At 61.8% G+C, this 56,730-nt stretch carries 53 protein-coding genes (2 of these 53 only partly in view); 32 read left to right on the forward strand and 21 right to left on the reverse strand.

Translation table 11 applies throughout. From position 1 onward, the window contains the following. The 3 genes from JOH52_RS27825 to JOH52_RS27835 form a co-directional block, all read left to right on the forward strand. Positions 1-276: the 3' portion of a hypothetical protein gene (locus tag JOH52_RS27825; RefSeq protein ID WP_017266580.1), read on the forward strand. 27 nt of this gene lie to the left of the window's left edge; only the last 276 of its 303 coding nucleotides appear in the window; its start codon lies off the left edge, out of view; its stop codon occupies positions 274-276. Between the two features lie 126 nt (positions 277-402). Continuing rightward, positions 403-2,166, forward strand: a complete 1,764-nt coding sequence (locus JOH52_RS27830) for an adenylate/guanylate cyclase domain-containing protein (RefSeq protein ID WP_017266579.1) — start codon at positions 403-405, stop codon at positions 2,164-2,166. Between the two features lie 248 nt (positions 2,167-2,414). Beyond that, positions 2,415-3,713, forward strand: coding sequence for a mechanosensitive ion channel family protein (locus tag JOH52_RS27835; RefSeq protein WP_014531463.1), 1,299 nt, complete (start codon positions 2,415-2,417; stop codon positions 3,711-3,713). A 98-nt stretch (positions 3,714-3,811) separates the two neighbouring features. On the opposite strand, the gene JOH52_RS27840 is transcribed toward JOH52_RS27835, so the two are convergent. Beyond that, on the reverse strand, positions 3,812-4,324 hold the full coding sequence (locus JOH52_RS27840; RefSeq protein ID WP_014531464.1) for a pilus assembly protein N-terminal domain-containing protein: 513 nt from the start codon (positions 4,322-4,324) through the stop codon (positions 3,812-3,814). A gap of 112 nt (positions 4,325-4,436) precedes the next feature. Beyond that, a complete protein-coding gene (locus JOH52_RS27845) occupies positions 4,437-5,732 on the reverse strand; it encodes a pilus assembly protein TadG-related protein (RefSeq protein WP_014531465.1) in 1,296 nt (431 codons plus the stop codon). A gap of 259 nt (positions 5,733-5,991) precedes the next feature. Between JOH52_RS27845 and JOH52_RS27850 the strand changes: the two genes are divergently transcribed. The 8 genes from JOH52_RS27850 (at position 5,992) to JOH52_RS27885 (ending at position 13,584) form a co-directional block, all read left to right on the forward strand. Beyond that, a complete protein-coding gene (locus tag JOH52_RS27850; RefSeq protein WP_014528725.1) occupies positions 5,992-6,504 on the forward strand; it encodes an A24 family peptidase in 513 nt (170 codons plus the stop codon). Positions 6,505-6,546: 42 nt separating this feature from the next. Then, positions 6,547-7,338 (forward strand): Flp pilus assembly protein CpaB, encoded by a 792-nt coding sequence (cpaB, locus tag JOH52_RS27855; RefSeq protein ID WP_014531466.1) that lies wholly within the window; start codon positions 6,547-6,549, stop codon positions 7,336-7,338. A gap of 6 nt (positions 7,339-7,344) precedes the next feature. After that, positions 7,345-9,105: an AAA family ATPase gene (locus tag JOH52_RS27860; protein ID WP_017272381.1), complete on the forward strand. Its 1,761-nt coding sequence runs from the start codon at positions 7,345-7,347 to the stop codon at positions 9,103-9,105. Further along, complete coding sequence (locus JOH52_RS27865; RefSeq protein WP_010967820.1) at positions 9,102-9,527, forward strand: TadE/TadG family type IV pilus assembly protein; 426 nt, start codon at positions 9,102-9,104, stop codon at positions 9,525-9,527. The genes JOH52_RS27860 and JOH52_RS27865 overlap by 4 nt, the downstream gene beginning before the upstream one ends. 344 nt (positions 9,528-9,871) lie before the next feature. Next, on the forward strand, positions 9,872-10,042 hold the full coding sequence (locus JOH52_RS27870) for a Flp family type IVb pilin (RefSeq protein WP_003526943.1): 171 nt from the start codon (positions 9,872-9,874) through the stop codon (positions 10,040-10,042). A gap of 43 nt (positions 10,043-10,085) precedes the next feature. Then, positions 10,086-11,579 carry a TadA family conjugal transfer-associated ATPase gene (locus tag JOH52_RS27875; RefSeq protein WP_010967819.1) on the forward strand — a complete coding sequence of 498 codons (1,494 nt, stop codon included), beginning with the start codon at positions 10,086-10,088 and terminating at the stop codon, positions 11,577-11,579. Positions 11,580-11,607: 28 nt separating this feature from the next. Further along, complete coding sequence (locus JOH52_RS27880) at positions 11,608-12,609, forward strand: type II secretion system F family protein (protein WP_014531468.1); 1,002 nt, start codon at positions 11,608-11,610, stop codon at positions 12,607-12,609. 9 nt (positions 12,610-12,618) lie between these two features. Then, positions 12,619-13,584, forward strand: coding sequence for a type II secretion system F family protein (locus tag JOH52_RS27885; protein WP_010967817.1), 966 nt, complete (start codon positions 12,619-12,621; stop codon positions 13,582-13,584). A 54-nt stretch (positions 13,585-13,638) separates the two neighbouring features. Here JOH52_RS27885 and JOH52_RS27890 read toward each other — a convergent pair whose 3' ends face one another. From JOH52_RS27890 to JOH52_RS27925, 8 genes are all read right to left on the reverse strand, one after another. Next, positions 13,639-14,703 carry a chemotaxis protein CheB gene (locus JOH52_RS27890; protein ID WP_014531469.1) on the reverse strand — a complete coding sequence of 355 codons (1,065 nt, stop codon included), beginning with the start codon at positions 14,701-14,703 and terminating at the stop codon, positions 13,639-13,641. 9 nt (positions 14,704-14,712) lie between these two features. Then, on the reverse strand, positions 14,713-16,839 hold the full coding sequence (locus JOH52_RS27895; RefSeq protein WP_014531470.1) for a hybrid sensor histidine kinase/response regulator: 2,127 nt from the start codon (positions 16,837-16,839) through the stop codon (positions 14,713-14,715). Continuing rightward, complete coding sequence (locus tag JOH52_RS27900; protein ID WP_013845552.1) at positions 16,826-18,466, reverse strand: methyl-accepting chemotaxis protein; 1,641 nt, start codon at positions 18,464-18,466, stop codon at positions 16,826-16,828. Before JOH52_RS27900 ends, JOH52_RS27895 begins: the two co-directional genes overlap by 14 nt. Further along, a complete protein-coding gene (locus JOH52_RS27905) occupies positions 18,444-19,112 on the reverse strand; it encodes a chemotaxis protein CheW (protein ID WP_014531472.1) in 669 nt (222 codons plus the stop codon). Before JOH52_RS27905 ends, JOH52_RS27900 begins: the two co-directional genes overlap by 23 nt. Next, entirely contained in the window at positions 19,109-20,470 is a 1,362-nt protein-coding gene (locus JOH52_RS27910; protein WP_014531473.1) for a CheR family methyltransferase, read from the reverse strand. The genes JOH52_RS27905 and JOH52_RS27910 overlap by 4 nt, the downstream gene beginning before the upstream one ends. A gap of 153 nt (positions 20,471-20,623) precedes the next feature. Next, positions 20,624-21,307 carry a LuxR C-terminal-related transcriptional regulator gene (locus JOH52_RS27915; RefSeq protein WP_010967811.1) on the reverse strand — a complete coding sequence of 228 codons (684 nt, stop codon included), beginning with the start codon at positions 21,305-21,307 and terminating at the stop codon, positions 20,624-20,626. 190 nt (positions 21,308-21,497) lie between these two features. Then, positions 21,498-24,713 (reverse strand): bifunctional diguanylate cyclase/phosphodiesterase, encoded by a 3,216-nt coding sequence (locus JOH52_RS27920; protein ID WP_127657772.1) that lies wholly within the window; start codon positions 24,711-24,713, stop codon positions 21,498-21,500. A gap of 141 nt (positions 24,714-24,854) precedes the next feature. Continuing rightward, complete coding sequence (locus JOH52_RS27925; RefSeq protein WP_010967809.1) at positions 24,855-25,526, reverse strand: protein-L-isoaspartate(D-aspartate) O-methyltransferase; 672 nt, start codon at positions 25,524-25,526, stop codon at positions 24,855-24,857. A 294-nt stretch (positions 25,527-25,820) separates the two neighbouring features. Between JOH52_RS27925 and JOH52_RS27930 the strand changes: the two genes are divergently transcribed. The 14 genes from JOH52_RS27930 (at position 25,821) to nuoG (ending at position 40,246) form a co-directional block, all read left to right on the forward strand. Further along, complete coding sequence (locus JOH52_RS27930; RefSeq protein ID WP_010967808.1) at positions 25,821-26,321, forward strand: NADH-quinone oxidoreductase subunit J family protein; 501 nt, start codon at positions 25,821-25,823, stop codon at positions 26,319-26,321. Beyond that, on the forward strand, positions 26,321-26,623 hold the full coding sequence (nuoK, locus tag JOH52_RS27935; RefSeq protein ID WP_003526959.1) for an NADH-quinone oxidoreductase subunit NuoK: 303 nt from the start codon (positions 26,321-26,323) through the stop codon (positions 26,621-26,623). Before JOH52_RS27930 ends, nuoK begins: the two co-directional genes overlap by 1 nt. Positions 26,624-26,627: 4 nt before the next feature. Then, positions 26,628-28,091, forward strand: coding sequence for a monovalent cation/H+ antiporter subunit D family protein (locus JOH52_RS27940; RefSeq protein ID WP_014528720.1), 1,464 nt, complete (start codon positions 26,628-26,630; stop codon positions 28,089-28,091). Continuing rightward, positions 28,088-28,342: a hypothetical protein gene (locus JOH52_RS27945; protein WP_013845546.1), complete on the forward strand. Its 255-nt coding sequence runs from the start codon at positions 28,088-28,090 to the stop codon at positions 28,340-28,342. The genes JOH52_RS27940 and JOH52_RS27945 overlap by 4 nt, the downstream gene beginning before the upstream one ends. Continuing rightward, positions 28,335-30,095, forward strand: coding sequence for a Na(+)/H(+) antiporter subunit D (locus JOH52_RS27950; protein ID WP_014531475.1), 1,761 nt, complete (start codon positions 28,335-28,337; stop codon positions 30,093-30,095). The genes JOH52_RS27945 and JOH52_RS27950 overlap by 8 nt, the downstream gene beginning before the upstream one ends. Before the next feature lie 6 nt (positions 30,096-30,101). Further along, positions 30,102-31,577, forward strand: coding sequence for an NADH-quinone oxidoreductase subunit M (locus tag JOH52_RS27955; RefSeq protein ID WP_014531476.1), 1,476 nt, complete (start codon positions 30,102-30,104; stop codon positions 31,575-31,577). Then, positions 31,574-33,013, forward strand: coding sequence for an NADH-quinone oxidoreductase subunit N (locus tag JOH52_RS27960; protein ID WP_014528718.1), 1,440 nt, complete (start codon positions 31,574-31,576; stop codon positions 33,011-33,013). The genes JOH52_RS27955 and JOH52_RS27960 overlap by 4 nt, the downstream gene beginning before the upstream one ends. A 215-nt stretch (positions 33,014-33,228) precedes the next feature. After that, on the forward strand, positions 33,229-33,594 hold the full coding sequence (locus JOH52_RS27965) for an NADH-quinone oxidoreductase subunit A (RefSeq protein ID WP_010967802.1): 366 nt from the start codon (positions 33,229-33,231) through the stop codon (positions 33,592-33,594). Further along, positions 33,582-34,085, forward strand: coding sequence for a NuoB/complex I 20 kDa subunit family protein (locus tag JOH52_RS27970; protein WP_010967801.1), 504 nt, complete (start codon positions 33,582-33,584; stop codon positions 34,083-34,085). Before JOH52_RS27965 ends, JOH52_RS27970 begins: the two co-directional genes overlap by 13 nt. After that, a complete protein-coding gene (locus tag JOH52_RS27975; protein WP_010967800.1) occupies positions 34,082-34,630 on the forward strand; it encodes an NADH-quinone oxidoreductase subunit C in 549 nt (182 codons plus the stop codon). The genes JOH52_RS27970 and JOH52_RS27975 overlap by 4 nt, the downstream gene beginning before the upstream one ends. A gap of 16 nt (positions 34,631-34,646) precedes the next feature. Next, entirely contained in the window at positions 34,647-35,861 is a 1,215-nt protein-coding gene (gene nuoD / locus JOH52_RS27980) for an NADH dehydrogenase (quinone) subunit D (RefSeq protein WP_010967799.1), read from the forward strand. Positions 35,862-35,879: 18 nt separating this feature from the next. Next, positions 35,880-36,386, forward strand: a complete 507-nt coding sequence (gene nuoE / locus JOH52_RS27985) for an NADH-quinone oxidoreductase subunit NuoE (protein WP_010967798.1) — start codon at positions 35,880-35,882, stop codon at positions 36,384-36,386. A gap of 3 nt (positions 36,387-36,389) precedes the next feature. After that, positions 36,390-37,655, forward strand: a complete 1,266-nt coding sequence (gene nuoF, locus JOH52_RS27990) for an NADH-quinone oxidoreductase subunit NuoF (protein WP_014531477.1) — start codon at positions 36,390-36,392, stop codon at positions 37,653-37,655. Positions 37,656-37,684: 29 nt separating this feature from the next. Beyond that, entirely contained in the window at positions 37,685-40,246 is a 2,562-nt protein-coding gene (gene nuoG, locus JOH52_RS27995; RefSeq protein WP_014531478.1) for an NADH-quinone oxidoreductase subunit NuoG, read from the forward strand. Positions 40,247-40,332: 86 nt separating this feature from the next. On the opposite strand, the gene JOH52_RS28000 is transcribed toward nuoG, so the two are convergent. The 4 genes from JOH52_RS28000 to JOH52_RS28015 all read right to left on the reverse strand — a co-directional run bounded on the left by JOH52_RS28000 (position 40,333) and on the right by JOH52_RS28015 (position 42,748). Then, positions 40,333-40,773: a CBS domain-containing protein gene (locus JOH52_RS28000; protein WP_013845539.1), complete on the reverse strand. Its 441-nt coding sequence runs from the start codon at positions 40,771-40,773 to the stop codon at positions 40,333-40,335. Positions 40,774-40,816: 43 nt separating this feature from the next. Then, positions 40,817-41,383, reverse strand: a complete 567-nt coding sequence (locus JOH52_RS28005; protein WP_010967794.1) for an NADH-quinone oxidoreductase subunit I — start codon at positions 41,381-41,383, stop codon at positions 40,817-40,819. Between the two features lie 69 nt (positions 41,384-41,452). Then, entirely contained in the window at positions 41,453-42,439 is a 987-nt protein-coding gene (gene nuoH, locus JOH52_RS28010; protein ID WP_014531481.1) for an NADH-quinone oxidoreductase subunit NuoH, read from the reverse strand. A 162-nt stretch (positions 42,440-42,601) separates the two neighbouring features. Further along, positions 42,602-42,748, reverse strand: a complete 147-nt coding sequence (locus tag JOH52_RS28015) for a hypothetical protein (RefSeq protein WP_014531482.1) — start codon at positions 42,746-42,748, stop codon at positions 42,602-42,604. A gap of 44 nt (positions 42,749-42,792) precedes the next feature. Between JOH52_RS28015 and JOH52_RS28020 the strand changes: the two genes are divergently transcribed. Continuing rightward, on the forward strand, positions 42,793-42,984 hold the full coding sequence (locus tag JOH52_RS28020) for a DUF6494 family protein (protein ID WP_003526979.1): 192 nt from the start codon (positions 42,793-42,795) through the stop codon (positions 42,982-42,984). A 45-nt stretch (positions 42,985-43,029) separates the two neighbouring features. Here the strand turns inward: JOH52_RS28020 and JOH52_RS28025 are convergent, their stop codons facing one another. The 5 genes from JOH52_RS28025 to JOH52_RS28045 all read right to left on the reverse strand — a co-directional run bounded on the left by JOH52_RS28025 (position 43,030) and on the right by JOH52_RS28045 (position 48,536). After that, a complete protein-coding gene (locus tag JOH52_RS28025; RefSeq protein ID WP_003526980.1) occupies positions 43,030-43,950 on the reverse strand; it encodes an ABC transporter permease in 921 nt (306 codons plus the stop codon). Then, positions 43,950-45,014, reverse strand: coding sequence for an ABC transporter permease (locus JOH52_RS28030; protein WP_017273857.1), 1,065 nt, complete (start codon positions 45,012-45,014; stop codon positions 43,950-43,952). Before JOH52_RS28030 ends, JOH52_RS28025 begins: the two co-directional genes overlap by 1 nt. After that, a complete protein-coding gene (locus JOH52_RS28035; RefSeq protein ID WP_014531484.1) occupies positions 44,998-46,533 on the reverse strand; it encodes an ABC transporter ATP-binding protein in 1,536 nt (511 codons plus the stop codon). Before JOH52_RS28035 ends, JOH52_RS28030 begins: the two co-directional genes overlap by 17 nt. Positions 46,534-46,617: 84 nt before the next feature. After that, complete coding sequence (locus JOH52_RS28040; RefSeq protein ID WP_014531485.1) at positions 46,618-47,712, reverse strand: BMP family ABC transporter substrate-binding protein; 1,095 nt, start codon at positions 47,710-47,712, stop codon at positions 46,618-46,620. A gap of 53 nt (positions 47,713-47,765) precedes the next feature. Continuing rightward, the gene (locus JOH52_RS28045; protein ID WP_014531486.1) at positions 47,766-48,536 is read right to left on the reverse strand and encodes a GntR family transcriptional regulator; all 771 of its coding nucleotides are present in this window, start codon (positions 48,534-48,536) and stop codon (positions 47,766-47,768) included. 231 nt (positions 48,537-48,767) lie between these two features. Between JOH52_RS28045 and JOH52_RS28050 the strand changes: the two genes are divergently transcribed. From JOH52_RS28050 to JOH52_RS28065, 4 genes are read left to right on the forward strand one after another with little or no spacing between them, the layout of a single operon-like run. Further along, a complete protein-coding gene (locus JOH52_RS28050; RefSeq protein WP_014531487.1) occupies positions 48,768-49,634 on the forward strand; it encodes an aromatic ring-hydroxylating oxygenase subunit alpha in 867 nt (288 codons plus the stop codon). A gap of 39 nt (positions 49,635-49,673) precedes the next feature. Then, positions 49,674-50,579 (forward strand): aromatic ring-hydroxylating oxygenase subunit alpha, encoded by a 906-nt coding sequence (locus tag JOH52_RS28055; protein WP_013845532.1) that lies wholly within the window; start codon positions 49,674-49,676, stop codon positions 50,577-50,579. Between the two features lie 24 nt (positions 50,580-50,603). Then, positions 50,604-52,370 (forward strand): Rieske 2Fe-2S domain-containing protein, encoded by a 1,767-nt coding sequence (locus JOH52_RS28060; RefSeq protein WP_014531488.1) that lies wholly within the window; start codon positions 50,604-50,606, stop codon positions 52,368-52,370. A gap of 10 nt (positions 52,371-52,380) precedes the next feature. Beyond that, complete coding sequence (locus tag JOH52_RS28065; protein ID WP_010967785.1) at positions 52,381-53,028, forward strand: glutathione S-transferase family protein; 648 nt, start codon at positions 52,381-52,383, stop codon at positions 53,026-53,028. Between the two features lie 200 nt (positions 53,029-53,228). Here JOH52_RS28065 and JOH52_RS28070 read toward each other — a convergent pair whose 3' ends face one another. After that, positions 53,229-54,341: a pyridoxal-phosphate-dependent aminotransferase family protein gene (locus JOH52_RS28070; protein WP_014531489.1), complete on the reverse strand. Its 1,113-nt coding sequence runs from the start codon at positions 54,339-54,341 to the stop codon at positions 53,229-53,231. Positions 54,342-54,670: 329 nt separating this feature from the next. Between JOH52_RS28070 and JOH52_RS28075 the strand changes: the two genes are divergently transcribed. Continuing rightward, the gene (locus tag JOH52_RS28075; protein ID WP_013845530.1) at positions 54,671-54,904 is read left to right on the forward strand and encodes a hypothetical protein; all 234 of its coding nucleotides are present in this window, start codon (positions 54,671-54,673) and stop codon (positions 54,902-54,904) included. Positions 54,905-55,299: 395 nt separating this feature from the next. Here the strand turns inward: JOH52_RS28075 and JOH52_RS28080 are convergent, their stop codons facing one another. Then, the gene (locus tag JOH52_RS28080) at positions 55,300-56,223 is read right to left on the reverse strand and encodes a LysR family transcriptional regulator (protein ID WP_014531490.1); all 924 of its coding nucleotides are present in this window, start codon (positions 56,221-56,223) and stop codon (positions 55,300-55,302) included. A gap of 159 nt (positions 56,224-56,382) precedes the next feature. Between JOH52_RS28080 and JOH52_RS28085 the strand changes: the two genes are divergently transcribed. Then, positions 56,383-56,730, forward strand: the 5' portion of a protein-coding gene (locus tag JOH52_RS28085; protein WP_014531491.1) for a (2Fe-2S)-binding protein. It continues 99 nt past the right edge of the window; the window shows 348 of its 447 coding nt (coding positions 1-348); it begins with the start codon at positions 56,383-56,385; its stop codon lies beyond the right edge, outside the window.

The following is a 56,730-nucleotide window of genomic DNA, read 5'->3' on the forward strand; positions in this document are numbered from 1 at the left end:
AGAGATTCGCTCGCCGAGCCACAACCGCCCGTCGGTTTAAGCCCTGCGCTGGAGGCGCTGTGGTGGGATGGAAAGGGCGATTGGAACAAGGCGCACGAACGCGCGCAGGAGCACGAGAATAGGGCGGGTATGCATGTGCATGCCTATCTCCATCGCAAGGAAGGCGATCAATCGAACGCCGAATATTGGTATCGCAGATGCGATATCGTACCATCGACCTTGACGGTCGATGAAGAATGGGAAGAGCTCGCACGGGCACTTTTGAAGCAAGGCTGAGCTCTGCTCTCGCGAAGTGGTTCTGCATATTTTGACGTTAGAGCGCATCAATGCGCGAACCGCCGAATGGACGGAAAAGGACGGCAGAATTTTTGATCCGCGCGCATTGGGAAGGCGCAATTGCGTATGGCCAAGGAATCCATCAGACGCCGGCTTGCAGCCATTCTCGCCGCTGATACGGTCGGTTACAGCCGGCTCATGGAGCGGGACGAAAAGAGCACCCACACTTTGCTTATGGCTCGGTGGAAAGAGGTGCTGGAGCCGCTCGTCGGTATTCATCAGGGCCGTGTCTTCAAGAGGACTGGTGACGGCGTGCTCGTAGAGTTCGGCAGCGCGGTCAACGCCGTCGAATGCGCTGCAGCACTTCAGCAGGCCATGGCGGCCGCAAACAGAGACCTGCCGGAAGACCGTGCCATCGTACTCCGCGTCGGTGTCAATCTCGGCGACATCATGGTTGAGGACAGCGATCTCTTCGGCGACGGGGTCAATGTAGCTGCCCGCATCGAGGCGCTTGCCGACCCCGGCGGCGTGGCGATTTCGGATGGAATTCATGAATATGTGCATGGCCGCACCGATATCGCCTTCGTCGACAGTGGTTATCATGAAGTCAAGAACATCGAGCGGCCGGTGCACATCTGGACCTGGTCGCCTAAGGACCACGCGAGGGAGCCCCTTAATATCGCTGCCGAACCGCCCCCGCAGCTTCCGGCGAAGCCGTCCATAGCCGTCCTTCCATTTGACAACATGTCCGGCGACCCGGAGCAAGGTTACTTCGCCGATGGTATTACTGAAGACATCATCACGGATCTCTCGAAGGTTTCCGGCCTTTTCGTAATCGCCCGAAATTCCTCTTTCGCCTACAAAGGCAAGACGCCGGACATCCGCAAGGTGAGCCGGGAACTCGGTGTACGCTATGTCCTGGAAGGCAGCGTACGCAGGGCGGCCAACCGCATCCGCATCAACGCCCAGATGATCGACGGCACGACCGGCGGCCATTTGTGGGCAGAGCGTTACGATCGGGGGCTTGAAGATATTTTCGCCGTTCAGGACGAGGTGACGCGCACCATCGTCAATGCGCTGCGCGTCAAGCTGACCGCCGGCGAGGAGGAGCGGCGCGAGAGCCGCGGCAAGGTCGATCCAGAGGCCTATGACCTGCTCGTCCGCTCCCGTCAGGCGATCCTGCAGTTCAACGCGTTGTCCTCCATGGAGGCCCGCCGCATGCTGCACCGCGTCCTCGAGATCGATCCAGGGATGGCGGCTGCCCACGCTTCGCTTTCGATTATCGCCTTGACCGACTTCATCAACCAGTGGAACGGCGCGACGCCTGACAATCTCACACAGGCACTTGGGCTGGCCCAAGAGGCAATCGATACCGACGGTTCCGAGCCGCAAGGTCACTACACACTCGCGCTTGCCCTTTCCTGGATGCGGCGTCTGGACGAGGCAGAGCAGGCTGCAGAGCGGGCTATCGAACTCGACCCCAATTCCGCCAACGCCTATACGGCACTCGGTACCATTCGGGATTTCCAGGGCCGGCACGAAGAGGCTTTGGCGCTGTATACACGAGCCCACCGGCTGGACCCCCAATTCGACCTGTCGCTGCATTTCCAAGGGAGGGCTCTGTTGAATCTCGGCCGTTTTGACGAGGCCGAGGTCGCCTTCAAACGTCGGTTATTGCTTGCGCCCCGGTCGGATATGACGCGCTTTTATCTTGCCTGCCTCTATGGTCGTACCGGGCGGCATGAAGAAGCGCGAGGCTACTGGCGGGAGGTATTGGGGGTCAACCCGAGCTTTTCCGTCGATCACCTGAGGCGATCTTTACCCTACCAAGATCCCCATCTGATGGACCGGCTGGTGGAAGGTCTCCGTGAGGCGGGAGTCTCTATCTAGAGCACTTTCAGAAAAAGTGTGTAACGGTGTTCCGTGCGGAAGTGCGTACTTTCAAAGTGTAGGTCGACGCGGCGCTGTAGCACTTTAATCTGCTGAATGTTTTGTCCTTCAATCGGCTACGATCAAAGGAAACATGCAGTGGGCCCCGTGCAGCAGGGCACTGCGGAAGTGAACTATTTTCCACTGGACCGCTTCGGAGTAACATTTTGTAACAGGGGGTTTAAAGATCTAGTTCAAGAGGCATCGCCGTGGATTTCATGCAGATGGTTCGACCGCTTGAAATCTGGCTCAGGACATTCGTGCTCAGCGAATGGACATTCTATCAGCTTGGGATTATCGCCGCCGGGTACGTTTTCGCCTCCTTCGTCGCATCGAGAACCGAGCCGGCGATGGAATCCAGGGCTCGGCGTATCAAGGGCAATCCAGATCTGCTGCGCGTCATCATCGCCTTCATGCGCCGCCTGAAATGGCTTTTTCTGACCCTTTGGTTGTGGCTTGCGAGCGTCATTCTCAAACAGGGTACCTGGCCGTCACAACGATGGCTGATCGCTACGGCGCTGTCCCTGGCGGCCGCCTGGTTCATAATTTCCGTGCTGACCAAGATTATCCGCAACCCGACCCTGTCGCGCCTGGTTGCCATGGTAAGCTGGGGATACCTCGCCGTATATGCCACCGGCCTTGACGGTCCTATCCTGTCGGCGCTCGATGCTGCCGCAGTCAATCTGGGCGTGATGCGTCTTTCACTGCTGATCGTTCTGAAGGCGGTTGTTCTGACAGTCGCCCTTATCTGGGTCGCAGTGCTCGTCGGCAATGTGCTTGCCCATTGGGTTCAGCGTTCGGGTGACCTTTCGCCATCGTTCAAAGTGCTGATCAGCAAGGTCATCAAGATCGCTCTAATCATGATCGCCGGTGCAATAGCATTGTCCGCGACAGGTATCGATCTCACGGCGCTGACGGTCTTTTCGGGTGCTGTCGGAGTCGGCGTCGGCTTCGGACTGCAGAAGGTCGTGTCCAATTTCATTTCCGGAATCATCATCCTGCTCGACAAATCGATCAAGCCCGGCGACACGATTACGCTTGGCGACACGTTCGGATCCATCCGCGACCTCCGCGCGCGTTTCGTGTCGGTCATTACCCGCGATGGGAAGGAATACCTCATCCCCAATGAGGACTTCATCTCGCAACAGGTGGTGAACTGGTCGTTTTCGAGCGACTACGTCCGCATCGACGTCGATTTCGGCACCTCCTACGACAGCGATCCGCATGAGGTGGTACGGATCGCCGTCGAAACCGCATCGGCCGTTCCCCGCGTCGTCAATGACTACAAGGCGCCCGTCTGCTGGATGACCGCCTTTGGTGCCTCCTCGCTGGATTTCCGACTGCGGTTCTGGATCTCCGATCCGGCAAACGGCCTGACGAATGTGCGCGGCCAAGTTCTGATGGCACTATGGGATTCATTCAAAGAGGCTGGGGTGTCCATCCCCTTTCCGCATCGAGAAATCATCATGAAGACGCCGGTGGAGATTCAGCGGCCGCCGCGAGGATAGATTCAGTCAAAAGTCTGCTCGGCGGACGGACGACTCCTCACTCAACGCGTCATCGTTCGGTTAACAGCGGCGGCGTCCCTTGGACCAACATAATGCCGTCACTGCTGGTTGTCTGGGGAGGGGGCGGAAAAGCCGTTGCGCGCGGCAATTTGAGAGGCCGTGGCGTTGAAGTGGTCAGCGTCGTCTCCGACGAGCAGAACCGGGTCGCAGCGCCTCGCGCATGTGAAGGTCGCCCGCCGCGCGCCCTGATGAACCGTGACCAGACGGCCGCTGCTCGCAACGACATCCAGAACGAGGTTCGCCACTTCGGCGCCGTCGCTGTCGATCACGATCAGGTTCGTAGAGCCGGGTGTCTTGCCGGTGAGGATCACGGTCCTGTCGTCGCTCAGGCTTGCTTGTGCTATTCCCGTGTTGCCGATGATGACTGTGCTCGCCGGCCGAGGAAGCGCAACGGTCTTGGCAAAGTCGACGACAAGCCGCTCCACCCCTTCGGCTCCTGTGCTCCTTTGCTGAACCGGAATAGTAGCCGTTTTTTGCTCGTCCGCTGCTGCGGGCCTGACCAGAGCTGATATCGCCAGCAACAAGACGGCCCCTTTTGAGCTCCTGGACATGGGAAAACTCCTGCATTGATGACAGTCGAGGTCAACGGCTGGACGTCTCTTGCGTTCCGGCCAGCTACAAAGAAGTTGCCGCTCCGCTTGCGGACATGGCGGCGTGTCGCCCTCACTCGATCAGCGACACGGTCCGACCGACCAGGATCTCCTCCGTCGGCGAGGCGCAGGTCTCCATTGTCGAATTGCCCGTGAAAGTGACCTGATCAGCAATGATCTGCGTACACCCTCCGGAAACGGTCGAGTTTCCGGTGAAGTCGATTTTGCCCGTCGGCGCGTAGAGGTTTCCAACCAGGGTCGACTCGGAATTGCCTGTTATCTTATGGAGTACGCCGGCACTTTGGCGACTGGAGAAAAACAGCAGGCCAGCAAAGGGTCCGCTGGTCGGAGCGGACAGATCGATGTCGGCGTTGCCCAGCAGATTGGCGGCCGCCGAATTGGTGAAGAAAAAGGTAACGCCTTCGCCGGTGAGTTTTGCCCCGGCCGTTATCGTCAGTTCGCCGCCGTCTATGATATAGAGGCCAGGCTTTAGCGTGATCGTTCCCTTGATGTCCACTCCGCCGCAGAAACGGATTGCCTCGACTCCGCTTGCAAGCCGGTCGAAGACATAGGTGGAGTTCGAGACATAGGTCAGATCTCGGCAAGGAAGCTGCTGAATGTGCAGTTTGTCGGGCTCGGCGACGGATGCAAAAGGATCCGGCGTCGGCGGAACCTGCTGGACGGGTTTGCTGCAACCGGTAAGCGTGAGGCCCGTCGTCGTTACGGCTTCGCCGACGGTATACACGCAATCGGTCGACATTAGCGCGCTGCCGTTCTTCATCAGAAAGGCGTCGGCGGCATTAGAATTGGAAACCACGCTGCAGCCGGACAATAGGACTTCCGTTGAGCCGGTTACGGTGACGGCGCCCGAAGCGGAGTTCGACAGCGCAAGCACGCAAGCCTTGGAGCCGCCAGTGACCTGAGCGACCGCGCGTGCCTTCATGGTGATGGTCCCAGTGCCGAACACGGAAGAAAACATGCGTGGATGTGTCTCGGTCAACTCGACCGTCACCTTGTTCGATCCACCGGCAGAGCCCGGGGCCGTGGACACGGTGAGGTCCCCAGGCGAAAACCCGGAGCCACCTGCTACCCTGCGCGCGGCGGTCTCGAGTGCGGATTGTTGATCACCTGCGCGATGGCGCACGGCTGCGGCATAGGCCGATACGTCCGCCGCATGCTGCAGTTTACGCTTTTCCAGATACCAGTACCCCGTCTCGACCCCCAAACCCATCGCACCGACGAGCACGGGAAAAGCGACGGCAGCGATGACGGCGACGGCGCCGTCTTCGGCAGTGAGAAATCGGCGTGCGAGCCTTTGTCGCCGAGGCGAACGGCTCGCTTCACCGATTGCGTCAATTCTCTTGCTCATCCAGGTTTCCCGAAGTCGAAGGCATATCGTTACTCGGAACCGCTGCATTCTTTGGGTGAGATGCAGTAGGGCGTTCCAGTGGGACGATATATCCCGCCTGCCGCCTGCCGACGATTCGGCCAGTCGGCCTAGTCCGGGCCGCAGCCCTTCGCGTGGCGTGCTTAGTCCATCAGGTCGAATGGATATTCCTTAGCGCAGTGGGCACATTCCGGACATTCCAACCGGCCCCGCATCGGCCCTTGTGCATGAGGCATCGACGATGATCTCGACATCCGCAGCTTGGTTCGCTTTCCTGCTTTTCGCCGGAGCGATGACTTACGCCGGCATCAGGGACGTGGCGACGATGACCATATCCAACCGCCTGGTCGTCTTCCTGGTGATCGCCTTCGCCATTCTTGCGCCCGCTGCAGGTCTGAACCTCGCGACGGTCATGTCGAGCGTTGTCGTTGCCTCCGCCGTGCTCGCTTGCACTTTCGTACTCTTTGCTGCCGGCTGGATCGGCGGCGGTGACGCAAAACTGCTGCCAGTTGCCGTGCTCTGGCTCGGCGCCGACCTTGCGCTCCCCTTCATCCTCTACACGTCGGTCATCGGCGCGGCCCTGACCGTTGGGCTTCTTCAGCTTCGACGGGTACCTCTACCGCTCGCCCTGAAGAAAAACGCCTGGGCGAAGCGTCTTCTCGACCGCGAGACGGGCATTCCCTATGGCGCAGCTATGGCGCCGGCTGCCCTTCTGCTGCTTCCGGAAAGCCACTGGTGCTCCGTCCTCCTTTAAACCATCGCGTGGCGATCCGCCGCGCAAGACGAGGTTTGACCCATGATCCGTATCGTCATTCTCCTGCTCGCACTGGCATCCGGTGGGGCCGCCTCCTGGCTGGCGCTCGGCACCGGCGATCAGCGCGCGGTCGAGGTTGCAGAGGTTCAAGAAACGCCCTCGCAGGAGGTGCTCGTCGCAGCTGCAGAGCTCAAGCGCGGTGCAGTGATCGAAGAGAACCAGCTGCGTTGGCAGCCGTGGGAGGGCGAAATCCCCCCTGTCTTCATCAGCCGCAGCTCCCGACCCGATGCGACGACAGCGCTCAAGGGTTCGCTCGCCCTAAGCGGCTTCGTAGCGGGAGAACCCATTCGCGACGACAAGCTTGCGCAGGGCGGCACGGGCTATCTGTCCAGCTTGCTGCCTTCGGGAAAGCGGGCGATTGCCGTTCGCGTCACGGCCGAGAGCACCGCCGGTGGCTTCATCCTGCCGAACGACCATGTCGACATTATTCACACCGTCGCCCGGCCTGACGCCTCCGGCGACGCCGGTAAGGTCGTCAGCCGGGCGATTTTATCCAACATTCGCGTCCTCGCGGTCGATCAGACCGTTTCACAGGCATCCGATGGAGCCTCGGTGATCGGGAAGACCGCCACGCTCGAAGTAGATCCCGAACAGATCTCAGCCGTCGCGGCGGCGGAAGCCTCCGGCACGGTTTCGCTCGCACTTCGTGCGATTACCGACAATCACGAAGCCTCGGTCGTGGAAGCAGAGGGAACCCGACCCGGCGTGGTGCGCTTTTTCAACGGCGGACGCATGTCGATGGTGGAAGTTCCCTCCCGTTCCGGCGGCAGCTGATCCTTTATGGAAATTCCGAACATGAAACAGCTCGATAGCGAAACCAGGGAAGCACCGCAGCCGATGACCGCTGCACCGCTGTTGCCCATACCGAAGGTGGACATCGCCGTCTTCTGCCAGTCGGAAGAGGTGAGAGAGGCCGCCGGCACGGCGGCGATCGATCGTCGCATGGCGCGCGCCACCGTAACGGTGAAGGCCGGAGGAATGAAAGAGGCGACTGCGCTTTATGGCGGCGTAACATCGCCGAACCTCGTCGTCGTAGAGAGCGACGATGGCGAGGCCCGTCTGATGGCCACCTTGGAAACGCTCGCAATGGAGTGTGTCACGGGGACCAAGGTCATCGTCATCGGCCGCTCCAACGATGTGGGTCTCTACAAGAAGCTTCTGGACGCCGGTGTAAGCGACTATCTCGTCAAGCCGCTCGAGCCGATGGACTTCGTCGCGGCGGTGCACCGCTGCTTCCGCGACTCTACCGAGGAAAAGCTGGGGCGCATCGTCGCATTCGTCGGTGCCAAGGGAGGAACCGGCTCCTCCACGCTCGCGCACAACGTGGCATACGCCATGTCCAAGCGGGTGGATGCCGATGTTCTTCTGGCGGATCTTGATCTTCAGTCCGGTACGCTCGGACTGAACTTCGACATCGAGGCGAAACACGGCATGGTGGATGTGCTCCAGAGCCCCGATCGTCTCGACGACGTGCTGCTGCGACGCCTGGCGGTCAGCTACACGGACCGCCTGCACCTGCTTCCGGCGACCACGGATCTCGACAAGTTCATTAATCTTCGGGAGGGCGATGTCGATCATCTCCTCGACGTCGCTCGTTCGAGCTCGTGGCATGTCGTCGTCGATCTGCCGCACATTCTGACGCAGTGGACGAGGAAGATCCTGCTAGAGGCGGACGAAATCGTCGTGACGGCGACGCCCGACCTGGCCGGCATGCGCAATGCCAAGAACCTGATCGATTTCCTGAAGAAGGCGCGGCCGAACGATCCGCCGCCGCGGCTTGTGCTGAACAAGGTTGGCACCCCGAAACTTCAGGAGATCAAGCCGAAGGATTTCGTGGCGGCTGTCGGCCTGGAAGAGAGTGTCTCTCTGGCATTCGAGCCGTCCTTGTTCGGCGCGGCGGCCAATCATGGCCGGCTGGTCATCGAGTCGGCACCGGATTCGAAGGCGGGAAAAGCCATAGTTTCGCTCGCCTGGCGGGTTGGCGGGACGCGGGAGAGACGGACGCGGCAGAAAGGGGTCAAAGCTTTGCTGCAGAAGGTCTTCAAACGCGGCAAGCCGAAGGCTCCGTCCACGTTGCGCAAGAAGGCCGGGGAATTGAAGACGTCCGAGGCCGGTGCTTCGGCGGTCGAATTCGCGCTGGTCGCGCCGGTCCTCGCTCTCGGTCTCGTGGCTACGGCCGATCTCGGTCTTGCGATCCATGAGCGCATGACGATCGACCATGTCCTGCGCGCCGGTGCGCAGGCCGCTCTGGCCGATCCCGGCGCGGCGCAGGTCCAAAAGGTGCTCGTTTCCACCTTGGCCCAGAGCCCGCGTCTGGCGAGTGCCACGCTGCCGGCAGTGAAGCGCTACTGCGCCTGCCCGGAAAATGCCGATGTCGCACCTGAAGCCGCGCCGCAATGCGGAACGGTGACCTGCGCGAACGCGAAACCGCAATTCGTGTATTATCGGCTCGCGGCTGCAAAGTCCTATCGGCCCATGTCCCTGCCGGCGGTACTTCCCGTGTTCGAGCTCGGGTCCTCCATGCAGGTGCAAGTCCAATGAGGGCTCCGCCCGCCATCCTCCGCCGTCTGTTTCGGAGTCAGTCAGGCGCTACGGCGGTGGAATTCGCGCTCGTCTGCCTGCCTTTGCTGCTGCTCGTCTTCGGCATCATCGAGTTCGGCCGCGCCTTTTACGTGCGCAATGAACTCTCGCACGCCGTCGACGTTGCCGCTCGGCGGGTGCTGATCGGGCAGATCGCGCGTGATGCGACCGACAGCGAAGCACTGACCAAGCTGGCTGGCGCGGTGCGCGAGAGCTTTCACAGCGGCGATCCGACGCTGCTCACTATCGCTGTCACCAAGGAAACCGTGGACGGCATAGCCTTCCGCGTGCTCTCGATCCGCTATCCCTTCACCTTCGTCGTCCCCGGTCTCGCCCAAAGCCCCGTCAGCCTCAATCTGTCGCGGCGCATCCCGATCGGGTGATTGAGCTTCCAGCCAAGGCCGGCGAATTTCAACTGGCGTGTTTGCAACGATCTGTTGGCGGCGATGACGGTTATCTGGAGCGGGGCGCAGTGTCTCGGACGATCCATGCGTCGCGGCGCATCGCAACTTCAAGGTGTCGCAAATTGCGGTTCTGGCGATCGGACTAGACCAACCGGACGAGCCACTTGCACGGCCGGATCGGCCATCAGGCTGAATGGATCAGGAGGGTTAACAAAGTCTATATAAGGGCCACACAGCAAGCGGGACACGAGGCAGAACCCGGCCCGGCCCTGTGACGCCGAACCTGGTTTCGGCACTTTCTCCAACCCATGAAGGACCGAACCATGAAAAATCTTCTCGCCCGTTTTGCTCGCAATGAGTCCGGCGCAACCGCCATCGAATACGGCCTGATCGCTGGTCTGATCTCTGTCGTGCTCATCACCGTTATGGGGACCATAGGCACGGGGTTGACCACCAGATTCACCGCTATCGGCACGGCGCTCACAGGCGGCTGACGCTCTCGACAACGCGCGCCGGTTGCCAAGCGAAGCGGAAGGCATGCCTTCCGCTTTCGCATTCAACGAACTCAAACTTCTCAATCTCGGGAACAGAGCGACAACGATGTTCGGCAAGAAATCCATTTCGGAAGAACGGACAGCCGAAGCAGCGGTCCAGCCCGTCGTCGAAAACGAACTTCAGGCCGCGCACGCCCCTGTCCAAGTTCGGAAGCCACCCCAGGTTCCGGCAACTGCGAAACCCGAGAACGCCGAACAATATTACAGCTTGAAGAAGGAAATCTTCAGCGCCCTCATCGCGACGATCGACGTTGCAGCACTCTCCAATATGGATGGCGAGCAGGCGCGCAACGAAATCGGCGCGATTATAAACGACATCGTCGCGGCCAAGAAGGCCGGCATTTCGATGGCCGAGCAGAACGACCTTCTCAGCGACATTTGCAACGACATCTTGGGTTACGGCCCGCTCGAGCCCCTGCTCGCACGCGACGATATCGCCGACATCATGGTCAATGGCGCAAACCAGGTCTTCATCGAAGTCAACGGCAGGGTGCAGGAGACGGGAATCCGCTTTCGCGACAACGAGCAGCTACTCAATATCTGCCAGCGCATCGTCAGCCAGGTTGGCCGGCGCGTCGACGAATCGAGCCCTATCTGCGACGCGCGTCTGGGCGACGGTTCCCGTGTCAACGTGATTGCGCCTCCGCTGGCAATCGACGGCCCCACGCTGACGATCCGCAAGTTCAAGAAGGAAAAGCTGACCCTCGACCAGTTGGTCCGGTTCGGCTCGATCTCGCCGGAGGGCGCCGAGGTTCTCAAGATCATCGGACGTGTGCGCTGCAACGTCCTCATTTCCGGCGGTACCGGCTCCGGCAAGACAACGCTTCTGAACTGCCTGACCGGCTATATCGACCACGGCGAACGCGTCATCACCTGCGAGGATGCGGCAGAGCTTCAACTGCAGCAACCGCATGTGGTGCGCCTCGAAACGCGGCCGCCGAACATCGAGGGGCAGGGCGAGATCACCATGCGCAACCTCGTGAAGAACTGCCTGCGCATGAGGCCCGAGCGGATCATCGTCGGCGAGGTGCGCGGGCCCGAGGCCTTCGACCTGCTGCAGGCGATGAACACGGGCCACGACGGCTCGATGGGAACGCTCCACGCCAACTCCCCGCGCGAAGCGATGGCACGCATCGAGGCGATGATCACCATGGGCGGGAGCTCGCTGCCGGCCAAGACGATCCGGGAGATGCTCGTCTCGTCAGTCGACGTGATCGTGCAGGCAGCGCGACTTCGCGATGGTTCGCGCCGGATCACCCACATCACCGAAGTGCTCGGCATGGAAGGCGAGGTGGTCACGACGCAGGATCTCTTCGTCTACGACATTCTCGGCGAAGACGAGAAGGGAAACATCATCGGAAGACACCGGTCGACCGGGATAGGTCGGCCGGCATTCTGGGATCGCGCACGCTATTACGGCGAAGAGGCCCGGCTTGCCGCCGCCCTCGACGCGGCGGAATTGAAGGCCGCCGCCTGACGACACGCTGACACAGGGGCCAATACAGATGGCGACTTCTTTGCTGTTTCCCGTCTTCGTCTTCCTCCTGGCGTCCACCAGCATCGGCGGCATGATGGTGGCGGCGTTCTATCCGCGTGTCTCCAAGGCAAGCGCCTATCGCCAGAGGTTCGAGCGCATTTCGGCGCGGGCGGAAGACAAGCGAAGCGAGCCAGCGGAGACGGATGGCCGCGACCGGCGTCGGTCGGTGGAAAAGACGCTGCGCGAGATTGAGGAGAAGCGCCAGGCGAATGCGCGCAAAGGCAAGGTGACGCTTTCGGCCAGGCTCCGTCAATCCGGCCTTCATTGGTCCCGCAAGGCCTATTTTCTCGTCTGTGCCGGCGCTACGCTGGCCACCTGGGTCGTGATGCTGCTACTGCTGGGCCTCGGCGCGCTGGTGTCGGTCGGTTTCGCCATCGCGGGCGGGCTGCTCCTGCCGCACCTCTATGTGAACATGAAGCGCAATGCGCGCTTTACCCGGTTCGCTGCCGAGTTCCCGAACGCCGTCGACGTCATCGTCAGAGGGCTCAAGGCAGGCCTGCCGATGCCGGATTGCCTCAGGGTGATTGCCATGGAGGCACAGGAGCCGGTCAAGGGCGAGTTCCTCGCGATCGTTCAGGATCAGACGCTGGGAATCCCTGTGGACGAGGCCGTGAAGCGCATGAGCGAACGCATGCCACTGGCCGAAGCCAACTTCTTTGCCATCGTCGTCGCCATCCAGAGCCGCACCGGCGGCAGCCTTTCGGAAGCGCTCGGGAACCTTTCCAAGGTGCTGCGCGAGCGCAAGAAGATGAAGGGCAAGATCAAGGCGATGAGTTCGGAGGCGAAGTCCTCGGCCGGCATCATCGGTGCCTTGCCGTTTCTCGTCGCCGGCGCCGTTTATTTCATGAGCCCGGACTACATGGCGCTCCTGTTCACGACGATGATCGGTAAGGTCGTCGTCGTTGGCTGCGGCCTTTGGATGGGCATCGGCATCCTCGTCATGCGCAAGATGATCAACTTCGACTTCTGAGAACTTGAGATGAACCTTGGCGTCCATATCCCCGATCCGGAACAGTTGGCGGCTATAATGGCCGGCTTCTCCGCCTTTTCAGCGGTCGTGGTCGTTTCCTGGCCTTACGTCTTCCGGGACACGCTGTCAGACCGTATGCGAAGGGTGGAGGGCGAACGCGAGCGTATCCGCCAGCGCGAACGCGCCCGGCTGGAAGAGAAGAGCAGGGTATCCTTGCGTGTGGAACCCAAGCGCCTCTTTCAGGCGATCGTCGACCGCTTCCGTCTTGCCAAGCAGGCGGAGGACGGCGAGATCGTGCGCAAGTTGAGCATGGCGGGTTATAGGGGCCATGCCGCCGTGACCGCCTTCCTTGCTTTCCGGCTGATTGCGCCGGTTGCCATCTTCGCGGCCTGCTTGCTTTATATCCTGCTGGTGGTTCGCCCGGAGGCACCGCTGCTTCTGGTGGTGGCGATGGCCGCCGCCATGGGCGCGCTCGGATATTTCTCTCCGGCGATCTTCGTCAGGAACAGGATCACCAAGCGGCAGCAGTCTATCCGGCGTTCCTGGCCGGAGGCGCTGGACCTTCTGTTGATTACCGTCGAAGCCGGCATGGGGATCGAAAGCGCCTTCCGAAAGGTTGGGGAGGAGATCGGCACGCAATCGCCGGAAACTGCGGAGGAGATCCTGCTGACGACTGCGGAGCTTTCCTACCTGCAGGACCGGCGGCAAGCCTTCGAGAATCTAGGGCAGAGAACCGGCGTGGAGGGCGTGCGCGCCGTCGTGACCAGCCTCATCCAGGCGGAGAAATACGGCACGCCGCTCGGTCAGGCGCTGCGCGTGATGGCACAGGAGAACCGGGACATGCGCATGAGCGAGGCCGAGAAAAGAGCGGCTGCCCTTCCGCCCAAGCTCACCGTGCCGATGATCCTGTTCTTCCTGCCGGTCCTCTTCGCGGTGATCATCACACCGGCGGTCATTCAGATCATGAGCACCTAGAGGGGGGCGGTCTGGCGCCTGCGCGTCAAATCCGACGCGTGGGCGCCACAGCTTTCATGTCCTCGTTTCCCCTTCCGGTTCGCTCCGCCCCCGGGCGATGGCGGTGATGTTCTCGGCTATGCTTTCCAGCGGCAGCACCAGGTCCACGAGACCGGCACCGATCGCCGACTTCGGCATGCCGAAGACGACCGAGCTCTTCTCATCCTGCGCGATTGCCTTGCCGCCCGCCATGCGCAGTGCCCGAAGCCCCTCGGTTCCGTCATCGCCCATTCCGGTCAGGACGACTGCGAGGGACTCTCCCTTGAAGGCACGCGCGATCGAGCCGAAGAGGTAGGATCCGGACGGTTTGAAGCCGTTGACGGGAGCATCGTCCGAGACGCGTAGGCGTGACCTGCCCGAGACGCCGAGCTGACAGTTGTCCGGCGCTAGGTAGACCGTGCCGGGTTTGAGAAGCTCTCCATTCCTGGCGACCTTCACCGTGAGCGGCACGGTCGCGTTGAGAGAGGCGGCAACGCCGTCGATGAAGCCGTTCGACATGTGCTGGACGATGAGGATCGGCACCGGGAGATCGGCTGAGATGTCTTTCAGTATCGCACGGATCGCCGCCGGCCCACCGGTCGAGGCCGCGATCCCCACGATTCCGATCGGCGTCCTTGCCGCTGGCGGTTGGTCTTTAGCCGCGCGATCTCCGCGGACCTTCTGGCGCCATTGCCGGACGACCTTTACCTGCGACATGGCCTTGATCGTCGAGAGGAACTTTTCGATGGCCGGTTGTTCGAGCGGCATGCCGTGCGCGGCCGGCGCCGGGATGACCGCGAGAGCGCCCGCTTCGAGTGCCCGCGCCGATATGGTCCCGAGCTGCGAGCCGTCCCGATGGGAGAGCATTACGACCGGTGTCGGTGCCGCGATCATTATCTCCCTGACCGTTTCTGCGCTGTCATCCCCGGAGGGGCAGAGCTCCACGGCGACAATGTCCGGCAAGAGTTCGCCGGTCATTCTAACGGCTTCTCTCCCGCTTCTTGCGATCAGTACGAGCTCCGCTGAGGCGTCCCCCTCGATAGCCCTCCTTACGAGATCCTCGAGCTCGACTGTCGATGTCGCGAGAAGAATGCGTACCATTCTCGTCCCTCAAACGACCTGCCGCATTGTTTCCAGGAAGTCGTGCGCATCGAACTGATCCTTCCTCAGATAGGCGTTTGCGCCTGCGCGCAGTCCTTTCACCTTGTCCTCCAGGGATTCCCGCCCGGTGACGAGTACGACGGGCGTGCCGGTAAAGCGGTCCGACTGGCGAATGGCCCGGGTGAGCTCGAAGCCGTTCATCGACGGCATGTCGACGTCGGCTACGACGACGTCGGCTCCATGGTCGCGAAGCTGCTTTAACGCTTCCGTGCCGTCGGTCGCCATCGTCACATCGTATCCTGCGCCTTCCAGTATGAGCTTCACCAATGTTCGCACATATTTCGAATCGTCGACGACAAGGACCTTCCGACGAGCGGCCGCAACGCTCCGGCGCGCGACGACCTCGTTGCGAGGCCGCACCTCGGCGGCAGCTTCCGCGAGAGCTGCGACGTTCAGAAGGAGGGCGATGCGCCCGTCCGGGAGCACCATGCCACCGCTGTAACGCCGGACATTTGCCAGGCGCGGACCGAGCGATCGTGCGAGCAATTCCTGTTCCCCGGTGATTTCGTCGACGAGCACTGCCGTGGACCCGCTCGGCGAGTCGACGACCACTGCCGGCGTCGTTTCGCTCGCAGGACTGCGATTCGGCTGGAGGCGGAGCCAGAGTGAAACATCGACGAAGGGCATCGGACCTGCGGGGGTACGGACGAAATTCCTGCCCTCTATCAGCGTGAAGTCCCCCCGGTCGATCCGGATAACGCGCTGGACGGACGTGGTGTCGATCGTGAACACATGTCCTCCTGCAAGAACTTCCAGAACGCGAACCGTTGCAAGGGTCAAAGGCAGGGTGAGGGTGAAGGCAGCACCGCCGGTAGGTACCTGCGATACGTCGATCGCGCCGCGTAGCTTTTCCACATTCCTTTTCACGATATCGAGACCTATACCTCGCCCTGAGAGGCTGGTGACGGTCGCCGAGGTGGAGACGCCCGGCTCGAAGACACGCCGCAGGATATCCGCTTCGGCCTGCTTGCCATGTGTGCTTTCGCCTGTCGCCGCACTCAGCAAAGCCAAATTCAGGCCGCGGCCGTCGTCTTCGACGCGAACCTCCATCCGGTTTCCGCGCATCGCGGCCGAAACCAGAATCCTGCCCTTTTCCGGCCGTCCTGCCGTCCGACGCTCCTCCGGCGTCTGGATTCCATGCGCAACCGCGTTGCGGACGAGGTGGCGAAGCGAATCCTGCAGCGCTGAAACAATGGAGCGATCGACCTCTAACTCTCCGCCGCTGATCTCCAGCTCTGCGCGTTTGCCCGATGCCGCCGCCACGTCCCGGACGATGCGGCCCAGACCCTTGCAGGCCTCTGCAAAGGGCTGCGTGCGCGCAAGTCTGATCTCCTCGTCGAGTGCGGTCACGGCACTTTGCATCAGGCGAACGTCCTGGCGGAGGAATGCTGCGAGCTGACGCAGGCCGCCTTCGACGCTCGCCACCTGTCCGGTGGGATCAGAACCCGGTGCGCGCATTTTCCTTGCTTCCTCGCGCAGCGAAGAGGCCTGTTCGGCATGACGCCGCATGACGGCATTGAAGGTCAACATCTCACCGCTCCTGTAAAGGAGTGCATCCAGGCGCGCGGCTGAGACGCGCATGGACCCGTCGGTGTCGGTGGCGCGAATGGCGATCCCCGGTTCCGCCATGGGCGGATGGTGGTGCGCTTCTTTCAAGCCGTCATCGCAACCCGCGGTTGCGACGGCCTTCAGCTTTTCGACCACGTCCTGGCCATGCGCGGGAGAGGGGATTTCGCCGCTCTCAAGCAGATTGGCCGCGTCCCTGATTGCGTCCGCAGCCGACAGTAGCAGGTCAAGCCTCGATCGTTCGAGAACAAGCCCTACATTCGCAGCGATCGAGAGAATTTCCTCCATCCAGTGACAAATCGTTTCGACGCCGCGCACCTGAAGCAGGCCGGCGGCACCCTTGAGGCTATGCGCCACTCTTAGAAGCTGTTCCTGCAGATGCCGTTTCCGATCTGCGTCGCCGGACGCCTCAATTGCGAGCACGGCGTTCTCCATCTCCGACGCACGTTCCCGCACTTCTTGAGTGAACATGGTCAATAAGCCGGGGTCGAGTTCTTCAGGTGTTATCATGTTCGTTGCCGTGGTCGGTGAGCATTTCCTTCAGCCTCGAGCCGAGTTCATTCAGATCTTTTGCGGCCTCCTCTGCCTGGCGTATCGCCGAGAGGTTCTGGCTGCTGGTCTGTTCGATGTAATGCATCGCTTCGTGAATCTGCTTCATTCCGGCGCGTTGCTGACCAGCCGAGGCGGCGATTTGAGCGACCGATCGCGCGGAATCGGCGACGATTGCCTCGAGTTGCCGAATGGTTTCGCCCGCTTCGCTGACCGTCTCGAGCGCACGGCTGACGCTCTTGGATCCATCCTCGGCGCCGATCACCGCGGAGTTTGTCGATTTTTGAATTTCCATGAGGATGCGGCGGACCCTGGTGGTCGCAGATTTCGACTGGTCGGCAAGCGTCCGGATCTCGCTGGCGACAACATTGAAGCCCCTGCCGTGTTCGCCGGCACGCGATGCCTCGATCGCAGCATTCAATGCCAGGAGGTTCGTCTGGTCCGCGATCTCGGCAACGACCGAGACGATTTCGCCGATTTCGAGGCTGTTTTCCGCAAGCGACAGAATATCCGCAGCGATCGTCTCCGTCCGGGCACTAACGGCATTCATCACCTGCACCGTGTCGTCGAGCGCTCTGCGGCCCTCATTGCTGATCTTGACGGCGTTGTCGTAGGAGGCGGCAACGTGCTGCGCGCGCTGTGCTGCCTGTTCCGACGTCTGCAATACCTCGTCGACGCTCGTGACCGTCTGGGCAACGGCCGAGGACTGCTCGCGCATGCCTTCGACCTGCTGCGTGGTGCCGGCGAGAATTTCGGCAGCTGACGATGAGAGGTGTTGCGCCGTTTCAGAAATCGTGGCGAGCAACTTCTCGAGCCGCTCCCTGCTGCCCCGCTCGTTGTCGATCATACCGGCAAGCCTTGCGGTCATCGCGTTGAAGGAGTCGCCGAGAACCGCGAGCTCGTCGCTGCCCTCCACGGATGCCTTCTGCGCCAGGTCGCCGGCGCTGACCTTTTCCGCCAGGACCGCGAGCGCGCGCGTGCGGCGGGCCAGACGGCGCACGACCCGCAGCACGTGAAGGAGCAGCAGCAGGGCGAGTGCCGAAAAACCAAACTGCAGCAATTGGGAGCGCTGGAGCCGGGTCACTCCGGCCTGTTCGATGCGGCTGATCAATCCGTCCAGACGCGCCGCAAACGCTCTGATCACGGGATCCAGCTCGTCCAGTGCGCCGCGACTGCGCGGTGCGCTGGCCATAACGCTTTCCAGACCGGGCCTGACTTCATCCAGCCATTGTTGGCGGGCTTGCTCAAGCTGCGTGAGAGCAGCAGGATCGTTCGCCGCCGCCAGACCGATCCCTTCTTCGCTATTCGCCAGGCTCGCAAGAAGCCGCTCATTGCGAGCCATCAACCGGCGCAGCTCATCGGTAGCAGCGGCCCGAGCCGGACCCTCCGCTCGTTCCAGGTGACTGGCCGTGTAGATCATCTGGTAGGCGAGCCGTTCCTTGCCAAGCGAGGACGTTGCCGCGAGATCGGCCCGCACGCGTTCCAGAGCAATGAAGCTGGACCCGACAAGCAGCGCCGATGCTGCCAGGAATAGGAGCATTGCCAACCCCAATGCGCCATAGAGGCTATTCGCTGGTCGGGGACTCATGGAACTCGGTCCTTTCCGTCTCGTCGCTGGCGGTGATCTGCTCATCCTCAAGAAAGAAGCGGCGGTCATCCAAAAGGCGGCGGCCGTCGAGAATGACCGCCCCGATTTTCGTCGCCGCCCAATGCCATGGTTTGCCTGGAGCGGGCTCCGCTGCTCGGATTTCCTCCAGCGGCAGCGTCGATATTTCTGGGGCGGCTTCGGAAAGTATCAGGAATTCGGGCCGTTCCTGCCCGCACACGATCGCCCAGTCGTCGGCGATACGGGCCTCTTGCGGGAGATCGAGCGGTCCGCGCAGATCGAACACGGGAAGCAGTTGACCGCGCAGGTCGTAAACGCCACAGGCATGCGGGGGCATTCCGGGGAGCGGGCTGACGCGTGCCCTCGAAACGATTTCGCAAACGTAGCGGATCTCCAAGGCAAAGTGGCGATCCGCCAGGACGAAGATCACAAGACCGACGGCCTGTTCTTCGCTTTGCCCGGCGGATACGTCAACGGCCACACGGGGTGATCGTTGCTCGTATTGCGCTTCCGAATCCTGTTGTGCCGCTTCCAGAAGCGCCTCCGTCTGTTCTATCGCGGCTGCCATACGGCTTCTGACGGCGGTCCAGTCGAGCGGACGCGCGGCGGGACGGCAAGGTGTCTTCATCCGGCTTCGCTCCCGAGATGTTGGCGTATCGTGGCGATCTCTCGCCGTGCACGCTGTGCCAGATGGCCGGCCGTTGCCTCGGGCATCAACTCAACGTGTTCGCGCGGCGAGCGAGATAGGCAGGACGAGAGCGCATTTTCGAGGGCGCGCAGGGCCGCCCGCGGATCGCTGTCCTTGAGGCAGACACCGAGTAAGAACTGTGCAGCCGCCAGTTTGCCGTCGAGATATGCCACCCGCCGGAGTGCTGCCTTCGCCGCATCGGTCTCGCCGCTGGCCATCCGGGAGACACCTTCAAGGAAGTGCAGTTCCGCTGATAGCGGATGCCTCTCGATCGCTCGGGCGGCAAGGCGCGCGGCCTCGCGGGGCTCACCCAGGTCGAAACGCGATCGGATTTGCCGGGCGATGGCCTCGGCCGTATCGTCGCCGGTCGTTTTTCCCGAGGCCGCGGCGCGAGCCCGGGCGAGCGGAACGCCCGCGACCGGGTTGCCGGTTTGGCGTTGGACGGGAGCGACGCACGCGGTCGAGCTTTTGCGTGTGTCCGGAGCCATGATGCGGCGGTAGACAATGCCCGCGGGCGTGATCGACGTCTCGAAGGGGGCGTATTTCCACAGGGGCGGGTCGGTCGGGGCCGTCAGCAGCCAGCCGCCATCGGAAAGGGAACCCAGAAGCTGACGGGCGATGCGGCGCACTGCGCTCGCTTCGAGATAGACGAGCACGTTGCGGCAAAGGATCAAATCGAAGTCAGACAATCGCTTTTCCGGTGCCGGAAGCGCGTCGGTGCCGAGGTTCAGATGAGCGAAGTCGACCTGCCGGCGCAATCGCTCGTTCAGTCGAAAACGCCCCTCGCACGAAGTGAAATACCGCTGCCTCAGCCTCGGGCCCGTATTCCTCAAGGCCCACTCGCCGTAGTCGCCAGCCTTGGCCGCGGCGAGAGCCCTCCTCGAAATATCGGCTGCATCGATCCGGACGCCGTCCAAGAGGCCTTCCTCTTCGCATAGAATGGCAAGCGAATACGGTTCCTCGCCCGTCGCGCAGCCGACGCTCCAGATTCGCAGAGGAGACCCCTCGGGCCGACGTCGCAGCAATTCCGGGAGAATTGTTTGCCGTATCAGCTCGAATTGCTCGGGCCCGCGGAAGAAATGCGTTTCGGCAACTGTGACCGCGGAGATCACGTCCTCGGTCAAATCCTCGTCCGATCCCAGCCGGTCGAGAAGCAAGCGACCCTCGCCAATGCCGCGCCGCACCATGACCCGGTCTATCGCCGAAGCGACGGTTTCTTTCCGGGATGCCGAGAAGCTCAGGCCGACCCTGCCTGCAACCTGTTCAGCGAGCTCCAGCGACGGGCCGTGCCTGGTCACTGGACACCTCGTTGCCCGTTCGGGATGAAGCTCTCTGTCGAAACCGGCTGGCGCATTTTCGTTCCACATACATTGACTGCTGTCGTCACTACGTCCTGGCGTGCATTTGCGCTATTCGTCCGGATGACCTAGAGGGCGGCCTATCCAAGCGGACTATTGTCGGTTTTCGGTCATCGGCAAAAGACGTGCTCCGGCTGCGGCCGCCTCCTGGCGGTTCCTGACCCGCAGGCTTCGGAATAGTGCTGCCATGTGGATCTTCACGGTGCCTTCGCCGAGTTTCAGCTTGCGTGCGATTTCCTTGTTCGAGAAGCCCTGTACAAGGAGCTGCAAGACTTCGCGCTGCCTCGGCGTGAGGAATTCGATCGTACGGTGGCGTTCGTTCTGGACGCCCCCGCCAGGCGCGGGCGTCTCTGCCTCGGAAGGGGAGGCGCGGCCTGCGATGGAGGGCGGGACATAGACGGATCCGTTGAGAATGGCGCGAACCGCCTCGGCGAGATCGGTCGCGCCGAGCCCCTTGGGGACATAACCGTTTATGCCTGCCGTCAGGGCGGAGAGGATATCCGATCGACGCGACGATGCCGAAACGACCGCGACTTTCAAATCCGGGTGGACGTCGCGCACGGCAGCAAGGCTGGCAACGCTTTGCATGCCCGGCATCGCCAGGTCGAATAGTGCCAGCGAGACGTCTTCGCGTTCGGAAAGCCTCTCGATTGCCTCGTCGAGTGACCCAGTCTCGATAATCTCGGTAAAGCGCAATTTGCTCTTCAAAATGAAGCCAAGCGCAATCCTGAAGAATTCATCGTCATCGGCAATAAGTGCGACGCCTGAGGCATTCATTACGCTATCCCCGCTCGCTGGCTCACGCCAAGGGCTTCCGAACCCGTCTAGTCGACTTGCAACTAACGATCGTCTCCGCGAATGAGTTCCCGCCATTTCCATCAATGACTGGTAGTAATTGGATTGTGCCACACACGCCGCGAGACGTGTAGGGCTAATTCCTGCCCTGTTGGCAACTGCGGCAATCGAGTTAGAGGGAACCGGCCGCGATCAGCTTGGAAATTTCCGCGGCGGGCAGGGGGCGAGAAAAGAGGTAGCCCTGCACCTCATTGAAGCCCTCCGAATCCACCACCGCCAGCTGATCCTCCGTTTCGACGCCCTCGACCGAGGTCGTCATGCCAAGGCTTTGCCCAAGGCCCGCGACGGCCTTGACGATCGCGAGGGACTCCTTGCCGTGCGGCAGGTCCCGGACAAAGGCCTGGTCAACCTTGATCTTGTCGAACGGAAAGCTGCGCAAGTACCCAAGTGAGGAATAACCCGTTCCGAAATCGTCCATCGCGATCTTGACGCCGAGCCTTCGCAAGTCCTGTAGCAGCTCGAGATTATGCTCACTCTCGTCCAGGAGAACCGTTTCCGTGATCTCCAGTTGCAGACGAGCGGGATCAAGCCGGGTGGCTGAAAGGGCCTTGGCGACGGCCCTCACCAGGTTGCGATGCTTGAACTGGACAGGGGAGAGGTTTACGGCAACACTCACACGTTCCGGCCAGCGCGCGGCCTGGCGGCATGCCTCGCCCAGGATCCACTCGCCAATCGGAACGATCAAGCCGGTTTCTTCGGCAATTGGAATGAATTCGGACGGGGCGATCATTCCACGGTCGGGGTGCCGCCATCGCAACAACGCCTCGCAGCAGCTCACGCAACGCGACTCCAAGCTCACCAGCGGCTGATAGTGCAGCTCGAACTCTCCCCTCGCCAGCGCGTCCCGCATTGTGATCTTCATCTGCTGGTGTGTTTGCAACTGCGCATGCATCGCCACGTCGAAAAGCTTGTAGGTGCCGCGGCCGCTAGATTTCGCACTGTAGAGTGCGATATCAGCCGCCTTGATCAACTCATCTGCAGAGGTTCCGTCTTCTGGCGCAAAGGCAATTCCGATGCTGGTCCCGACGGTTGCGGCGGCGCCCTCGATACTGAAGGGCTCGGAAAGGGTATCGATCAGTCGCTGTGCGAGGCGGAAAGCTTCGTCACGTGACTCCATCAGAGGTTGTATTATAGCGAATTCGTCACCCCCAAGTCGCGCGACGGTTTCCGTGCTCCTGACTGCCTGGATCAGTCTTGTGGAAACCTGGCGCAGTAAAGCGTCGCCGGCCGGATGGCCGAGCGTGTCGTTGACGGCCTTGAAGCCGTCAAGGTCCAGGCAGAGCACTGCCATACGCGCATGGTTGCTCTCGTTCAGCGCTTCCTCGAAGCATTCGCGGAAGAACATCCGGTTCGCGAGGCCCGTGAGCATGTCGTGCCTGGCCATATGCGCCATCTGCTTTTGGGCGAGCAGGGTGTCTTCTTCCGCGCGACGCCGCTCGGTTATGTCTCGGCAGAAAATGGAAATGCCGTCTCGCGTTGGGGAGGCGTTCGCTTCGACCCAGCGGCCGAGCGACGACAAATGGTCCTCAAAAAAGGAGCGGACCCGTCGGTCCATCACTTCGCGGCAATGCTTGGCGAAGCTCCCCTCCTCCTCTTCGGGGAAGAGTTTCCAGAACACTCTTCCGAGGGCCTCGTCTCCGACCTGCAGGAGCTTCCGGGCATTCTCGTTGAGATAGCGCACGCGCCAGTCTGCGTCGAGCAGCATGACGCTATCCATGGTGCTCTCGAGAACCGAGGAAAGTTGGTCGGCAGCGGCTTCGGCGTGCCTTTGCGCACGGCTGATTTCGTCGCTTGCTCGCTTGGCATCGGTAATGTCGCGCCAGATCGACAGGATTCTGAACGGCTTTCCGTGATGGTCTGTGATCGGGGCCGAGATCACGTCCATGCATCTTTCTTCACCGCCAGCATCCCGAACGGAAATCTCGAAACGCGCTGTCTTGCCGCGTCTGACGCTTTCCCAGGCCGCCTCGACCTTGTCGGCGTCGGAAGCTCGCCCGATTGAGTCCCATGTCTGCCCCGTCACCGGCGCGCCTTCATTCAGTCCGAAGATACGCCGCCCGGCCTCGTTCATGAGCAGGGGCCGTCCCTCCATGTCGAGCACGCGCACACAGTCGGGGCTGCTGTCAAAGATGCTTCTGATAAACGCCTGAGCTTCCTGTTGAGCGATCTCCGCGGCTCGGCGTTCCGTGATGTCGAGAACGGATCCAACATAACCGAGGAAGGTTCCGTCGGGGGAGAAGCGCGGTTGCCCGACGTCGATGACCCATGCCCAGCTTCCGTCGGCTCGTCGCAACCGGTACTCGCTGCGCACCGGTTCCTTGCCCGCAGTCGCCCTAAAGAATGTCTCCTGGACTGCCTGGCGGTCATCGGGATGGATGACGTCGACCCAACCGAAACCGAGCGCCTCAGCCTCTGTTTGCCCAGTCGTTTCCAACCACAAGCGATTAAAGAAGCTTGTGTCGCCTGTGGGGTCCGCTACCCAGATCATGACGGGGGCGTCGTCAGCGATGGCTCGAAAGCGGGCCTCGCTTTCGCGCAAGTCGTCGGCAGCGCGCCGCCTTTCGTCGATATCCTCCAAAACGCCGTACCAGCGCACGATTTTTCCATCCGCGTCACGCTTTGCGGCTGCGCGAGCGCGGAACCATCGATAATCGCCGGTCTTGGTCAAGAGCCTGAATTCGCAGTCGAACGGTGCACCGCTTGCCAGGGACCGGCGCCATTCCTCTTGCAAAGCCTCCGCGTCCTGCGGATGAACCGCTTTGGCCCATCCGCTGCCGAGTGTCTCTTTTTCGCCCAGTCCGGTCAGTTCGCTCCATCGCGGGCCAACCTCCAGGACCTCTCCCGCCGTGTCTGCGGTCCAGGGAACTTGCGGGTGAAGGTCGACCAGAGAGCGATAATGCTCTTCGCTCGCTCGGAGGGTCTCTTCGGTCCTGCGCAGGTTGGTGATATCCACGATCGTTACGACCACGAACTTCTCTTGTGTCGAACCGGCGGGAATGCTCACGCACCGTTTTTTCGTCAGGAGCGTGCGCTGTGTCCCATCGGGCGTCGTGATTTGCTCTTCGAGCTCGTGGCCTTCGCTTGTCGAAAGTACGATCCTGTCGAGCGAGACGATCCTGTCTGCCTGCTCCCCCGGTAATATGTCGTGGTCGGTCCGTCCAATGAGCTGGTTCCGGTCTTTCCCCAGAAGGTCGCATGCCGCGTCGTTGATGAAGACGAACCGTGACGCATCGTCCTTGATAATCACCGGTTCGGCGATGCCATCCAAAAGCCGCTGGAAGAGATCATGGGATCTATGGGAGGGCGGTTCGGGCGTCGGTGCGTTCATGACACGACACTTAGACCGGTGAGGCGCTGTAGCGCATTGAAGAAATCCCCACTAGGTTGTGCAAACTCGGTCAACTGATCGCGACTGCAAATTGTTCCCGGAGAATAGATACAGCCTCTCCTGCGGCAGGGTACGCGCGCCTTAGACCGCCTCGAGCTTGCTGAACCGAACCGGGATGAGTTGCCGCGCCAGGAATTGCCCTTCCGAATCCTTGTCGATGACAGTCAGCACCTGTTCTTCCGAACCCACAGGAAGAACAAGGCGGCCCATTGGCTTGAGCTGCTCGAGCAAAGCCGGAGGCGGCTCCTCAGCCGCCGCCGTGACCAGGATCTTGTCGAATGGAGCGTGCTCAGGCCAGCCGCGTGAACCGTCGCCGATACGAATGCCGACATTAGACATGCCGAGGCCGTGCAGGAGAGCCTCGGCATGGCTTGCGAATTCCTCAATGATCTCGACGCTCCAAATCTTCCCGGCGAGTTGAGCGAGGATTGCGGTTTGATAGCCCAGGCCGGTGCCGATCTCAAGCACGGCCTCATGCGGTTTGGGAGCAAGGAGATCGGTCATGAGTGCGACCATGAAGGGCTGCGACACGGTTTTATCGAAGCCGATCGGAAGCGGCATGTCCTGGTAGGCAAAGGGCGCAGCTTGGGCGGGCACGAACAGATGCCGCGGTACCCGCAGCATCGCTGCCATTACCCGTTCATCGAGCGCCGCCTTGCCGAGTTCTTCACTTGCAAGGTCGGCATAGATTGCGACCACCTCGACCATGTGCCTGCGCAGAACGGCGAGGTGCTCTTCGTTCATTGGCTTCATGAGGGCGCGCTCTCCTCAGCCAGTTGGCCGGCAATGGCCTCTCGAACATTAAAGGGTGACGAGCCTGCAATAGCAAGGCCAAATGGCGCGAACAATTCGCTAGCGATCCGGCGCCGCGCAGGCAAGGTCTTAAGGGTGTGAGCCGACGGCCGCAGAACGGATAGAGCATCGGAATTTGTCAGAGCGACAATAATCTTGTGAAAAATCCGATACTAGGGCACAATTTGTGAGTGCGGCGCTATCTCGACTCCGGCCGTCTTGCGCCGAGAGTTCGTGGGCGAAAGGTCGGCGTCGATGCATCAGGGGTTCTTTCTTCTGTTCGCTACGGTGTCCGTGGTCACAGCCCTGACGCTGGTCCTGGCGCGCAATCCGGTTCACAGCGCATTGGCGCTGATGGCGTGCTTCCTGCAGATTTCCGCAATCTTCGTTATGCTCGGCGCGCCGCTGCTCGCGGTCATCCAGATCTTCGTCTATGTCGGCGCGATCATGGTCCTGTTCCTGTTCGTGATCATGATGGTCGACGTGCGCGAAGCGGTGCTGCAGCGTTTCATGCCCGGCGGCAACTTGCCGGCGCTCGCCCTTCTCGTCCTGCTCGGTGCTGAGATGGTCGTGCTGGTGCTCTGGAGTGATCGCTTCATCGAATCGCCGCCAGTCGCCGAACGCGGAGGCGATGCGATCAGAGATCTCAGCAAGACGCTCTTCTCGGACTATCTCCTGCCGTTCGAAGTCGCCTCCGTCATCCTGCTGGCGGCTCTCGTCGGCGCCATCGTGCTGGCGCGGAAGGAGCCTGGCTGATGGTCCCGCTCTGGTGGTCGATCCTGCTCGGAGTGGCCCTGTTTGTGATAGGAGCGGGGGGCGTCCTTCTAAGGCGCAATATCCTGATCGTGCTGATGTCGCTGGAGCTTCTGCTCAATTCGGTCAACATCAATTTCATCGCCTTCGGGCAGTACTACGACGACTTCCGCGGACAGATCTTTGCGATCTTCGTCATCGCGATCACCGCGGCGGAGGTTGCCGTGGCCCTCGGCATATTGGTCGCGCTGGTGAGGAACAAGTCCACCCTCAAGGTAGACGACGTCACCATCATGAAAGGATAGCGGCTTGGACCCGGTGATATCGACCCGGCCGCTGCTCGCCGTCGCCGTCGCCGGACTGGCGGCCCTCGCCATTCTCTTTCTCAACAAGCGCGAAAAACTCCGCGACGCGGTATCGCCGATCGCCGCGGTCGCCATGTTTGCGATCGTCGTCTCCATGGCGCCGACGGTGCTGGCCGGCGGCACCGTCGAACTGCGGTTGTTCGAGGTCCTGCCAGGGATCGACGTCGCTTTGCGGGCCGATGCGCTCGGCATGGTATTCGCCACTGTCTCTTCGCTTCTGTGGATCGTGGCCGCGGTCTACTCCATCGGTTATATGCGGCACTTGCACGAGCACGCGCAGACCCGCTTTTTCGCCTGCTTCGCCACCAGCCTCGCGGCCGCAGTGGGCGGCGCCTTCGCCGCAAATCTGTTCACGCTGGTTATCTTCTACGAGGTGCTGAGCCTCGTCACCTATCCGCTCGTCTACCACCACGAGGACGAAGAAGGATGGCGGGGCAGCCGCAAGTATCTCGTCTATCTGATGGGCGCTTCGAAAAGCGTGCTTCTCGCTGCTTTGGCGCTGACCTATCACATCGCCGGGTCGCTCGACTTCGTGAGGGGCGGGTTGCTGACCGGCGCCAATGCCTCGGCGACGCTGCTCACTGTCGTCTATTTCTGCTATCTGTTCGGCTTCGCCAAGGCGGCGGTGATGCCGATGCATGCCTGGCTGCCCGCCGCAATGGTGGCGCCGACGCCTGTCAGCGCGCTCTTGCATGCCGTGGCGGTCGTCAAAATGGGCGTCTTCTGCGTGCTGCGGGTGATCTTTCATGTTTTTGGCGTCAGCACGGTCGGGGAACTGGGCCTTGGGGTCGCCACGGCCTATTTGGTCTCATTCACCATCCTGATGGCATCGGTCTACGCGCTGACGCGCGACGACCTGAAGGCGAGGCTTGCCTATTCGACCGTCAGCCAGCTCTCCTACATCGTGTTGGGCGCGGTACTCCTATCGCCGCTGGCCATGGTCGGCGGGATCATCCACATCGCCGCGCATGCATTCTCCAAGATCACGCTCTTTTTCTGCGCGGGGTCGATCTATTGCGCGTCCGGAAAACGCAACATCAGCGACATGGCGGGCATCGGCCGGAGGCTTCCCTGGACGATGGGGGCATTCTTCGTCGCGTCGCTGAGCATGATCGGCATCCCGCCGACGGCAGGTTTCGTCAGCAAGTGGTATCTGGCGGAGGGCTCGGTAGAGGCCGGACAGATGGCTTTCCTGGCCGTGCTGCTCGCAAGTTCGGTCCTCAATGCCGCCTATTTTCTGCCGGTCAGCTACACCGCCTTTTTCGAGGCGGAGACCAAGGAGAGCCGGGCGCCGGTCCGCGAAATCCCGCTTGTTGCGATCCCGCTGGTCGCGACCGCGATCCTATCAGTGCTGATGGGCATCTTCCCCTACTATTTCCTCACCCTCGCGGACGGAGTGATCCGATGATCAAGCCTGTCGTCGATTTCTTTGGTGACGCGCAATATGCGAGGTTGCGCCGGCGGCTGTTCTATCTGGTGCTCGTCCTGATCGTCGCCGCCGACTTCCTGGTTCCCCGCGACCACGCCGAATACCTGTGGGAGCGGCTGCCGGGCTGGCCGGCGGCGTACGGCTTCGGCTCCTGCGTGCTGCTCATCTTCGTTTCCAAGTTTCTCGGTCATCGCGCCGGGCTGATGCGGCGCGAGGACTACTATGATTGATTTCGTCCACCCGGCTCTCATCTTCATTCTAGGCGCTCTGCCGATCCCGTTCTTAACGGGACCGGTGCGTAAAGCCTATCTCGTGCTGATCCCGGTACTGGCGATCGTCGCCGTCACGGCGATAGAGCCCGGCAGTCATGGCGAGACGCAGTTCCTCGGCCAGGACATTCTGGTTGCGAAGGCCGACAAGCTCAGCATCGTCTTCGCGACCGTCTTCACCATCATGGCGCTGATCGGCACGGTCTATGCATTGCACCTTTCCGGCGCCGGCCAGCATGTGGCCGCCTTCGTCTATGTCGGCAGCGCGCTCGGGGTGGTGTTCGCAGGCGACTATCTGACCCTCTACCTGTTTTGGGAGGGCATGGCATTCGCCTCGGCTTATCTGGTCTTCGCTCAAGGAGGCCGACAGGCGATCCGCGCCGCTTTTCGGTATCTTATGGTCCACGTCACCGGCGGCGTCGTCCTGCTCGGGGGAATTCTGCTCCATGGGGCAGCCGCAGGCTCGCTGCTCTTCGGTCCGGTCGAGGGCCCTTTGGGCGCGGGTGCCTACCTCATTCTTGCCGGTTTCCTGCTCAACGCGGCGGTGCCGCCGCTCAATGCCTGGCTGACCGATGCCTACCCGGAGGCGACCGTCACCGGGGCGGTGTTCATGAGCGCCTTCACGACCAAGACCGCCGTCTACGTGCTGGCGCGGGCGTTTCCGGGTATCGAACTGCTGGTCTGGCTCGGCACGGTGATGGCGCTCTATGGCGTCATTTATGCGGTGCTGGAAAACGACTGCCGCCGCCTTCTTGCCTATCATATCGTCAGCCAGGTGGGCTACATGGTCGCGGGCATCGGCATCGGCACCGAGCTGGCGGTGAACGGAGCCACCAGTCACGCCTTCGCGCACATCCTTTACAAGGGGCTCCTGTTCATGGGCGCCGGGGCGGTGATCTACGTCACAGGCCGGCGCAAGCTCACGGAGCTTGGCGGGCTCTACAAGGCAATGCCGCTGACGGTGGCGCTCTATATGATCGGCGCCTTTGCGATCTCGGCATTTCCGTTCTTCTCGGGTTTTGTCAGCAAATCGATGGTGGTGGCCGCTGCAGGGCAGGATCACCGCGCGCTGGTGATGCTGGCGCTGACGATGGCGTCATCCGGGACGTTCCTGCACACCGGGCTCAAACTCCCCTATTACATGTTCTTCGGTACCGACCGGGGGCTGCAGGCACGGGAGCCGCCCGGCAACATGCTGGCCGCGATGGGCATGGCGGCGGCGCTTTGCATTGCCATCGGCGTATTCCCCGGACCGCTCTACGCGCTTCTGCCCTATCCTGTCGATTTCGAGCCCTATACCGGCGTCCACGTGACCGAGAGCCTCGGGATCCTGATGTTCACGGCTCTGGGCTTTGTGATCTTCCTCCGGGCGCTCGATCCCGAAAACACGATCAGTCTCGACATCGACTGGTTCTATCGCAAGGGCGCCCGCGCCTTCATGTGGTTCGCAGAAAGACCGTTGGCGCGCTATGAGAAGGCGGTCAGCGACGTGTCGGAGACCACGGTTCTGCCCTTCCTGCACGGCTCGGCGCGCACGGGGATGCGGCTCGATCTCAATGGCGTGGATGGAGTCGTCAATGGCGTCGCCCGATCGATCCTCGAAGGCGGCGGCGTATTGCGGCGCTTGCAGACCGGCGTCATCAGCCATTACGTGCTGGCGATGATCGCCGGTCTGATCGCGGCCATCCTCGTCTTCGCGGTCGTCTGGAGGTAGGGCGCGATGTCGATCCCGCTGCTGAGCCTCATCGTCTTCGTGCCCGTCGCCGGGGCGGCCGTTCTGATGTTCATGCGCAGCGACGATGCGGTGCGGTGGACTGCGCTCGGTTTCGGGATTGTCGATCTCGCTCTCTGCGTGGTGATGCTGGCAGGCTTCGACACGACGACCCACGAAATGCAGTTCACCGAGAGCCGTCCCTGGGTGCCCGCGCTCGGGATCACCTATGCGCTCGGCGTCGACGGCATCAGCGCGCTCTTCCTGTTCCTGACGGCGCTGTTGAGCTTGATCTCCGTGCTCGCTTCCTGGGTGGCGATCGACCGCAAGGTGAAGGAGTTCATGGTCAGCCTGCTGGTCATGCAGGCGCTGATGCTCGGTGTCTTCTGCGCGCTCGACCTGTTCCTGTTCTACGTCTTCTGGGAAGCGATGCTGATTCCGATGTATCTGATCATCGGCGTCTGGGGCGGCGAAGGCCGGGTCTATGCTGCGTTCAAGTTCTTCCTCTACACGCTGGCCGGCAGCATCCTCTTCCTGATCGGCGTCATCGTGCTCTATTTCCAGGGGGGCGAGACCTTCGACATACTCGCCCTGACGGGGCAGGATCTGCCCTTCGGCGTCCAGGCCTGGCTGTTCTTCGCCTTCCTGGTGGCCTTCGCTGTCAAGGTGCCGATGGTGCCGGTGCACACGTGGCTGCCGGACGCCCATGTGCAGGCGCCGACTGCGGGCAGCATCATTCTCGCGGGCGTGCTCCTGAAGATGGGTGCTTACGGATTCCTGCGCTTCTCGCTGCCGATGCTGCCGGAAGCATCGCTCTATTATTCGACGCTCATGCTCGCGCTTTCGGCTCTTGCGATCGTTTATGGCGGCCTGCTGGCTCTGGCCCAGGACGACCTAAAAAAGCTGGTGGCCTATTCCAGCATCAGCCATATGGGATTCGTGACGCTCGGGATTTTCGCGCTGAATCTGCGCGGGCTCGAGGGCAGCATCCTGCAGATGTTCAATCACGGGATAACGACGGGCGCATTGTTCCTGTTCGTGGGCCTGATCTACGAGCGCACGCATACCCGCAGCATCGCGAATTACGGCGGGCTGATGAAGGCGGCGCCCGTCTATACCGCCTTTCTTGCGCTCTTCACCCTGTCTTCGATGGCGCTGCCGGGGACGAACGCTTTCGTGGGCGAACTGCTGGTGCTGTCAGGCGGGTTTGCGGCAAACCTCGCCGCGGGCGCCGCGGCCGTAGTGGGTGCGTTGCTGAGTGCCGCCTACCTGCTCGGCATGTACGGGAAAGTGGCGCTTGGTCCGCCGAGTGTGAGTGCGAAGTATGAGATACATGACGTGAACGGCCGCGAGATCGCTGCCATCCTGCCGCTCGCCATCTTCGTGCTCTGGGTTGGGCTCTATCCGCGCCCGTTCCTCGGGATCATCGATGCGTCGGTTCGAAATCTGCTGGTGCAGGTACACGGTGAAGGGAGTGGTCAATGACTGCTGCCGCGCTTCTCCAATGGGCCCTGGCGAGCGTCCCCGAGATCATCGTGGTCACCGGTGCCTGCGTCCTGCTGATTGTCGGAGAGCTTGTGCGCAAGGGACGCGACGATCTGCTCCTGTGGGCTTCAGTAGCGATCGTGCTCCTCGCCGCGGTAGCCACGCTCATGCTGGCAGGCGAGATGCAGCCAGCCTATGCGGGCATGTTCATTTCCGACCGCTTCGCCGTCTTCTTCAAGTTGGTGTTTTATCTGGCGACCATCCTGACCTTCTTCCTGTCGCGGAAATACGCCGAGATAGAGGGGATCGGCAGGAGCGAATATTATGTCCTGCTGCTCTTTGCCCTTGTGGGAATGATGATCATGGCCTCGGCGATCGACCTCCTGTCGATCTATGTGGGTCTCGAGTTGATGGTGCTCTGCACCTATGTGCTGACAGGCTTCCTGCGCAAAGAGCGGCGGTCGAACGAGGCGGCGTTGAAATATGTGATCCTCGGCGCGGTCTCGACGGCGATTTTCCTTTATGGAGTCTCGCTCATCTACGGGCTCACCGGTACGACCCAGCTGAACCGGATGGCTGAGGCGGTGAGCGGCGGTCCGCTCGATCCCGCCCTGCTGCTGGCGGTCGTTTTCATCGTTGCGGGGCTCGTCTTCAAGATCGGCGCCGTGCCGTTCCATATGTGGGTGCCGGATGTCTATGAAGGCGCGCCGACGACGATCACCGCCTTCATGTCGGTCGCGCCCAAGGCGGCCGGATTCGCGGTGATTCTCCGGGTGTTCCTCAATCCGCTTGTCGAAGCCTCGAACGCCTGGATCATCGTCGCGGCCATTGCGGTGGCAACGATGGCGCTCGGCAGTTTCGTCGCGCTTGTGCAGGATAATTTCAAGCGCCTGCTCGCCTATTCCAGCATCGCCCATGCGGGTTTCGCTATTTTCGGCGTGGTGGCCGGCGGCCAGGACGGGATCGCCAGCGTAATGCTCTATCTGCTCATCTACACTTTCATGAATCTCGGCATTTTCGGCGCGGTGATCATGATGCGGAACGGCGACTTTTCCGGCGAAGTCATCGAAGACTACGCGGGTTTCGCCAAGTTCCATCCCGGACTCGCGCTTCTGATGCTCCTTTATCTCTTCTCGCTCGCTGGCATTCCGCCGACGGCCGGGTTCTTCGCCAAGTTCTATGTGCTGGTCGCGCTGGTCGAGCGCGGTTTCGTCGCGCTGGCGGTGATCGCAGTCCTGCTCAGCGTCGTCTCCGCCTATTTCTATATCCGCATCGTCATGGTGATCTACATGCGTGAGCCGGAAAGGGCGTTCGAACCTGCGTTGACGCCGCTCGTCAGCGCCACGCTCGCCTTCACCGCCGCCGGCACCATCGGCATCGGCCTGTTTCCGGCGTGGTTCCTGAGGCTTGCTCAACAGTCGGCTTTCGGCGGGTAAGGCGGGTTTTCGCTGCTGTATCGGCGTTTGCTACAGGCGGGCCGATTCGGATCATGCATTACTAATCAATTGGATTTGCATTGATCCGCCCGACGGCATAGACTCGCCTTGGAGGAAAAGGATTGCCAAGGCCGCCTATCGAGGCGCCGGCATCCCCGGTTCCGAAGGGGCCGATCGCGGCTGAGAAAAGCCGCTGGTTGGCCAAGGCCAACGCTATGACGGCAATGGAGTTCCTGCCGGTTCTGTTTATGGTTACCGGGATAGTCCTGGTGGCGGCGGCGACGCTTTTCGTCTCATCGCTGTTGCGTCCGTCCAATCCCTATCCCGAGAAGAACGCCCCTTACGAATGCGGTATGGAAGCGGCGGGCGAGGCCGCAGGCGGGCGCTTCCGGGTTCCGTTCTTTATCCTCGCTATCCTCCTCGTGGTCTTCGATGTCGAAGCGATGTTCCTCTTTCCCTGGGCGGTCGTCCTGAAGGAGATCGGCTTCGTCGGCTATATCGAGATGTTCGTCTTCATGTTGCTGCTACTTGTGGGCTTCGCCTATGCCTGGCTGAAGGGGGCGCTGGAATGGCAGGAGTAAACGACGCGATTCGCGACAGCGTACTGTTCACCACGGCCGACAGCATCATCAGTTGGAGCCGGAGGTCGGCCCTGTGGCCCGAAACCTTCGGCATTGCCTGCTGCGCCATCGAAATGATCTCGGCCGGTTGCGCGCGCTACGACCTCGACCGGTTCGGCGTGGTGTTCCGGCCTTCTCCGCGGCAGTCCGATGTGATGATCATTGCCGGCACAGTCACTCGGAAATTCGCGCCCGTCGTGCGGCGGCTTTACGACCAGATGCCGGAACCGCGTTGGGTGATTGCGATGGGGACCTGCGCAATTTCGGGCGGAGTCTACAACACCTATGCCGTGGTGCAGGGATCGGAAACCTTCGTCCCCGTCGACGTGCATGTGCCCGGCTGTCCGCCGCGGCCGGAGGCGCTGATGCACGGTTTTCTCCTGCTTCAGGAAAAGATCAAGAAGTCCCGTGCACTTACCGGGACGCCCCTAGGACGGGTTATAGCATCATGACCGGGGAGCGGCCCGTCCATCTCACGGCGATCATTGGGAGCTTCGGGGGAGCGGTCGAGAATCTCGGCGCTGCGCATGGTATTTACGCTTTTGCCGTCCCACCGGAGCAGATCGTCGAGTTCTGTCGGTTCCTGAAAGAACACCCGGCGCTTGAGTTCGATTTCCTCTCGGACATATGCGGCGTCGATCACTATCCCGAGACGCCGCGCTTCGAGACGGTTTACCATCTCTATTCGCTGAAGAACAAATGGCGTGTTCGCATCAAGTGCCGCCTCGGCGAGCCGCCGCATGTTCCCACTGTCACGGGAGTCTGGCGAACCGCCAACTGGCATGAGCGCGAGGCCTGGGATATGTACGGCATCCGCTTCGAGGGGCATCCCGATCTGCGCCGCATCTACATGTGGGAAGGCTTCGAGGGCTTTCCGCAACGGAAGGATTTCCCCTTGAGGGGCTACAAGGACAAGCTGAACCCCTTCGGTGCCGAGGGGCCGCCGCCGACGCAGCCGGACCTCGCCACTAACGATATACCCCAAGGAGGCCGCTAGACGCCGGAGAGTTGAGATGACCGAAGTCACCGAGCTCATGAGGCCGGAAGGCGAAGCGCTCAATACCAAGGAGGTGCTTCTCAATCTCGGTCCGCAGCACCCGAGCACCCACGGGGTTCTGCGGCTCGTGCTCCAACTCGACGGCGAATATGTCGAGCGCGTCGACCCGCATATCGGCTATCTCCACCGTGGCACAGAAAAGCTCGCGGAGAGCTTCACCTATACGCAGATCTTCCCGCTGACCGACCGACTCGACTATCTCTGTCCGCCTTCGAACAATCTGGCCTTCGCGCTCGCCGTGGAGAAGCTGCTCGGCATAGAAGCCCCGATCCGGGCGCAATATATCCGCGTCATGATGGCCGAACTCGCACGGATTTCCGGCCATCTCCTGATCACCGGCGCGCTGCCTATGGACCTGGGCGCCATGACGGCGCTGCTTTACGCCATGCGCGAGCGCGAAATGATCATGGACCTCCTGGAAATGATCACCGGTGCGCGCATGCACACGTCCTACTGCCGCGTCGGCGGGGTGCGCGAGGACCTGCCCGATGGGTTCCTTCCGAAGATCCGGGAGTTCTGCGAGATATTCCCGAACCGGATCCGTGACTATGAGCGCCTGATAGAGAACAATCGGGTGTTTCTCAGCCGTACGCAAGGGGTCGGCGTGATCTCCGCAACGGACGCGATCGACCTCGGCCTGAGCGGGCCGAACCTGCGTGCCTCCGGCGTCGACTGGGACATCCGGCGCGACGAACCCTATGAAATCTACGACCGGCTCGACTTCGACGTCATCACGCGCGAGGAGGGCGATTGCTATTCGCGCTGGCTTTGCCGGGTCGACGAGATGCGCGAGAGCATCCGCCTTATCGAACAATGCATGGAGCAGATGCCGGAGGGGCCGTTTCAGGTCGATATTCCGACGATCGCCTTCCCCGTCGATAAAGAGCGCGTGCATTGCTCGATGGAGGCCCTGATCCAGCATTTCGATCTCTCCGCCTATGGCTTCGACGTACCCGCGGGTGAGGTCTATTCGGTAATCGAGGCGCCCAAGGGGGAACTCGGCTTCTACATCATCAGCGACGGATCGCCGAAGCCGTTCCGCATGAAGGTGAGGGCGCCTTCCTTCGTCAATCTCCAGGCGCTCTTCGGCGTCACCAATGCACGCTACCTCGCCGACATGATCGCGGTGCTCGGCAGCCTCGACCCGGTGATGGCGGAGGTGGACAAGTAGCAGGGAGGATCGGACGCGATGACGATGCGCGAAGAGATCGAGGCGGCGGCGGCACGATACCCCGACCGGCGGTCGGCGATCATGCCCGCGCTCATGATCGCGCAGAAGGAGCATGGTCATCTGCCCGGCCCGGTTCTCGAAGAGGTCGCCCAAATCCTCGGCGTCGAGCGCGTTTGGGTCTATGAACTGGCGACCTTCTACACGCTCTTCCATACCGAACCGATCGGCAGGTTCCACCTGCAACTCTGCGACAACGTCTCCTGCATGCTGTGCGGATCCGAGGCGCTGCTGACGCATCTGGAAACGACACTGGGGATCAGGAAGGGCGAGACCACGCCGGACGGTGCGTTCACGCTTTCGACCGTCGAATGTCTCGGGGCCTGCGAAATGGCTCCGGTTATGCAGGTCGGCGACGATTACCACGGCAACCTTGATGCCGCGCGGCTCGATGCGCTGCTGGAGAGCTTCCGCGCGGCGGAGCGGGTGACGAGCGTCGAGCGCGCTGCTGCGGCGCCAGGAGAGTAAGCCATGTTCGAGCCTGTCCTGCTCAGGAATGTCGATGTGCCGGACGGTCATCTGCTGTCGACGTACGAGGCCGGCGGCGGCTACCGGGCGCTCAGGAAGGCGCTCGGCGAATATACGCCCGACGAGATCGTCGAGCTCGTCAAGGAGTCCAACCTGCGCGGCCGCGGGGGTGCCGGGTTCCCCACGGGCATGAAGTGGAGCTTCGTGCCGAAAGCGGCCGGCAAGCCGAAATACCTCTGCTGCAATGCCGATGAAGGGGAACCCGGCACCTTCAAGGACCGCATCATCATGGAGCGTGACCCGCATCAGCTCATCGAGGGGCTGGCGGTCAGCGCCTATGCAATCGGAGCCGAGACGGCTTACGTCTACATTCGCGGAGAATATGTGACGGCTATACGCCGCATGGAACAGGCGATCGCCGAGGCACATGAAAACGGCTATCTGGGCATCGGCATTCTTGGCTCGGACTTCAATTTCATGGTCCACATCCATCGCGGTGCCGGCGCCTATATCTGCGGCGAGGAGACCGCAATGCTCGAGTCACTCGAGGGCAAGCGGGCGCAGCCGCGACTGAAGCCGCCGTTTCCGGCCGTGGCCGGGCTCTATGCCAGCCCCACTGTCATCAACAATGTCGAGACGCTTGCCTGCGTGCCGCATATCGTGACGCGCGGATCGGCATGGTTCCGCGGCATAGGGCCGGACAGGAGCCCCGGCCCGAAACTCTACTGCCTCAGCGGTCAGGTTCGCAAACCCGGCCTCTATGAGCTGCCGATGGGCATATCGCTGCGGGAGCTCGTCGAGGAGCACGCCGGCGGACCCCTGCCGGGGCGAAAGGTCAAGGCGGTGATTCCCGGTGGGGTATCGGCGCCGGTTATCCCGGAGGGCGAGCTCGAGGTGAGCATGGATTTCGACTCGCTCACTGCCGCCGGTTCGATGCTCGGCTCGGCAGGCGTGGTCGTGATCGACGACTCGACCTGCATGGTCAAGCTCGCCACGCGGATCATCGAGTTCTTCCACCATGAGTCCTGCGGCAAGTGCACGCCATGCCGGGAAGGATTGGACTGGACCGTGAAAGTCCTGCGGCGCATTGAGGCAGGCGAGGGTGAAACCGGCGATCTGGAGCAGTTGGAGATGCTCTGCAAGGGCATTTTCGGCAACACGTTTTGCGCCCTGGGCGACGGTGCGGCCATGGGATTGCGGGCCGCGCTCAAGCATTTCCGCGCGGAGTTCGTCGCCCACATCGAAGAGCGGAGGTGCCCTTTCCACTGAAAGGGAACCGGGCCGGTCTGGGAGGAAGTATGGTCAAGGTTACGATCGACGAACAATCGCTGGAGGTCGAGGCTGGCTCCACGGTGCTCGCCGCCGCCGAGCGGCTGGGCATTGAGATCCCCACCTTCTGCTATTGGAAGCGGCTGCCGCCACTCGCCTCGTGCCGCATGTGTCTGGTGGAGATCGAGGGACTGCGGCGGCTGCAGCCGGCTTGCGCCACTGTGGCAGCGGACGGCATGGTAGTTCGGACAAATACGCCGCTAATTGAGGAAACGCGCTCGTCCATGCTCGACATGCTGCTCGCCAATCACCCGCTCGATTGCCCGATCTGCGACAAGGGCGGCGAGTGCGAGCTTCAGGACATGGTCATGGCGTATGGACCCGGCGAAAGCCGGTTCCGCGACCCAAAACGTGTGTTTCATTCGAAGGACATCCGTCTGAGCCCGGTCATCATCATGAATGTCAACCGGTGCATCCAGTGCCAGCGCTGCGTGCGCATGTGCGAGGAGGTCGTGGGCGCGGTGGCGCTGGGCACGGTCGAAAAGGGGATGGACACGGCCGTCACCGGTTTCGAGGGGAGTCTCGCAAGCTGCGACCAGTGCGGCAATTGCGTCGAGGTCTGCCCCGTCGGCGCGCTGATGAGTTTCCCCTATCGCTACAAGGCACGGCCCTGGGATCTCGCCGAGACCGACACGATCTGCCCGCATTGCGGCACCGGCTGCCAGCTCACCGTCGGAGCGCGCAAAGGTGAGTTCATGCGGGTCCGCTCGGACTGGGAACATGGCGTCAACCGCGAAACGCTTTGCGTGCGCGGCCGCTTCGGCCTCGACTTCATCGAGAGCCGGAATCGGATCAAGCGGCCGATGATCCGCCGCGATGGGGCGCTCACGCCGGTGTCATGGGAGGAGGCGGGCGATTTTCTCCGCCAGCGCCTCGGGGTAGCGGAGGGCAAGGCCGCCGGCGGGCTCATCTCGCCGCGTCTGCCGAACGAGGTGCTCTACCAGTTCCAGAAGCTGATGCGGACGGTGTTGCGCACCAATAATGTCGACTGCTCGTCGCGCTGGTCCGCGCCCCTCGACATTCTGGTCCCCATAGTGGCAAGCTTTTGCAGCCGCGACCCTCTCGAACAGGTGATCGGCAAGGACTGCGTCCTTATCATCGGCGGCAATGTGACCGAGGAGAACCCGGTCACCGAATACCTCCTGCGCGATGCCGCGCGGCGGCGGCATACCCGCTTGCTCATGCTTTCGGCGCGGCCATCGCGCCTCGATGCCGATGCCCGGGCGGTCCTTCGCGCCCATCCAGGCGGCGAGGGTCAGAGCCTTGCCGCGGTCGTGGCTGCTCTCGTGGCCGTAACCGATGAGGGCTTGCCAGACGATATCCTTGCGAAGACCAGCGGGACGATCGCCAGTTCCGGCGCCAATGACGCGTTGGACCGTCTGGTCTCAACGCTCAAGGAAGGTCGGAGCGTCACTCTCCTGGTAAGCGTCGATCTGCTGAGATCACCGCTGGCGCGGAAGACGCTCGAGCAGCTCGGCAATCTCCTGCAACTCCTGCGCCTGCTCGGCAAGGAACCCTCGCTGCAGTTCCTCTTCGATCGTGCCAATCAGATGGGCGCCTGGGACATGGGTGTTCTGCCGGGAGTTTTGCCGGGACTGGGCCCCATCGCCGATGAGGCAACACGCACGAAGTTCGAACGGAGCTGGGGCGCAGAGATCCCTCGCGAACCGGGCGCCGATGTCGACGCGATGCTGGAACTCTGCGAAAAGGGGGGGATGGGCGTGCTCTATGTGGTCGGAAGCGACCCGCTGATATCCTATCCCGACCGGGAGTTCGTGGAGCGCGCACTCGGTGCCGCCAATCTTCTGATCGTGCAGGACGCGTTTCTCACCGATACGGCCGGACTGGCCGACGTCGTGCTGCCTGCGGCCGGTTACGGCGAAGAATCCGGCACGTTCACCAACAATGAAGGTCGTACCCAGGCGCTCCGCAAATTCCGCGAACCGGCTTTTGACGCCAGGAGCAATCTGGCGATCTTCGGCTTTATCGCGGCGCTTCGGGAGCAGCCGCTGCAGCCATCGACCGAGACCGTCATCTTCGAGGAGATGACCCGGTTGGTTCCCGCCTATGAAGGCTTGACGTGGGAAGGGCTTGGTGCCGACGGTGCCTTCACCACGTCAGCCCCGAAGCCTTGGACAAGCGGGTTCTTCGCTCCTCTGTCTGCACCTGGGGTGACGGACGTGCTCCAGCTGATCACCGGCAACTGCCTGTTCCACAATGGCTATGTTTCCGAGCGCTCGGAAACCCTGAATTCGGTCGCAGATGACCCTTTTATCGAGATGAGCGCTCAGGATGCCGCTGGTCTCAGCCTTTCGGACGGCGATCAGGTGCTCGTGCGATCTGCCCGGGGCGAGCTGACGGCGAAGCTCAAGGTCAACAGGCGCTTTCCGCACGGGCTCGTGTTCGTTCCCGAAAACTACCGCGCCCTGCGGCTCAACAGTCTGATGCGGCGGGGCGAGTATCCATGTCCGGTGGAGATCCGAGAGTGCGCGAAGCGCGCTGCGTCTGCTCTGGATGAAGAACGGGTCTGATTGCATCCGGATCCGGGCAGAGGGGGTATATGCTGCAGCCTTGCTGTTGATCTCGACTCCCAGGCAATCTGCGGCAGGCGACTTCGTCAGCGATAGTTTGCTCCGCAAATGTAATCGTGCATGTCCCGCTCCGCTTGCAATGCCTCTTCGAGCCGGTGTTTGACCACGTCGCCGATGCTGACCACGCCGACGGCATCGTTGCCGTCCATGACTAATACATGGCGCGTGCGCCGCTCGGTCATGATCGACATCACGAATGGGAGGAAATCCTCCGTCGAGCAGGTCGCGACAGTGCGGTTCATGATTTCTCCCACCCGCATCAGGGGTGCTTCGGTGCCGTACTCGGCCACGGCATGGCAGCAGTCCCGCTCCGAGAGTGTGCCCAGGCATTCCCCTGGCGAACGGCCGACGACGACGAAGCCGATATTCTTGTCGCGAAACAGCCGCAATACTTCCACCATCGTGTGGTCCGGCGTGACCGAGAAGATTTCGGGAGACTTGCTCCCCAGGATTTGGCAGATGTGCATCTGAACCTCCAGTCCCTGCTTCGGCGCAACGCCCGGCGCGCCTTCACTTTCGTCGAATATTCCGCCACCAATTGTACCCGCGCGGCTCGCTGGCCTCGACCAGAACATCCCGTTCGGTGTTCAGGCGCGCAGCCACGACACCGCCGCCGGTCATCGCCTTGCCCGGCTTGGCGAGCAGATCGTCACGGCCGATCACCAAGTCGCGCGAGGAGAAACTCGAAAATTCATATTGTTGGCCAAGAGCGATCGCGTCCGCCGGGCAGGCGTCCTCGCAGAGCCCACAGAAGAGACAGCGGGCCGTGTCGATTTCGAATTTGGCAGGGCGCCGATTGCCCTTCTCGTCCTCGTAGGGGACCACTTCGATGCAGTCGCAGGGACAGATCCGCGCGCAAAGTTCGCAAGCGACGCATTTGATCTCGCCCTCGTCGTCACGCTTGAGGAAATGATGCCCGCGATAGCGCGAATAGGGCAGCCACTTCTCCTTGTCCGGATATTGCATGGTGACGGGTCTGGAAAACATGTAGCCGAAGGTCAAAGCCAAACCATTCGCCAGATCGGCGAAGAAGGCCCAGCCGATCCATCTTCCAGCTTTGTCCAGTGCGCGCGACATGGCCGCCTCGCTGCGGCTCCTGAGAGTCGTCTTGCATGTCCGTGCCCAGAGCTTCCGGGACGGCATGCATCAAGAAAATACAACACCGCTGATGATTATGTTCGCCAAAGACAGGGGAAGCAAGACCTTCCATCCGATCGCCATCAGTTGGTCGTAGCGGTAACGGGGGAAGGTGAAGCGGAACCACATGAACAAATAGACGAAGAAGGCAACCTTCAGCAAAAACCAGAGGAGCGGCGGCAGCGGGATGAGCACGCCGTTCCACCCGCCGAAGAACAGGATCACGGTGAGGACCGACACCAGCACCATCACGACATATTCGCTGACCATGAACAAGGCGAAGCGAATGCCGCTATATTCGGTGTGGAACCCGGCTCCCAGATCGCCTTCGGCTTCCGCAAGGTCGAAAGGAATTCGCTGCGCTTCTGCAAGGCCCGCGACGAAGAACACGAAACATCCGATCGGCTGATAAACGACATTCCAGACGTCGGTTTGCGCCCGCACGATATCCAGCAGGCTCATGGATTGCGCCAGCATGACGACACCGATGACCGCGAACCCCATCGGGATTTCGTAGCTGATCATTTGCGCGCAGGTCCGCAGAGAACCAAGGACCGCATATTTGCTGTTTGCCGCCCAGCCGCCGAAGATGACGCCATAGACCTCCAGCCCGATCACCGCGAAGACGAAAAGCAGCGCTACGTTCAGGTTGGAAATGTAGAGCGTGATCTCGTTGCCGAGGACCGAAACGCTTTCGCCGAACGGGATTGCTGCAAACACCACGAAGGGCGGGGCAAGCGCCAGGATCGGTGCCAGTTTGAACAGGAAGCGGTCGGCTTCGGCCGGTATATGATCCTCCTTGGTCAGAAGCTTGATCCCGTCCGCCACCGGCTGCAGCAGTCCGTGCCAGCCCACGCGCATCGGTCCCATCCTCTGCTGCATGTGCCCGGCGATTTTGCGTTCCAACCACGTCAACGGCAGGGGCAGCAACAGGAGGATCGCGATCACCAAGGCGACCTTGAAGACGATCACGCCGAGGGCGACGATAAGTTCCATGACTTTGCGTCCGTTGCCCGGCCCCGCGCATGTTGTCGGACGCGCAGAGCACGATGTGGCACTCTGGATCGCTGCATGACTTCATCCTTGGCTCGGCCAGCTTCTTAAGGCAACATGCAGCAGCGCGCGTTTTGCGCACCTTTCAGCCTCACGGTACAGCCGTCACGCTCCACTTGCAATGAGGGGGCAAGGAACCGGCGTCGACAGCATCTGCCGGCGGTATGCTGAACCCGATCCCCACATGGCGGAGGCGGCCTCGCGGGTGATCTGGTTTTCAGCAATCCGCGCGGCCGTTGCTTCCTTGTTCACGCCCCTTCTCCTACAATCACTTCCAGAGACAGAGGAGTCCTGCCATGAGCGAAGATGCCTTCAATATGTCGATCCGCAAGTTCCTGAAAGAAGTTGGAGTCACGTCGCAGCGAGAGATCGAGGAGACGGTGCGCAAGGGGCAGATCGACGGCAACAAGTTGAAAGTCCGCATGACGCTGACGGCGGAAGGCACCGATCTCAATCACGTAGTGGCGGGTGAGATAGAGCTTCCATAACCCGAGAGCGGAAGCTCCAGCATCACCGCCACCTTTCCTGGAACGCTAGCTCGCCGCCCGGAATGGCTTTGCCAGCGACGCCGGGAAGTGCAGCGTCAGCAATTGGCGATTTTGCGAGATGATCACGAGAACTATGATCGTCGCGAGATAGGGAAGCGCCGAGAGCAGCTCCGAAGGGACCGCGATGCCGAGAGCCTGGCCCTGCAGCTGCAGGATCGTCATGCCGCCGAACAGCCAGGCGCCGATCAGCACGCGCAACGGCCGCCATGTCGCAAAGACGACGAGTGCCAGCGAGATCCAGCCCTTGCCGGCCGTCATGTTTTCCACCCAGAGCGGCGTGTAAGCGACCGACAGGTATGCCCCGGCAAGGCCAGCCATCAGACCACCGAAAAGCACCGCCAGATATCTGATCCTGATGACAGGATAGCCGATCGCGTGCGACGTCTCGGGCGACTCGCCGATGGTGCGCAAGATGAGGCCTCCCTTGGTGCGGTAGAGGAACCAGGTGATGAGGCCGAACATCCCGATTGCCAGATAGACCATCGGATCGAAGCGGAAGAACATCGGCCCGACCACCGGGATATCGGAGAGGAAGGGGATATGGACGCGCTTCAGCGCATCGATCGGCGCGCTGCCGAACCCGCGGCCCAGAAACGCCGAAACCCCCGACCCGAATATGGCGAGCGCCAAGCCGGCGGCATATTGGTTGGTCAGAAACGTCAGCGCCAGCACCCCGAAGAGAAGCGAGGTGGCGGCGCCGGCGAGTGCGCCGGCGGCGATGGCCACGGGCATCGGCAGGCCGGCGATCACCGCCCAGAAGGCGAAGGCCGCCCCCATCAGCATCATGCCCTCGAGTCCCAGGTTGAGCACGCCGGACTTCTCGACGACGAGCTCGCCAAGGGCTGCGAATATCAATGGCGTCGCGGCGATAATGGTCCCGGTGAAAATGGCAATGAAAAGATCCATCAGGCGTGCTCCGGAAGACGAAGACGATAGTAGATGAAGAAGTCGGCAGCGAGCAGGAAGAACAGGAGGATGCCCTGGAAGATGCGGGTGAGCGCCGCCGGCAGGCCGAGGGTCATCTGGACGGTTTCGCCGCCGAGGAAGAGGAGCGACATCAGCAGCCCCCCGAGCACGATGCCAAAGGCGTTCAGCCGTCCGATGAAGGCGACGATGATGGCGGCAAAGCCGTAACCGGGCGAGATCTGGGGCGACAATTGTCCGAGCGGGCCGGCCACTTCCGCCATACCGGCGATGCCTGCCGCAGCGCCACCCGCAAGCAGCCCTGTCCAGACTGCGGAGGACTCGCGAAAGCCCGCATAGCGTGCCGCAAGCGGAGCGGCGCCGCTCACCGACATCTTGTAGCCGAGAAAGCTGCGATCGGTGAAGAGCCACATCATGACGACCGCCACGGCCGTGATGAAGATCGACGGATTGAGCCGGTAGGAATAATCGAAAGGCTCGAACATTGCCGCCGCGGGCAGGAGCGCCGTTTGCGGATAGTTGAAGCCCGCCGGATCGCGCCACGGGCCGTGCACCAGAAAGGACAGCAGCAGCGTCGCGATATAGGTCAGCATGAGCGTGACCAGGATCTCGTTGGTGTTCATGCGGGCTCTGAGAAATGCCGGGATCGCTGCCCATGCCATGCCGGCTCCTGCGCCGGCGAGAAACATCAGGGGAATGAGGAGCGGGCTTTCGGGATCGGGATATAAAAGGCCGACGCCACAGGCTGCGATAGCGCCGATGATGAGTTGTCCCTCGGCGCCGATGTTCCAGATGTTGGCACGGAATCCGACCGCCAGTCCGCAGGCGATCAGGATCAGAGGCGAAGCCTTGAGCAGCCACTCCGAAAGGCCGTTGGTGGAATTGATGGGCGCCACGAAAAAGGCGTGCAGCGTCGCCAGCGGATCATAGCCGAGTGCGGCAAACAGTACGGACCCGGCGAGAAAGGTCAGCGCGGTGGCGATCACCGGAGCGGCGATGCGCATCTGGGCGGATGGTTCCTGCCGTTGTTCAATCCTCAAGCGCAACTTCGCTTCTCCTCGTTTCGCCATGGCCGACCCGGGTCATCAACAGGCCGATCTCTTCGCGATTGGTCTGCTTTCTGATCAATGGAGGGGAAACGCGGCCGTTGGAAATGACCAGCAAACGGTCGCAAATCTCGAACAGTTCATCGAGCTCCTCCGATACGACGAGCACCGCGGCGCCGCCGCGGCTTAGATCGACAAGCGTCTGGCGGATGAAGGCAGCTGCACCGACATCCACGCCCCAGGTCGGCTGGGACACGAGAAGAATCTTCGGCTCCAGGGTGAGTTCGCGGCCGACGATGAATTTCTGCAGGTTGCCGCCGGAGAGGCTTTGCGCGCTCGCTTGCGGTCCATTCGCCTTCACCTTGAAGCGCTCGATAATGTGCCTCGCGAACTCGCCGGCCCGCCTGCGGTCGACGAGAGCGTTGCGCACGAGGCCCGCCCGGTGGGCCGTCAGCACTGCGTTTTCCCATAGGGCATGGGGCGGAACCGCGCCACGGCCGAGGCGTTCCTCCGGGACGAAGGCCATGCCGAGCTTGCGCCGTTCGCCGGCGTTGAGATGGCCGGACGGTCTGCCGCCGATGAGGATCGTCTCCGCACGCGGATGGGTCCGCTCGCCGCTCAACAGCGCGATCAACTCCGCCTGGCCATTGCCCGACACACCGGCCAGTCCGACGATCTCGCCGCCATGCACCTCGAGGGATACATCCGTCAGCTCGGTGCCGTACTTGTCCCGGGCGGGAGCGGACAGCCCGCGAACTTCCAGCAGCGGCTTGGCGCTCGGGGCTGAAGGACTGACATGCATTTGCGGAAGCTGCGAGCCGACCATCATCCGGGCGAGCTCCAGCGACGTCGATTCCTTGGGTTTTGCCGTGCCAGTCACCTTGCCGTTGCGCAGCACGGTGGCGGTGTCGCAAAGTTCCTGCACTTCATCGAGCTTGTGGCTGATATAGACGATGCTGCAGCCTTCGCTTGCCAATTGGCGAAGCGTTTCGAAGAGCTTCACCACGGCTTGCGGCGTAAGCACCGAGGTCGGCTCGTCCAGGATCAGAAGTTTGGGTGACTGCAGGAGGCATCGCACGATCTCGACGCGCTGCCGCTCGCCGACGGAGAGATCGTGCACCCTGCGGTGCGGATCGATTGGCATGCCGTAGCGTGCCGAGAGGGTCTTGATCTCGGCCGCGAGCCGGTCGAGGTCGAAAGTGCCTTTGACCGCCAGGGCGATATTCTCGACCACCGACACGGATTCGAAGAGCGCGAAATGCTGGTAGACCATCTCGATCCCGAGCGAACGCGAGATTGCGGGATTGTGCGCTTCGATCCGTCTGCCGTCGCAATAGATCTCGCCCGAATCGGCTTGAGCTGCGCCATAGATGATCTTCATCAGCGTCGATTTGCCGGCGCCGTTCTCTCCGAGGACGGCGTGTATCTCTCCCGGCAGGATCGACAGCGAGACGGCGTCGTTCGCGACGGTGCCGGGAAAACATTTGGTAATGCTGCGCAGTTCGAGGCGGGGGATCATGGCCGCTCCTGCCGTGGTTGTGCGTTGGCGACGACGTGTCCGCGGCGCGGATTCCGCCGCGGCACGCCGATTTCAGGACGCGGCTCAGCTGAGCTTGCCGATCATTCCCCTGACGAACCAGTTCATCCCCCGGATGTCGGTATCCGAAAGAACCGACCCGGCAGCGACCTTGGTGTTGCCGTCCTGGTCCTTGAGCTCGCCGGCATAGGGATGGATCTTGCCCGCTGCGATATCGGCTTCGAGCTGCTTCAATTTGGCCTGGATGTCGGCAGGGATCGCCTCGTTATAGGGGGCCATCTTGACCACGCCGGCGGCAAGCCCATCCCAACGCGCCTCGGCCTTCCAGGTGCCCTCCGCGACGCCTTTTGCGGCACGCAGATACTCACTGGACCAGTCGAGCGTAAAGGCCGTGAGTTGTTTGCCGGAGCCGAACTTGGCCATGTCGCTGGCGTAGCCGATCGACCAGGCGCCGCCTTCGCCGGCCACCTGTACGCCGGTTGCCGTATCGGTCATCGAACAGATGACGTCGCAGCCTTGCGACAGCAGCGTATTGGCGGCTTCCTTCTCCTTGCCCGGGTCGAACCAGGAGTTGAGGAAGATGGCGTTGCAGGTGACCTCCGGATTGACGCTCTGCGCGCCGAGAAGAAGCGCATTCGCCGGCCCGACAATGTCCGGGATCGGGAAGCCGCCGATGAAGCCGATCTTGCCGGACTTGCTCATATGCCCGCCGGCAGCGCCCGCGACGAAGGTGCCCTCGTAATATTTGGCCTCGAAGGTGCCGAGGTTTGCGCGGTGCACGATGCCCGAACAGTGTTCGAAGGCCGTCTTGGGGAAGCGCGGCGCCACCTTCTGCATCGGCGTGCCGTGCGAGAAGCTGGTCCCGAAAATCAGCTGATTTCCCGAGGCGGCGAGCTCGCGGAAGACGCGCTCGGCATCCTGGGGCATGAAGATGTTGTCGATGACCGTTATGGCGACTTTGTCGCCGAATTCCTTCTTGATCGCGTCGACGCCCAGGCTGTGCTGTTTGGTCCAGCCAATCTCGGCGATCGGCGAGACATAGACGACGCCGATCTTGAGCGGCTCCTCTGCGCCCGCGAAGCTGGCAAGGCTTCCGGTTCCGAGTGCCACACCGGTCGCGCCGGAATATCGAAGGAATTGTCGTCTGGTCAGGTTGAACATGGCAGTACCCCTTTGTCGGTTCGTGTCGTTTCTCCGGCTTGTGTCCGCCGGATCTATTTCGTGGCGTGAACGTGGCGACCCGCGCCGGTCCAGCCGCTTTCTCCCGTTTTCCTGCGCGGCGCCGGCTTAGGCGCCTCGTCGGCTTTGCCGTCGAGATAGGGCTGAAGCGCCTCCCGCGGCGTCAGCTCCGGAAAGACCTGCCGATCCATGATATAACCGCGTACGACGCTGCGGTGATGGGTGTCGATCAGTTCCATGACGGGCTTCAGCCGGCCCTTTTCGAGCAGATCGATCACGCGCTGGTGGTCGTCCAGCAGATTGCAATAGTCGAAATCGGCGGAGATCAGTGAGCGCAGGAGCGTGGTGCGCCGCACGAGCTGCGCGTGAATTTCCTGCATGACCTTGTTTCGGCTGAGGCGAACGAAGAGAGTATGAAACTCCTGGCCGAGAACGTCGGCAAGCGCGTCGTTGCCGGATGCGACGGCCTGGCGTTGCCGCTCCACGTGCTGGCGCAACTCGGCGAAGCCGGCGGGCCCGAGCCGGTCGCAGAGCTGGGCGGCGACGCCCTGTTCCACGAGCGTCAGCGCGTCGTATATCTCCATCGCCTCTTGCATGCTCGGGCGCGCGACGAAGGCGCCGCGATTGCGCTCGATCTGCGCCAGCCCGTCGTCGGCAAGCCTGATCAGCGCCTGGCGGATGACGATGCGGCTGACCTCGAAGATTTCCGCAAGTTCGCGCTCGCCGAGCTTGCATCCGGGTACGAGCCGGTGATCGATGATCGCCCGGGTCAGGATATCGGCAATCGCCTGCGAACGGCTGCTCATGACGGGTCTCTCCATCTCCCGCAGAAAATCTGCGGGACGGTCGCACCGGAATGTTGCATGGCCACATATCCGGCGTTACGAATTCCATATCGGTATTCAATCAAATCAAGCTGTCAATCAAAAAACACGTTTTGCCATGCAAATTTTCATTGATTGGTATCCAATCTTGTGGTTCCAATGAGTCCATCAAGGAGCTAGGTTCATCGGGAAGTGCTAGCCAGGGAGGGTGCGATGAGCAGAACTGCCCTTTGTAGCGATCGAGTTCTTCTTAATGACTGGCATGTCGTTGCGGACCTGACGAACCTGTCGTCGACCGCGCCCTTTCACACCCGCCTGCTCGGTGTTGATCTCACCATCCACTGTGGTGGGCGCTATCGCCGACAGGTGGTTCGCAGCGATGGCGGCGAGCCGGTGAATTCCGACAGCCGTTACGGTTTTCTCTGGGCTTGTCTCGGCACGCCCGAGCGCGACATCGTCTTCGTGCCGGAGGCGAACGAGGCGGGCCGTTATCTCGTGACCGGTGGATCGATCGCCGTGAACGTCTCGGGGCTGCGCGCGGTCGAGAACTTCCTAGACATGGGGCACTTTCCTTTCATTCACACGGGCTGGCTCGGTGAGGAACCGCACACCGAGGTCGCGCCCTACAAGGTCGAGCTTACCGACGCCGACGAGGTCATGGCGACCGAATGCAAGTTCTATCAGCCGGTCGCATCGCCAACAGCGAAGGAAGGCTTCGTCGTCGATTACATCTACAAGGTGATCCGTCCGTACACGGTGGCGCTTTACAAGAGCAATCCTGTTCATAAGGCGCGGCTCGACGTAATCACGCTCTTCGTGCAGCCGGTTGACGAGGAACGCTGCATCGCCCATCCGTTCCTCTGCTACCTGAAGGAAGGCGTCAGCGAGGCCTCGATCCGCAGCTTCATGCAATTGATCTTCGCCCAGGACAAGCCGATCCTGGAAAATCAGCTGCCGAAAAGGCTGCCGCTTGACCCGCGCGCCGAAACCCCGATCCGAGCCGATGCCGTTTCCGTCTATTACCGCCGATGGCTGCGCGATCGCGCGGTCACCTTCGGCGCGATCCCGGCCCGGATGTAACCGCCTTATGATCAGACGCCATTCACGGAGATGAACGACATGAGCCCGACCAAATGCCAGGACCAGGTGGTTCTCGATCTTTGGCACCCGCTGGCGGCGCTGGAGGAGATGCCGGCGAGGACGGTTCAGGATACGGTGCTGCTCGAGGAACGCATCAGCTATGTCTCGGACGGCGAAGGCAAGGCGGCCGCCTGGCATTCGCGCCCGGAGCTCCCTGCCGGCAGCCGGGTCGATATCGATACGCTCGACGGCGGTCTTCCGGTCAAGATGGCCTACGGGTATATCTGGACCTCGCTGGGCACGCCGCCGGCCGAGCTGTTCGCGATTCCGGAATATGCGGAGTCTGACCGTCGCAGACTGAATGCTGCCAGCATCGGCGTCAATGTCTCGGCGCCGCGCGCGATCGAGAATTTCCTCGACATGGGCCATTTCCCCTATGTCCACACCGACATTCTCGGAGCCGAACCGCACACGGAGGTCAAGGAGTACGACGTCGAGCTTTCGGTCGAGCGCGATGAGATCGTCGCCACGCGCTGTCGCTTCTTTCAGCCGATGGCCTCGACCGCATCGACCGGCGGTGCCGATGTCGAGTACATCTATCGGGTGCCGCACCCCTACTGCTCGGTGCTTTACAAATCCAGCCCCGTCGACGAGAGCCGCCTCGACGTCATCGCCGTTTTCCTTCAGCCGGTCGATCAGGAGCATGTCCGCGCGCATATGATGCTCTGTGTCCTCGACGAAGAGAACGAAGACAAGGTGATCAAACGCTTCCAGCAAACGATCTTCGGCCAGGACAAGCCGATCCTGGAAAACCAGTTTCCGAAGCGTCTCCCGCTCGACCCGCGGGCCGAGACGCCGATCCGCGCCGACAAGTCTGCGATCGCCTACCGCCGTTGGCTCAGCCAGAAGGGCGTGACCTACGGGGTCATCCCGGCCGCCACCTGACGTTTCAGAATTCTGGAGAGAACGATGCTCGATACCGCCAAGACCAGATGGCATCCCGTTGCCGCATCCTATGATCTGCCGTTCCGCCACATCTTTCATGCCCAGTTGCTCGGCCGCGAGTTCGCCGTCTGGCGTGCCGACGACGGCTACGTCAATATCTGGGAGAACCGCTGTCTGCACCGCGGCGTCCGCCTTTCGATCGGCATCAACGATGGCCGTGAGTTGAAGTGCCAGTATCATGGCTGGCGCTATTCCAACCGCACCGCCGGCTGTACCTATATTCCGGCGCACCCGGCCGACGCTCCGGCCCGCACCATTACCAACCGTACCTTTGCGAGCGTCGAGCGCTATGGCCTCGTCTGGACGGCGGAGGAGCCTCAAGGGGACGTGCCGGAAGTTACAGGCCTCGCCGAAGGCGATCTTCTCACCCTTCGCGGCATTCCGGTCAATGCGCCGGCCGATGTCGTGGTGGCGGCTCTGACAGGCTACCGCTTCCAGCCGAACGGCCGCCTCGAAGGCAGAGCGGCGGATATGTCGCTAAAGGCGAGCGACGGCTTCTCGGTGGCGCTCACGGCCCGCGAAGAGGGCGCCGAGACGCTTGCCGTGTTCTTCGTCCAGCCGGTCGACTCCAACCGTTCGGTCATCCGCGGCGTACTCGATTCCTCGCCGCGCGGCGCCGAGCGGCTTACCGTCCTGCACCACCACAACGAACGGCTTTCGAAGCTTCGCGAGATCGTGGAGCGCGAGGCTCAAGCCGCACCGCAGCCGGCGCCGCTCGAGCCGGTGATCGAGCGCGTTTCGCCGGAACTGGCCGAGCTGCCGGAGATGACCGCCCACGGCCGCAAGGCGACGATCCGTGTCACGGTCGCGCGAAAGTGGATGGCCGCGGACGGGATCGCGGCGTTCGAGCTTCGCCCGATCAAGGGCCTGCTGCCGACTTTCCAGCCCGGCGCCCATATCGACGTGCACATGCCGAACGGGCTGATCCGGCAATATTCGATCACCAATGGCCCGGGCGAAAGCGACAGCTACGTCATCGGGGTCAAGCTGGAACGGGAATCGAAGGGCGGCTCGCGATGCATGCATGAGACGCTTCGCGAGGGCGACGTCCTGGCGATTTCGGAGCCGCGCAACAATTTCCCGCTGCGTCGCGATGCCGAGAAGACGATTTTCGTCGCCGGCGGCATCGGCGCCACGCCGCTGATTGCCATGGCACAGGCTCTTAAGAACCAGAGCCTGGACTTCGCCTTCCACTACTTCGCCCAGAACCAGGCACAGCTCGCCTTTCCGGAAAAGACCGCTCTCCTCGGCGAGGCGCTGAAGCCCCAGCTCGGGCTCGACCCGGAAGGGACTGCCGCTAAGCTCAAGGACATTCTTTCCGGGTATCGGCCCGGCATGCATGTCTATCTCTGCGGTCCGGGGCCTATGCTCGAGGCGGCGCGCCGGATCGCTGCGGAGGTCGGCTGGCCGGAAACTGCGGTGCATTTCGAGTATTTCAAGAACACCAATACGATAGACGACAGTTCGAGCTTCGAGGTGGCGCTGGCGCGCTCCTGCGTGACATTTAAGGTGCCGGCCGGCAGGACCATCCTCGATGTGATGCGCGAAGTCGGGATCGACATGCCGTCATCCTGCGAGCAGGGTGCCTGCGGCACCTGTCTTGCGACCGTGATCGAGGGTGAGCCCGATCACCAGGACGTCTATTTGAACGACGCCGAGCGCAAGTCCGGCACCAAGATCATGACCTGCGTGTCGCGCGCCAAATCCGCGCGCCTCGTCCTCGATCTCTAGGAGCTGCCCGATGATCACCCTCTACGATTACGAACTCTCGGGCAACTGCTACAAGCTCAGACTTCTGATGAGCATGCTCGGCATCGAGTACAAGACGGTACCGGTCGATTTCTATCCCGGCCGCGAACACAAGTCGGATTGGTTCCTGAAGCTCAATCCGCTTGGACAACTCCCGGTGATCGAGGATGACGGACTGGTGCTGCGCGACGCGCAGGCGATCCTCGTCTACATCGGCTCCAAATATGATCCTTCCGGCACCTGGTATCCGCGTGACAACCCGGCGCTGCTCGGCGAGATCAGTCAGTGGCTCGCCTTTGCGGACGGGATCACGGGCACGGCTTCGGCCGCGCGTCTCCATGACGGCCTGTTCTACGAACTGGACGTCGAGGCGGCTCGGGCCGGTGCGCATAGGCTGTTTCGCATCCTCGACGAGCATCTCTGGTTCGGCGAGCAGGAAGGGCGCGACTGGATCTGCTCGGCCCCACACCCGACCGTCGCTGACATCGCCTGTTTCCCCTACATCATGCTGTCGGAAGAGGGGGGCATTCCCCGGCAGGACTATCCGGCAATCCGTCGTTGGTGCGATCGCCTCAAGCGGATCAAAGGCTTCACGGTCATGTCGGGGATTTTTCCTGCCGGCCCGGCGCGTGCCGCTTGAGGGCGTTCCAGCGACTGGATTGCGTGCGTCGATACGGCGAGGTCGCGCAGTCGACATCCGTACGGCGCTCGCATTGGTGGAGCGGCAACTCCGCCTGAGGAGGCGGGAACCTCTCACAGCGCATGCACGCTATCGCCGCCGCCCACGGAGCGGAACCCTCCCGATTGCGCCAATGACAGTTCCTGCGGGGCCGGTACGCCCTACGGCAGAACTGCCGCGATCGCTTCGGCCAAGCGATCGACATTCTCGATCCGACAAGTCTCGCCCATCAGTCCGATGCGCCAGATGCGCCCGGCGAGCGGCCCGAGTCCTCCGCCGATCTCGATCCCGAATTCGTCAAGCAGCCGTCTTCGCTCGGGCACGTCCTTCACGCCTTCCGGGAGCCAAACCGTATTCAGCTGCGGCAGTCGGTGCTCCTTGTCGACGACTAAGGCGATGCCCAGCCCTTGTAACCGTTCGACCAGCCGGTCATGGGCGGCGCGGTGACGCGCCCAGGCAGTCTCCAAGCCTTCGCCCAGCAGGCGGGAAAGGCTTTCGTGCAGGCCGTAAAGCGCATTGACCGGCGCGGTGTGGTGATAGGATCTGGCACCCTCCCCCTCCCAGTACCCAAGCATAAGACCGAGATCGAGGAACCAGCTCTGGATTGGCGTCTTGCGCGCCTTCACTGCCGAGACGGCGCGATCGGAAAAGGTGATCGGCGCAAGGCCTGGCGGCGCGGACAGACATTTCTGCGTACCGGCATAGACGGCGTCCGCCTGCCATTCGTCAACCGACACCGGAATCCCGCCGAGGCCCGTAACGGTATCCACGACCGACAGCAACCCCGCTTCGCGCGCGAGGGCACAGAGGGAGGCCGCATCCGATCGCACTCCGGTCGAAGTCTCCGCGTGCACGAAAGCGAGCAGCTTGGCCTGCGGTGCCTCCAGAATCGACGCGCGAACCGCCTCGGGGTCAACAGGCTTGCCCCATTCGACGGAAACCAGCCGTACCTCCGCGCCCGCGCGCCGGGCAATTTCGGCCATGCGTCCTCCGAACACGCCGTTTTGCGCGATGATGGCGGTGTCGCCTGGCTCGAGCAGCGTCACCAACGCCATCTCCATGGCGAGCGATGCCGGGGCCGATAGGGGGAAAGTCACACGGTTATCTGTTCGGAAAGCGAGGCGGAGTTGATCCTTGATGCGGTCCATCAATCCCACGAAGCTGGGGTCGAGATGGCCGATCGTCGGTCGCGCCTGTGCCGCGAGCACTTCCGGCGAGACGTTGGAGGGACCGGGGCCCATCAGCAGGCGGGGCGGCGGGGAAAAAGCATTCATCAGAGCATTCCTCTGCCGGCGGTCCCGGCGCGTTTGTTGCCGGGAGAAAGATGCAAGCAGAGGCGGCGTTAAGTAAAGTTTAGTTTATTTAGAAGTTCGATAAGAAAATTTTATCCACGCCAGCCATTGCAGGTGCGCCCTTTGGAGCCGTTTTTCAGGCGAGATCGACGCATCGGCCACCAGGTTCCAGCCGCTGCCGCAGATCCCGAGCCGAGGCGAACAAGTCGGGCAAAACCCAAGGCCAAGGAAAATGGTAAGGAAGCGTCGCCCGCTGGTTTCTGCTAAGCTCTGAAACGTGTGAACTTTGACTAGCAAAGGCGGGGCTTCCAATGAGCGATCCAAAACCCGAAAGGCTCCACCTTACCTTGGCTGAGCTAATCAGCGAACAAATTGAGCAACGGCATGCAACCGAGCTGCGAGCCGTGCTGTCAACCGGAAACGAAATTACCATGCATGGAAGGTTCACAGTCGGCAGCGACTTTATAATCTACAGAACTGCGAAGGATAATAGCGGCAAATGGGCGATGACTCCCTTTGCTCATATCGTACAGCTGGCAATCTGATTTCAGCTCCGGGGTCATGCCTGAGGGCATCATCCGCCACGAAGACAAGGCCACCGGTCGGCTTGTAACCGACTGCGATAGCGCGTGCCATGCCGGACGCAGTTTTCGGCACGCGGGAGAGACGCTCTCTTCCGATATTGTGCATTCTGCAAATCTTTGCGTGCAGACGACCGCGAACACCTAGCACGGATGGACACCTGCGGCGGCGGCGAACACGGAACGCAGATCGTCCGCGCTGCCCAGTTCAACGTCGACGCGCCGCCAACGTGGCTGGCAATCCACATCTTGCCCTCGCTGCCATCGTCCATGCTGGCGTACGGGCCACGCAGGAAGATCTTTCGCTCCTGATCTCGGAGCCCTTACCGCCCGCGGCTCGTCCGCGTGCGGCCTATGTCTTAAGCATCTCGCGTTCCCTCGGAATCTGGTGTGCCATGGTGTCGCAGGGCGTCCACGATCACCTTGAATGCGGGTGAGTTGTGGTGTCGGCTAGGGTAGTAAATGTAGTACCCGGCAAACGGAGGCGACCAGGGCTCGAGCAGCGCTACCAGGCGTCCTGCCGCAATGTGCCCCGCGACGAGATCTTCCGGCAGATAGGCTATGCCGTGACCTTTCATGGCGGCATCGACCATGGGGTATGAGCTATTGAAGGTGAGTTGTCCGTCGACCCTGACGCGGAGCTCTTGCCCGTTCTTCTCGAACTCCCATACATAATGTCCGCCGCCTGTTGCCTGGCGCGAGTTGATGCAATTGTGCTGGATCAGTTCCTGTGGATGCTCTGGCAACGGACGATCTGCCAGGTAGTCGGGCGAAGCCACTGCCAGAAGCCGCCAGTCCGGTCCGATACGGACCGCGATCATGTCCTTTTCGACGCTCTCGCCGAGGCGAATGCCTGCGTCGAAACCATCTTCCACGATGTTCCTGAAGCCGTTGTCCCTGCTCAACTCGAGCCGAATGTCGGGGTATTCCAGAAGAACCGGCTGTAGTTTCGGCCAGACGAGGCTCTCCAGGGCGTGGTCGGACAAAGTGATTTTGACCGAGCCGGACGGTTTGTCGCGAAAGGCCATAAGGGCCGCGATTTCGTCCCTTATGGCCGATATCCGCGGCGCCAGCGAACGAAGCAGGCGCTCGCCAGCTTCCGTCACGGCAACGCTCCGGGTGGTCCTGGTCAGAAGCCTCAGGCCCATCCTCGTTTCGAGGCGCTTGATCGTGTGACTGAGCGTCGATTGGGTTATGCCGAGCTTGGCAGCGGCCCTGGTGAAGCTGCGCTCCTCGGCCACGGCGAGAAACCACAGCAGATCGTTGAAGTCTTCCTTGGGCATACTCTACATCCGCACGCTCGATTTATGGTTCATGTCGATAGATGTAAGAGAACTATGCCCACTAATCCATAGGCTATGCTTTTGCTACCGTCCCAGCTGAAACAGTTTGCTCGCTGTTTCCGCGCCCGTTTTCCCGCAAGCTGCATTGAGGACACCGCCATGGAACTCACCACCAACGGCTTTAGACACCAGGTGGACATCGAGCCGGATACGCCGCTGCTCTGGGTTCTTCGCGATGAACTCGGCATGACCGGAACCAAATATGGTTGCGGCCTCGCCCAGTGCGGCGCCTGCACGGTTCTCGTCGACGGACAGGCGACGCGCTCCTGCGTCACTGCGGTGGAGAGCGTTGCCGGTTCCGAGATCATGACCATCGAGGCCATCACCGAAGATCCAGTGGGCCAGAAAGTAGTCGAGGCATGGGTTTCCAATCAGGTACCTCAATGCGGCTACTGTCAGTCGGGCCAGGTCATGGCCGCGACGGCGCTCATAAAGCAGAGTCCTCGG

This window comes from Sinorhizobium meliloti (assembly GCF_017876815.1).
Lineage (GTDB): Bacteria > Pseudomonadota > Alphaproteobacteria > Rhizobiales > Rhizobiaceae > Sinorhizobium > Sinorhizobium meliloti.

Coding starts and splice junctions, on each gene's coding strand:
- nuoF (WP_014531477.1), top strand. CDS start 36,390: ATGTTCGAGCCTGTCCTGCTCAGGAATGTCGATGTGCCGGACGGTCAT.
- JOH52_RS27840 (WP_014531464.1), bottom strand. CDS start 4,324: ATGTCCAGGAGCTCAAAAGGGGCCGTCTTGTTGCTGGCGATATCAGCT.
- JOH52_RS27915 (WP_010967811.1), bottom strand. CDS start 21,307: ATGAATGCCTCAGGCGTCGCACTTATTGCCGATGACGATGAATTCTTC.
- JOH52_RS27925 (WP_010967809.1), bottom strand. CDS start 25,526: ATGAAGCCAATGAACGAAGAGCACCTCGCCGTTCTGCGCAGGCACATG.
- JOH52_RS27845 (WP_014531465.1), bottom strand. CDS start 5,732: ATGAGCAAGAGAATTGACGCAATCGGTGAAGCGAGCCGTTCGCCTCGG.
- JOH52_RS27890 (WP_014531469.1), bottom strand. CDS start 14,703: ATGGTACGCATTCTTCTCGCGACATCGACAGTCGAGCTCGAGGATCTC.
- nuoG (WP_014531478.1), top strand. CDS start 37,685: ATGGTCAAGGTTACGATCGACGAACAATCGCTGGAGGTCGAGGCTGGC.
- nuoE (WP_010967798.1), top strand. CDS start 35,880: ATGACGATGCGCGAAGAGATCGAGGCGGCGGCGGCACGATACCCCGAC.
- JOH52_RS27895 (WP_014531470.1), bottom strand. CDS start 16,839: ATGATAACACCTGAAGAACTCGACCCCGGCTTATTGACCATGTTCACT.
- JOH52_RS27880 (WP_014531468.1), top strand. CDS start 11,608: ATGGCGACTTCTTTGCTGTTTCCCGTCTTCGTCTTCCTCCTGGCGTCC.
- JOH52_RS27850 (WP_014528725.1), top strand. CDS start 5,992: ATGATCTCGACATCCGCAGCTTGGTTCGCTTTCCTGCTTTTCGCCGGA.
- JOH52_RS28045 (WP_014531486.1), bottom strand. CDS start 48,536: ATGAGCAGCCGTTCGCAGGCGATTGCCGATATCCTGACCCGGGCGATC.
- JOH52_RS28070 (WP_014531489.1), bottom strand. CDS start 54,341: ATGAATGCTTTTTCCCCGCCGCCCCGCCTGCTGATGGGCCCCGGTCCC.
- JOH52_RS28035 (WP_014531484.1), bottom strand. CDS start 46,533: ATGATCCCCCGCCTCGAACTGCGCAGCATTACCAAATGTTTTCCCGGC.
- JOH52_RS27865 (WP_010967820.1), top strand. CDS start 9,102: ATGAGGGCTCCGCCCGCCATCCTCCGCCGTCTGTTTCGGAGTCAGTCA.
- JOH52_RS28025 (WP_003526980.1), bottom strand. CDS start 43,950: ATGGATCTTTTCATTGCCATTTTCACCGGGACCATTATCGCCGCGACG.
- JOH52_RS28055 (WP_013845532.1), top strand. CDS start 49,674: ATGAGCCCGACCAAATGCCAGGACCAGGTGGTTCTCGATCTTTGGCAC.
- JOH52_RS27930 (WP_010967808.1), top strand. CDS start 25,821: ATGCATCAGGGGTTCTTTCTTCTGTTCGCTACGGTGTCCGTGGTCACA.
- JOH52_RS27900 (WP_013845552.1), bottom strand. CDS start 18,466: ATGAGTCCCCGACCAGCGAATAGCCTCTATGGCGCATTGGGGTTGGCA.
- JOH52_RS28080 (WP_014531490.1), bottom strand. CDS start 56,223: ATGCCCAAGGAAGACTTCAACGATCTGCTGTGGTTTCTCGCCGTGGCC.
- nuoK (WP_003526959.1), top strand. CDS start 26,321: ATGGTCCCGCTCTGGTGGTCGATCCTGCTCGGAGTGGCCCTGTTTGTG.
- JOH52_RS27945 (WP_013845546.1), top strand. CDS start 28,088: ATGATCAAGCCTGTCGTCGATTTCTTTGGTGACGCGCAATATGCGAGG.
- nuoH (WP_014531481.1), bottom strand. CDS start 42,439: ATGGAACTTATCGTCGCCCTCGGCGTGATCGTCTTCAAGGTCGCCTTG.
- JOH52_RS28060 (WP_014531488.1), top strand. CDS start 50,604: ATGCTCGATACCGCCAAGACCAGATGGCATCCCGTTGCCGCATCCTAT.
- JOH52_RS27950 (WP_014531475.1), top strand. CDS start 28,335: ATGATTGATTTCGTCCACCCGGCTCTCATCTTCATTCTAGGCGCTCTG.
- JOH52_RS28050 (WP_014531487.1), top strand. CDS start 48,768: ATGAGCAGAACTGCCCTTTGTAGCGATCGAGTTCTTCTTAATGACTGG.
- JOH52_RS28065 (WP_010967785.1), top strand. CDS start 52,381: ATGATCACCCTCTACGATTACGAACTCTCGGGCAACTGCTACAAGCTC.
- JOH52_RS27875 (WP_010967819.1), top strand. CDS start 10,086: ATGCCTTCCGCTTTCGCATTCAACGAACTCAAACTTCTCAATCTCGGG.
- JOH52_RS27920 (WP_127657772.1), bottom strand. CDS start 24,713: ATGAACGCACCGACGCCCGAACCGCCCTCCCATAGATCCCATGATCTC.
- JOH52_RS28000 (WP_013845539.1), bottom strand. CDS start 40,773: ATGCACATCTGCCAAATCCTGGGGAGCAAGTCTCCCGAAATCTTCTCG.
- JOH52_RS27960 (WP_014528718.1), top strand. CDS start 31,574: ATGACTGCTGCCGCGCTTCTCCAATGGGCCCTGGCGAGCGTCCCCGAG.
- JOH52_RS28020 (WP_003526979.1), top strand. CDS start 42,793: ATGAGCGAAGATGCCTTCAATATGTCGATCCGCAAGTTCCTGAAAGAA.
- JOH52_RS27975 (WP_010967800.1), top strand. CDS start 34,082: ATGACCGGGGAGCGGCCCGTCCATCTCACGGCGATCATTGGGAGCTTC.
- nuoD (WP_010967799.1), top strand. CDS start 34,647: ATGACCGAAGTCACCGAGCTCATGAGGCCGGAAGGCGAAGCGCTCAAT.
- JOH52_RS28040 (WP_014531485.1), bottom strand. CDS start 47,712: ATGTTCAACCTGACCAGACGACAATTCCTTCGATATTCCGGCGCGACC.
- JOH52_RS27965 (WP_010967802.1), top strand. CDS start 33,229: ATGACGGCAATGGAGTTCCTGCCGGTTCTGTTTATGGTTACCGGGATA.
- JOH52_RS27860 (WP_017272381.1), top strand. CDS start 7,345: ATGGAAATTCCGAACATGAAACAGCTCGATAGCGAAACCAGGGAAGCA.
- JOH52_RS27955 (WP_014531476.1), top strand. CDS start 30,102: ATGTCGATCCCGCTGCTGAGCCTCATCGTCTTCGTGCCCGTCGCCGGG.
- JOH52_RS27970 (WP_010967801.1), top strand. CDS start 33,582: ATGGCAGGAGTAAACGACGCGATTCGCGACAGCGTACTGTTCACCACG.
- cpaB (WP_014531466.1), top strand. CDS start 6,547: ATGATCCGTATCGTCATTCTCCTGCTCGCACTGGCATCCGGTGGGGCC.
- JOH52_RS27870 (WP_003526943.1), top strand. CDS start 9,872: ATGAAAAATCTTCTCGCCCGTTTTGCTCGCAATGAGTCCGGCGCAACC.
- JOH52_RS27830 (WP_017266579.1), top strand. CDS start 403: ATGGCCAAGGAATCCATCAGACGCCGGCTTGCAGCCATTCTCGCCGCT.
- JOH52_RS27905 (WP_014531472.1), bottom strand. CDS start 19,112: ATGAAGACACCTTGCCGTCCCGCCGCGCGTCCGCTCGACTGGACCGCC.
- JOH52_RS28005 (WP_010967794.1), bottom strand. CDS start 41,383: ATGTCGCGCGCACTGGACAAAGCTGGAAGATGGATCGGCTGGGCCTTC.
- JOH52_RS27885 (WP_010967817.1), top strand. CDS start 12,619: ATGAACCTTGGCGTCCATATCCCCGATCCGGAACAGTTGGCGGCTATA.
- JOH52_RS28075 (WP_013845530.1), top strand. CDS start 54,671: ATGAGCGATCCAAAACCCGAAAGGCTCCACCTTACCTTGGCTGAGCTA.